The 57,444-nt window shown below is 71.0% G+C and carries 49 protein-coding genes and 2 tRNA genes (1 of these 51 only partly in view); 35 read left to right on the top strand and 16 right to left on the bottom strand.

The window, feature by feature from the left end:
• Positions 1-151: 151 nt before the first annotated feature.
• From dnaA to FRAEUI1C_RS00065, 12 genes are all read left to right on the top strand, one after another.
• Complete coding sequence (gene dnaA / locus FRAEUI1C_RS00010; protein ID WP_013421212.1) at positions 152-1,690, top strand: chromosomal replication initiator protein DnaA; 1,539 nt, start codon at positions 152-154, stop codon at positions 1,688-1,690.
• Between the two features lie 1,185 nt (positions 1,691-2,875).
• A complete protein-coding gene (dnaN, locus tag FRAEUI1C_RS00015) occupies positions 2,876-4,039 on the top strand; it encodes a DNA polymerase III subunit beta (protein WP_013421213.1) in 1,164 nt (387 codons plus the stop codon).
• Between the two features lie 9 nt (positions 4,040-4,048).
• The gene (gene recF / locus FRAEUI1C_RS00020; RefSeq protein ID WP_013421214.1) at positions 4,049-5,173 is read left to right on the top strand and encodes a DNA replication/repair protein RecF; all 1,125 of its coding nucleotides are present in this window, start codon (positions 4,049-4,051) and stop codon (positions 5,171-5,173) included.
• Positions 5,154-5,762 carry a DciA family protein gene (locus tag FRAEUI1C_RS00025; protein WP_013421215.1) on the top strand — a complete coding sequence of 203 codons (609 nt, stop codon included), beginning with the start codon at positions 5,154-5,156 and terminating at the stop codon, positions 5,760-5,762. Before recF ends, FRAEUI1C_RS00025 begins: the two co-directional genes overlap by 20 nt.
• Positions 5,763-6,076: 314 nt before the next feature.
• A complete protein-coding gene (gene gyrB / locus FRAEUI1C_RS00030; protein ID WP_013421216.1) occupies positions 6,077-8,017 on the top strand; it encodes a DNA topoisomerase (ATP-hydrolyzing) subunit B in 1,941 nt (646 codons plus the stop codon).
• 82 nt (positions 8,018-8,099) lie between these two features.
• The gene (gene gyrA / locus FRAEUI1C_RS00035) at positions 8,100-10,592 is read left to right on the top strand and encodes a DNA gyrase subunit A (RefSeq protein WP_013421217.1); all 2,493 of its coding nucleotides are present in this window, start codon (positions 8,100-8,102) and stop codon (positions 10,590-10,592) included.
• 52 nt (positions 10,593-10,644) lie between these two features.
• Positions 10,645-11,925 (top strand): DUF3566 domain-containing protein, encoded by a 1,281-nt coding sequence (locus FRAEUI1C_RS40630; protein ID WP_013421218.1) that lies wholly within the window; start codon positions 10,645-10,647, stop codon positions 11,923-11,925.
• A gap of 99 nt (positions 11,926-12,024) precedes the next feature.
• Positions 12,025-12,098, top strand: a tRNA-Ile gene (locus tag FRAEUI1C_RS00045).
• A gap of 514 nt (positions 12,099-12,612) precedes the next feature.
• Positions 12,613-13,872, top strand: a complete 1,260-nt coding sequence (locus FRAEUI1C_RS00050) for a glycosyltransferase family 4 protein (protein ID WP_013421219.1) — start codon at positions 12,613-12,615, stop codon at positions 13,870-13,872.
• Positions 13,873-13,875: 3 nt separating this feature from the next.
• Entirely contained in the window at positions 13,876-14,673 is a 798-nt protein-coding gene (locus FRAEUI1C_RS00055) for a class I SAM-dependent methyltransferase (protein ID WP_013421220.1), read from the top strand.
• Positions 14,660-15,937 (top strand): prenyltransferase/squalene oxidase repeat-containing protein, encoded by a 1,278-nt coding sequence (locus FRAEUI1C_RS00060; RefSeq protein WP_013421221.1) that lies wholly within the window; start codon positions 14,660-14,662, stop codon positions 15,935-15,937. Before FRAEUI1C_RS00055 ends, FRAEUI1C_RS00060 begins: the two co-directional genes overlap by 14 nt.
• A gap of 23 nt (positions 15,938-15,960) precedes the next feature.
• Positions 15,961-16,578, top strand: a complete 618-nt coding sequence (locus FRAEUI1C_RS00065) for a class I SAM-dependent methyltransferase (protein WP_013421222.1) — start codon at positions 15,961-15,963, stop codon at positions 16,576-16,578.
• 220 nt (positions 16,579-16,798) lie between these two features.
• Here FRAEUI1C_RS00065 and FRAEUI1C_RS00070 read toward each other — a convergent pair whose 3' ends face one another.
• Positions 16,799-18,169: an outer membrane protein assembly factor BamB family protein gene (locus FRAEUI1C_RS00070; RefSeq protein WP_041258605.1), complete on the bottom strand. Its 1,371-nt coding sequence runs from the start codon at positions 18,167-18,169 to the stop codon at positions 16,799-16,801.
• Positions 18,170-19,810: 1,641 nt separating this feature from the next.
• On the opposite strand from FRAEUI1C_RS00070, the gene FRAEUI1C_RS37310 reads away from it, so the two are divergent.
• Positions 19,811-20,680 (top strand): TIR domain-containing protein, encoded by an 870-nt coding sequence (locus FRAEUI1C_RS37310; RefSeq protein ID WP_013421225.1) that lies wholly within the window; start codon positions 19,811-19,813, stop codon positions 20,678-20,680.
• Between the two features lie 444 nt (positions 20,681-21,124).
• Here the strand turns inward: FRAEUI1C_RS37310 and FRAEUI1C_RS00080 are convergent, their stop codons facing one another.
• Both FRAEUI1C_RS00080 and FRAEUI1C_RS00085 read right to left on the bottom strand, forming a co-directional pair.
• The gene (locus tag FRAEUI1C_RS00080) at positions 21,125-21,799 is read right to left on the bottom strand and encodes a PhzF family phenazine biosynthesis protein (RefSeq protein WP_013421226.1); all 675 of its coding nucleotides are present in this window, start codon (positions 21,797-21,799) and stop codon (positions 21,125-21,127) included.
• Positions 21,800-21,934: 135 nt separating this feature from the next.
• On the bottom strand, positions 21,935-23,302 hold the full coding sequence (locus tag FRAEUI1C_RS00085) for a helix-turn-helix domain-containing protein (RefSeq protein ID WP_013421227.1): 1,368 nt from the start codon (positions 23,300-23,302) through the stop codon (positions 21,935-21,937).
• 53 nt (positions 23,303-23,355) lie between these two features.
• Here FRAEUI1C_RS00085 and FRAEUI1C_RS00090 point away from each other — a divergent pair, with 53 nt between their 5' ends.
• A complete protein-coding gene (locus tag FRAEUI1C_RS00090) occupies positions 23,356-24,006 on the top strand; it encodes a hypothetical protein (RefSeq protein WP_232425244.1) in 651 nt (216 codons plus the stop codon).
• 87 nt (positions 24,007-24,093) lie between these two features.
• On the opposite strand, the gene FRAEUI1C_RS00095 is transcribed toward FRAEUI1C_RS00090, so the two are convergent.
• Complete coding sequence (locus FRAEUI1C_RS00095) at positions 24,094-24,477, bottom strand: helix-turn-helix domain-containing protein (protein ID WP_232425245.1); 384 nt, start codon at positions 24,475-24,477, stop codon at positions 24,094-24,096.
• Between the two features lie 176 nt (positions 24,478-24,653).
• Between FRAEUI1C_RS00095 and FRAEUI1C_RS00100 the strand changes: the two genes are divergently transcribed.
• The 5 genes from FRAEUI1C_RS00100 to FRAEUI1C_RS00120 all read left to right on the top strand — a co-directional run bounded on the left by FRAEUI1C_RS00100 (position 24,654) and on the right by FRAEUI1C_RS00120 (position 29,184).
• Positions 24,654-25,067: a hypothetical protein gene (locus FRAEUI1C_RS00100; protein WP_013421230.1), complete on the top strand. Its 414-nt coding sequence runs from the start codon at positions 24,654-24,656 to the stop codon at positions 25,065-25,067.
• On the top strand, positions 25,064-25,411 hold the full coding sequence (locus FRAEUI1C_RS00105) for a hypothetical protein (protein WP_013421231.1): 348 nt from the start codon (positions 25,064-25,066) through the stop codon (positions 25,409-25,411). The genes FRAEUI1C_RS00100 and FRAEUI1C_RS00105 overlap by 4 nt, the downstream gene beginning before the upstream one ends.
• A 133-nt stretch (positions 25,412-25,544) precedes the next feature.
• Positions 25,545-27,242, top strand: coding sequence for an FtsK/SpoIIIE domain-containing protein (locus tag FRAEUI1C_RS00110; RefSeq protein WP_013421232.1), 1,698 nt, complete (start codon positions 25,545-25,547; stop codon positions 27,240-27,242).
• 86 nt (positions 27,243-27,328) lie between these two features.
• Entirely contained in the window at positions 27,329-28,996 is a 1,668-nt protein-coding gene (locus tag FRAEUI1C_RS00115) for a replication initiator (protein ID WP_013421233.1), read from the top strand.
• A complete protein-coding gene (locus FRAEUI1C_RS00120; protein WP_013421234.1) occupies positions 28,993-29,184 on the top strand; it encodes a helix-turn-helix domain-containing protein in 192 nt (63 codons plus the stop codon). The genes FRAEUI1C_RS00115 and FRAEUI1C_RS00120 overlap by 4 nt, the downstream gene beginning before the upstream one ends.
• 74 nt (positions 29,185-29,258) lie before the next feature.
• Here FRAEUI1C_RS00120 and FRAEUI1C_RS00125 read toward each other — a convergent pair whose 3' ends face one another.
• Positions 29,259-29,618 (bottom strand): helix-turn-helix transcriptional regulator, encoded by a 360-nt coding sequence (locus FRAEUI1C_RS00125; protein ID WP_013421235.1) that lies wholly within the window; start codon positions 29,616-29,618, stop codon positions 29,259-29,261.
• Positions 29,619-29,740: 122 nt separating this feature from the next.
• Between FRAEUI1C_RS00125 and FRAEUI1C_RS00130 the strand changes: the two genes are divergently transcribed.
• From FRAEUI1C_RS00130 to FRAEUI1C_RS00140, 3 genes are all read left to right on the top strand, one after another.
• Entirely contained in the window at positions 29,741-30,049 is a 309-nt protein-coding gene (locus FRAEUI1C_RS00130; RefSeq protein WP_013421236.1) for a hypothetical protein, read from the top strand.
• A gap of 254 nt (positions 30,050-30,303) precedes the next feature.
• The gene (locus FRAEUI1C_RS00135; protein ID WP_013421237.1) at positions 30,304-30,567 is read left to right on the top strand and encodes a hypothetical protein; all 264 of its coding nucleotides are present in this window, start codon (positions 30,304-30,306) and stop codon (positions 30,565-30,567) included.
• Entirely contained in the window at positions 30,567-31,760 is a 1,194-nt protein-coding gene (locus FRAEUI1C_RS00140) for a tyrosine-type recombinase/integrase (protein ID WP_013421238.1), read from the top strand. Before FRAEUI1C_RS00135 ends, FRAEUI1C_RS00140 begins: the two co-directional genes overlap by 1 nt.
• A 563-nt stretch (positions 31,761-32,323) precedes the next feature.
• Here FRAEUI1C_RS00140 and FRAEUI1C_RS00145 read toward each other — a convergent pair.
• The 5 genes from FRAEUI1C_RS00145 to FRAEUI1C_RS00165 form a co-directional block, all read right to left on the bottom strand.
• A tRNA-Ala gene (locus FRAEUI1C_RS00145) sits at positions 32,324-32,396 on the bottom strand.
• Between the two features lie 256 nt (positions 32,397-32,652).
• Complete coding sequence (locus FRAEUI1C_RS00150; protein WP_013421239.1) at positions 32,653-34,095, bottom strand: hypothetical protein; 1,443 nt, start codon at positions 34,093-34,095, stop codon at positions 32,653-32,655.
• Between the two features lie 170 nt (positions 34,096-34,265).
• A complete protein-coding gene (locus FRAEUI1C_RS00155; protein WP_157734756.1) occupies positions 34,266-34,802 on the bottom strand; it encodes a GtrA domain-containing protein in 537 nt (178 codons plus the stop codon).
• 37 nt (positions 34,803-34,839) lie between these two features.
• The gene (locus tag FRAEUI1C_RS00160; RefSeq protein WP_041258610.1) at positions 34,840-35,955 is read right to left on the bottom strand and encodes a ParA family protein; all 1,116 of its coding nucleotides are present in this window, start codon (positions 35,953-35,955) and stop codon (positions 34,840-34,842) included.
• Between the two features lie 487 nt (positions 35,956-36,442).
• Positions 36,443-37,285, bottom strand: coding sequence for a maleylpyruvate isomerase family mycothiol-dependent enzyme (locus FRAEUI1C_RS00165; protein WP_013421242.1), 843 nt, complete (start codon positions 37,283-37,285; stop codon positions 36,443-36,445).
• Between the two features lie 1,040 nt (positions 37,286-38,325).
• Here FRAEUI1C_RS00165 and FRAEUI1C_RS00170 point away from each other — a divergent pair.
• The 4 genes from FRAEUI1C_RS00170 to FRAEUI1C_RS00185 all read left to right on the top strand — a co-directional run bounded on the left by FRAEUI1C_RS00170 (position 38,326) and on the right by FRAEUI1C_RS00185 (position 42,733).
• A complete protein-coding gene (locus FRAEUI1C_RS00170) occupies positions 38,326-39,561 on the top strand; it encodes an ABC transporter ATP-binding protein (protein ID WP_013421243.1) in 1,236 nt (411 codons plus the stop codon).
• A 121-nt stretch (positions 39,562-39,682) separates the two neighbouring features.
• Entirely contained in the window at positions 39,683-40,927 is a 1,245-nt protein-coding gene (locus tag FRAEUI1C_RS00175) for a polyamine ABC transporter substrate-binding protein (protein WP_013421244.1), read from the top strand.
• Positions 40,928-40,937: 10 nt separating this feature from the next.
• Complete coding sequence (locus FRAEUI1C_RS00180; protein ID WP_013421245.1) at positions 40,938-41,861, top strand: ABC transporter permease; 924 nt, start codon at positions 40,938-40,940, stop codon at positions 41,859-41,861.
• A complete protein-coding gene (locus FRAEUI1C_RS00185) occupies positions 41,858-42,733 on the top strand; it encodes an ABC transporter permease (protein ID WP_013421246.1) in 876 nt (291 codons plus the stop codon). Before FRAEUI1C_RS00180 ends, FRAEUI1C_RS00185 begins: the two co-directional genes overlap by 4 nt.
• 68 nt (positions 42,734-42,801) lie before the next feature.
• On the opposite strand, the gene FRAEUI1C_RS40040 is transcribed toward FRAEUI1C_RS00185, so the two are convergent.
• Together FRAEUI1C_RS40040 and FRAEUI1C_RS00190 are read right to left on the bottom strand one after the other, a co-directional pair.
• Positions 42,802-42,933, bottom strand: a complete 132-nt coding sequence (locus tag FRAEUI1C_RS40040; protein WP_013421247.1) for a DLW-39 family protein — start codon at positions 42,931-42,933, stop codon at positions 42,802-42,804.
• 132 nt (positions 42,934-43,065) lie between these two features.
• A complete protein-coding gene (locus tag FRAEUI1C_RS00190; protein ID WP_013421248.1) occupies positions 43,066-43,608 on the bottom strand; it encodes a YbhB/YbcL family Raf kinase inhibitor-like protein in 543 nt (180 codons plus the stop codon).
• A 113-nt stretch (positions 43,609-43,721) separates the two neighbouring features.
• Between FRAEUI1C_RS00190 and FRAEUI1C_RS00195 the strand changes: the two genes are divergently transcribed.
• Together FRAEUI1C_RS00195 and FRAEUI1C_RS00200 are read left to right on the top strand one after the other, a co-directional pair.
• Positions 43,722-44,060: a P-II family nitrogen regulator gene (locus FRAEUI1C_RS00195; RefSeq protein WP_013421249.1), complete on the top strand. Its 339-nt coding sequence runs from the start codon at positions 43,722-43,724 to the stop codon at positions 44,058-44,060.
• Positions 44,061-44,582: 522 nt separating this feature from the next.
• Positions 44,583-45,620 carry a lipase family protein gene (locus FRAEUI1C_RS00200; protein ID WP_232425247.1) on the top strand — a complete coding sequence of 346 codons (1,038 nt, stop codon included), beginning with the start codon at positions 44,583-44,585 and terminating at the stop codon, positions 45,618-45,620.
• Between the two features lie 26 nt (positions 45,621-45,646).
• Here FRAEUI1C_RS00200 and FRAEUI1C_RS00205 read toward each other — a convergent pair whose 3' ends face one another.
• A complete protein-coding gene (locus FRAEUI1C_RS00205) occupies positions 45,647-46,213 on the bottom strand; it encodes an NADPH-dependent FMN reductase (protein ID WP_013421251.1) in 567 nt (188 codons plus the stop codon).
• A 240-nt stretch (positions 46,214-46,453) separates the two neighbouring features.
• Here FRAEUI1C_RS00205 and FRAEUI1C_RS00210 point away from each other — a divergent pair, with 240 nt between their 5' ends.
• The 3 genes from FRAEUI1C_RS00210 to FRAEUI1C_RS00220 all read left to right on the top strand — a co-directional run bounded on the left by FRAEUI1C_RS00210 (position 46,454) and on the right by FRAEUI1C_RS00220 (position 49,341).
• On the top strand, positions 46,454-47,548 hold the full coding sequence (locus FRAEUI1C_RS00210) for an ROK family protein (protein ID WP_013421252.1): 1,095 nt from the start codon (positions 46,454-46,456) through the stop codon (positions 47,546-47,548).
• A 254-nt stretch (positions 47,549-47,802) separates the two neighbouring features.
• Positions 47,803-48,576 (top strand): hypothetical protein, encoded by a 774-nt coding sequence (locus FRAEUI1C_RS00215; protein WP_157734758.1) that lies wholly within the window; start codon positions 47,803-47,805, stop codon positions 48,574-48,576.
• Between the two features lie 96 nt (positions 48,577-48,672).
• Positions 48,673-49,341, top strand: coding sequence for an alpha/beta fold hydrolase (locus FRAEUI1C_RS00220; protein WP_013421254.1), 669 nt, complete (start codon positions 48,673-48,675; stop codon positions 49,339-49,341).
• A 52-nt stretch (positions 49,342-49,393) separates the two neighbouring features.
• Here FRAEUI1C_RS00220 and FRAEUI1C_RS00225 read toward each other — a convergent pair whose 3' ends face one another.
• Together FRAEUI1C_RS00225 and FRAEUI1C_RS37075 are read right to left on the bottom strand one after the other, a co-directional pair.
• A complete protein-coding gene (locus tag FRAEUI1C_RS00225; RefSeq protein ID WP_013421255.1) occupies positions 49,394-50,275 on the bottom strand; it encodes a class I SAM-dependent methyltransferase in 882 nt (293 codons plus the stop codon).
• A 2-nt stretch (positions 50,276-50,277) separates the two neighbouring features.
• Complete coding sequence (locus FRAEUI1C_RS37075; protein ID WP_013421256.1) at positions 50,278-51,627, bottom strand: OsmC family protein; 1,350 nt, start codon at positions 51,625-51,627, stop codon at positions 50,278-50,280.
• 195 nt (positions 51,628-51,822) lie between these two features.
• Here FRAEUI1C_RS37075 and FRAEUI1C_RS00235 point away from each other — a divergent pair, with 195 nt between their 5' ends.
• Positions 51,823-52,440 carry an HdeD family acid-resistance protein gene (locus FRAEUI1C_RS00235; protein WP_013421257.1) on the top strand — a complete coding sequence of 206 codons (618 nt, stop codon included), beginning with the start codon at positions 51,823-51,825 and terminating at the stop codon, positions 52,438-52,440.
• On the opposite strand, the gene FRAEUI1C_RS00240 is transcribed toward FRAEUI1C_RS00235, so the two are convergent.
• Positions 52,431-53,669 (bottom strand): class I SAM-dependent methyltransferase, encoded by a 1,239-nt coding sequence (locus FRAEUI1C_RS00240; RefSeq protein WP_013421258.1) that lies wholly within the window; start codon positions 53,667-53,669, stop codon positions 52,431-52,433. The genes FRAEUI1C_RS00235 and FRAEUI1C_RS00240 overlap by 10 nt on opposite strands.
• Positions 53,670-53,975: 306 nt before the next feature.
• Between FRAEUI1C_RS00240 and FRAEUI1C_RS00245 the strand changes: the two genes are divergently transcribed.
• The 3 genes from FRAEUI1C_RS00245 to FRAEUI1C_RS00255 all read left to right on the top strand — a co-directional run.
• Complete coding sequence (locus FRAEUI1C_RS00245) at positions 53,976-55,667, top strand: polysaccharide biosynthesis tyrosine autokinase (RefSeq protein WP_013421259.1); 1,692 nt, start codon at positions 53,976-53,978, stop codon at positions 55,665-55,667.
• Between the two features lie 112 nt (positions 55,668-55,779).
• Positions 55,780-57,180 carry a glycosyltransferase family 4 protein gene (locus FRAEUI1C_RS00250; protein ID WP_013421260.1) on the top strand — a complete coding sequence of 467 codons (1,401 nt, stop codon included), beginning with the start codon at positions 55,780-55,782 and terminating at the stop codon, positions 57,178-57,180.
• Positions 57,180-57,444 carry the 5' end (the start) of an SDR family oxidoreductase gene (locus tag FRAEUI1C_RS00255; protein ID WP_013421261.1) on the top strand. 662 nt of this gene lie beyond the right edge of the window, so 265 of the gene's 927 nt are visible here — the first part of the coding sequence; the start codon lies at positions 57,180-57,182; the stop codon falls past the right edge of the window. Before FRAEUI1C_RS00250 ends, FRAEUI1C_RS00255 begins: the two co-directional genes overlap by 1 nt.

Here is a 57,444-nt window from a genome sequence, read left to right on the forward strand (position 1 = left end):
ATGTGGAAACCTTGGCGGCACGCCGGGCCCGATCCTCGTTCCACCACCGTGCCCCGGCCGAAGGAGTCCCGACCGTGACCGCGTCGCGGCTCCGCCGGCCACCAGCCGAACCGGCCGACATCTCACTGGCCGACGTATCGAGGAGCACCCCGTGACCGACCGCGACACCACCCCCGTCACGGGCTCCCAGCGCCAGCTCCCGCTCGGCGAGGGCGAGGACCCCGACCTGCACGAGGTCTGGCGCCAGGCCGTCGCCGGCGTCGCCGACGGCACGCTGTCCGCGCAGCAGCGCGCCTGGCTGCGGCTGACCCGGCCGCTCGGCCTGGTGCAGGACACCGCGCTGCTCGCCGCGCCGAACGAGTTCACCAAGGACCTGCTCGACTCCCGGCTGCGCCCGTTCCTGTCGACCGCGTTGACCGCCGCCTACGGCCGGGAGATCCGGGTCGCCGTCACCGTCGAGCACCTGCCGGACCCGGAGCCGATGACCGGCCCGATGGTGCTGCCGCAGGCCGCGCTGTCCGGGACGGGGTCGTCGGGTTCCGGGGACGCGGACGACGACGGGCGGGTCGACTCACCGCTGGACGCGCCGACCCCACCCATCCAGCGGGTGGCCACCGGCCTCGGCCGCGACCCGGAGCCGCGCCCGTCGGAGCCGGCCCGCCTCAACCCGCGGTACGTCTTCGAGACCTTCGTCATCGGCGACAGCAACCGGTTCCCGCACGCGGCGTCGGTCGCCGTCGCCGAGGCGCCGGCGAAGGCCTACAACCCGCTGTTCATCTACGGCGACTCCGGCCTCGGCAAGACCCACCTGCTGCACGCGATCGGGCACTACACGAAGAAGCTCTACCCCGACGCGCAGGTCAAGTACGTCAGCACCGAGGAGTTCACGAACGACTTCATCAACTCCATCCGCGACGACCGCCAGCAGGCGTTCCAGCGGCGCTACCGGGACATCGACGTGCTGCTCGTCGACGACATCCAGTTCCTGGAGAACAAGGAGCGCACGCAGGAGGAGTTCTTCCACACGTTCAACGTCCTGCATGACACCGAGAAGCAGCTGGTGATCTCGTCGGACCGCTCACCACGGCAGCTGTCGGCGCTGGAGGACCGGCTGCGCAGCCGGTTCGAGTGGGGACTGATCACCGACGTCACCCCGCCGGACCTGGAGACCAGGATCGCGATCCTGTCGAAGAAGGCGGCGATCGAGCGGCTGCCGGTGCCGCCGGACGTGCTCGAGTACATCGCGACGCATATCGAGCGCAACATCCGCGAGCTGGAGGGCGCGCTGATCCGGGTCGCCGCGTTCGCGAGCCTGAACAAGTCGCATGTCGACCGGACACTGGCCGAGATCGTGCTGCGCGATCTGATTCCGGACGCGACGAACACCGAGATCACGGCGACCTCGATCATGAACGCGACGGCGTCGTACTTCGGCGTCTCGATGGAGGACCTGTGCGGGACGTCGCGCAGCCGAGTGCTGGTGACGGCCCGGCAGATCGCGATGTACCTGTGCCGCGAGCTCACCGACCTGTCGCTGCCCAAGATCGGCCAGCACTTCGGCGGCCGGGACCACACCACCGTCATGCACGCCAACCGGAAGATCCGCGGACTGATGGCGGAGCGCCGGGCGATCTACAACCAGGTCACCGAGCTGACGAACCGCATCCGGGCCGAGACGCGCCACCTGTAGCCCTGGCCAACGCCGCCAGCCAGGGCTTGGCGCCGCTGGCCAGGGCCAGTGCCGCCAGCCGGCGCTTGGCCCCGGCTACCACCAACGTCCACCCGTGGCCTTGATCGCTGTTTTCGCCCTCTAGTGGCTACGATCCCGGCCCGGTAACGACCATCAGAGGGCCGAAACGGCGATCAAGGCGACGCCGGAACGGGCGAACCTCGCCGACGGCGGCAAAGTCCGGCGCGAACTGCCCGAATGCCGGCCGCGCAAGGCCGCAGCGGGCCGGACCAGCTGGGCAGCGTCGGGCCGGGGCGGGGCGGGCCACGCAGCGCCGGCCGGGCAGGGCCGGTTAGGCAGGGCCGGTTAGGCAGGGCCTGCTGGGACGGCGTCGATCTTCCGATCACAAGGTCTTGGGTCCCACAACCCCGGTAATACCCAGGGATTGTCCACAGCCTGTGGGTTCTAGTGGGGATGGGCGGCGCGACCGGTTCCATGCGGTACGTCGTCTGAGTCCTGGTCCACACGTCGGTCCCGGTCAGGGGCCGCAGATGCCCCCACATGCCTCGGACGAGCACGCGTAGGAGCCGAGCGTGCTCGATCGCAGCCGTGCACTCTTGCAGGCCGTGATGGGCTCGCGACGCAGGGCTCAGGCCCGACGAGACCACTTGGGTGGTATTCACCCACAGCTTGTGGACAAGGCTGTGGATTACCTGGGGGCAGCCTGGGGGCAACCGCCCGCGAAGGCCCCGAAGATCGCCTGGGAGCCCGCCCCGAGCCCCCAGATTCCTGTGGAGAACCGGGGGACAGCCTGGGGACGACCTGGGTGTAACCGGTGGATGAACGGTGGATGGCGACGGGGGACATCGAGCGCTGTGGACAACCACCGGGGTCACGCACAGGTCAGCCCACACGATCTCCACCGGCCGATCTGCGGCCTGACCTGGGAAAACGCGGGTTTTCCACAGTTTCCACAGCCCCTACTACTACCGCTACCAAGATTTATTTATGAGAGATCAAAAGCTCGAAGAACTAGGGCCTGGGGATGACGCTCGGGCCGTCGCGCTCGGCCTGCCCCGATCCGGCGCAGTTCACGCCTGGCGGACCCGACGTGACGCTCCGCATCCGGCGTACCACTGGACCGCTCGCGAACCTGTCGGACGGCTCTGAGATGCTGGACCGCGTTCGTCGCTGAGGGAGGCAGGCATGAAGTTCCGGGTTGAACGGGACGAGTTCACCGAAGCGGTCGCCTGGACCGCGCGCAGCCTGCCGAGCCGTTCGGCGACAGCGACCAACCAGCAGGTGCTGATGGGCCTGCTGCTGGACGCGACCGGGCCGGGCCTGGTGGTGGCCGCCTTCGACTACGAGGTCGCCGCGCAGGCCACGCTGGAGGCGACCGTCCACGAGGAGGGCCGCGCGCTGGCGCCGGGCCGGATGCTCGCGGACATCACCAAGCAGCTGCCGGCCGCGCCGGTCGAGGTCGAGACCGACGACAACAAGCTGGTCATCACCTGCGGCAACGCCCGCTTCACCCTGCAGACGCTGCCCGTCGACGAGTACCCGACGCTTCCCCCGCTGCCGCCGATCACCGGGCACATCGAGGGAGGCGCGTTCGGCGCCGCCGTCGCCCAGGTCGCGGTGGCCGCGGGCAAGGACGACACGCTGCCCGTGCTGACCGGTGTGCGGCTGGAGATCGAGGGCGACACCCTGACGCTCGCGGCCACCGACCGCTACCGGCTCGCGGTCCGCACGCTCAAGTGGAGCCCGTCGAGCCCCGACGCCGCCGGGGTCGCGCTCATCCCGGCGCGCACCCTGCTGGACACGGCACGCTCGCTCGGCGGCGGTACGGCCCAGGTCGCGATCGCGCTTGGTACGGGTCCGTCCGGGGAGGCGCTCGCCGGCTTCGCGGGCAACCACCGCCAGACCACGACCCGGCTCGTTGACGGCCAGTTCCCGCCGTACCGCAAGCTGCTGCCCGACTCGTGCCCGCTGACCGCCCAGGCCGAGAAGGGCCCGCTGCTGGAGGCCGTCAAGCGGGTCGCGCTGGTGGCGCCGAAGACGGCCCCGGTGCGGCTGGCGTTCAGCGCCGACCACCTGCGGCTCGAGGCCGGTAGCCACGGCGGCGAGGCGCAGGCCTCCGAGACGCTGCCCGCCACCTACGACGGCCCCGACCTGGAGGTCGCGTTCAACCCGGCCTACCTGCAGGACGCGTTGACGGCGGTCGAGTCCGACCAGGTCGAGTTCGGCTTCGCCAGCGCCGAGGACGCCGAGGTCGCGGCCAAGAAGCCGGCGATCCTGACGGGTAAGGGCGCCGGCGACGAGCTGCCGGACTACCGCTACCTGCTCATGCCGATCCAGCTGAACGGCTGACCGGGTGACGTGCACGTCACGCACCTGCAACTGGTCGATTTCCGGTCCTACCCGGCACTTGAACTGACCCTCCCGGCCGGGGTGGTCACCTTCGTGGGAGCCAACGGCCAAGGCAAGACGAACCTGCTCGAAGCCGTCGGCTACGTCGCCACTCTCGGCAGTCACCGGGTCTCCGGCGACGCGCCGCTGATCCGCGAGGGCGCCGAGCGCGCGGTGATCCGGTCCCGGATCGTGAACGGTGACCGGGCCGCGCTGGCCGAGATCGAGATCGTCACCGGCCGGGCCAACAAGGTCCGGCTGAACCGCCGCCCGCTCAGCCGCCCGCGCGAGCTGCTCGGCCTGCTGTCGGTCGTGCTGTTCGCGCCGGAGGACCTGGCGATGGTCAAGGGCGACCCGGGCGAGCGCCGGCGGTTCCTCGACGAGCTGCTGGTCGCCAGGACACCGCGGCTTGCCGCCGTGATCGCCGACTACGAACGGGTCCTGCGCCAGCGCACCACCCTGCTGCGCGCCCACGGTGACCTGCGGACCCTCGAATCCTGGGACGAGGCACTGGCCCGGCACGGTGCCGAGCTGCTCGCCGCCCGGCTGGCGCTGGTCGACGACCTGCGGCCCCGGGTCCAGGCCGCGTACGCAGCGGTGGCCGGCACCGCGGACGAGGACGCGACCGAGAAGGGCGTCGGCGTCGACTACCGGTGTGGCGTGGAGTTGCCGGAGGGCGCGGACCGGGACGCGATCGCGGCCGCGCTGATCGAGGAGCTCGCCCGCGTGCGGCCCCGCGAGATCGAGCGGGGGGTGACCCTCGTCGGCCCGCACCGCGATGAGCTGGCGCTGGCGGTCGGTGGCCGCCCGGCCCGCGGCTACGCCAGCCACGGCGAGTCGTGGTCGCTGGCGCTCGCGCTGCGGCTGGCGTCCTACGAGTTGCTGGAGGCAGACGACCGGGCGCCGGTGCTGCTGCTTGACGACGTGTTCGCGGAACTGGACGCGCATCGCCGGCGCCGGCTCGCCGAGCTCGTCGCGCCGGCCGAGCAGGTGCTGATCACGGCCGCGGTCGGCGCGGACGTGCCGGCCGAGCTCGGCGGCCCGCGGTTCACCGTCCAGCGGGGGGAGGTGCTCGATGTCGCCGGATCCGGCTGAGCCCGACCAGAACGGCGCGCCACGGGTCACGGGCGCGGACCTCGCCCGCCAGGTGCTCGCCGCCGCGAAGGCGGATGCGCGAGCCAGGGCCAGGGGTGGTCGTCCGGGCGGCGGGGGCAGCCCGGGCCGAGGGGCCGACGCCTCGGCGGCCGGCGCGACGCCGGGGGACGACGACCGGGAGCCGCCGCGCCGGCCCCGCCTGCCCGGGATCGCGGCGCCCGGCCGGGAGTGGCGCGAGCCGACCAGCTTCGCCGCCTCGATCAACCGGATGCTCGCCGCTAGGGGCTGGCAGACGAAGGCGAAGGACTCCGGCGTTCTGGCCAACTGGGACGTGATCGTCGGCCCCGAGATCGCCTCGCACGCGACCCCGGTCTCGCTGCGTGACGGCCTGTTGGAGCTGGAGGCGGAGTCCACGGCGTGGGCCACCCAGCTTCGGCTACTGGCCCCGCGGCTGCTCGGCGTGCTGCGTCGCGAGCTGGGCGAGGGCGTCGTCTCCCGGATCACCGTGCGCGGCCCGTCGGCACCGTCCTGGCGGCACGGGCCGGCGCAGATGCCGGGCGGCCGCGGGCCCCGGGACACCTACGGCTGACGGTTCCGGCGGCGTCCGTACGCGCCACCTGAGCCGGCGATCGGCGTGGATCGGCCTCACGGCCACCGAGGCCGCCCGCCTCGTAGGGGGGGTTCGCCCGGCCCTCGTTCGGGCCGCTACGCAGACGTCAGAGCCCACCCTGCGTCTGTTGTGGCGCGTTGCCAGGTAGACTCAAAGGGACTTCGGCTCACAACGAGGGCCTTGTGCGAGGCAGCCGGTACGAGAAGCCCCGTACGAGCGGGCCTCGGACGAAGCGGCCTGGCGAGAGGCCTGCCGAGGGACCTGGCGAGGATCTGAAGAGAGGGACGCTGCGCGTGGCGTACGACGCAAGTTCGATCAAGGTTCTCGAGGGTCTCGACGCGGTCCGCAAGCGGCCGGGTATGTACATCGGCTCCACCGGCGAGCGTGGTCTGCACCACCTCGTCTCCGAGGTGGTCGACAACTCGGTGGACGAGGCGCTCGCCGGGTTCTGCGACACCATCACGGTAACGCTGTTGGCCGACGGTGGCGTGCGGGTCGTCGACAACGGCCGCGGTATCCCGGTCGGGATGCACCCGACCGAGAAGCGGCCGACGGTCGAGGTCGTCCTCACGATCCTGCACGCGGGCGGCAAGTTCGACAGCGACTCCTACGCCGTCTCCGGCGGTCTGCACGGCGTCGGCATCAGCGTCGTGAACGCGCTGTCGACCAAGGTCGAGGTCGAGATCAAGGTCGATGGCTTCCACTGGTTCCAGCGATACACCGCGCAGCGGCCCGGGCCGCTGGAGAAGCGCGCGCCGCTGAAGCGCGGTGAGCGCACCGGCACCACGGTCACCTTCTGGGCCGACGCGGAGATCTTCGAGACCACCGAGTACAAGTACGAGACGCTCTACCGCCGGCTGCAGGAGATGGCGTTCCTGAACAAGGGCATCTCCATCTCGCTGCGCGACGAGCGGGCCGAGGAGCCCGTCGAGGTCACGTTCAAGTACGAGAACGGTCTCGCCGACTTCGTCGCGCACCTGAACGCGACGAAGGAGCCGATCCACAAGACGATCGTCGCGCTCGAGGCCAAGGGCAAGGGCATCGAGGCCGAGGTCGCGATGCAGTGGAACGCCGGCTACAACGAGTCGGTCTACACCTTCGCGAACACGATCAACACGCATGAGGGCGGCACGCACGAGGAGGGCTTCCGGGCGGCGCTCACCAGCGCGGTGAACGTCTACGCCAAGGAGCAGAACCTGCTCAAGCCGGTGAAGGCTGGCGCGAAGAGCCCCGACGAGCGGCTCTCCGGTGACGACATCCGCGAGGGCCTCACCGCGATCATCTCCGTCAAGCTGTCCGAGCCGCAGTTCGAGGGCCAGACGAAGACGAAGCTCGGCAACACCGAGGCCAAGAAGTTCGTCCAGGAGATGTGCTACTCCGCGCTGCGGGACTGGTTCGACGCGAACCGGGTCGAGGCGCGCAGCATCGTCGGCAAGGCGCTGGACGCGCAGCGGGCCCGGATCGCCGCCCGCGCCGCCCGCGACCTGACCCGGCGCAAGGGCCTGCTCGGCGGCACCGGCCTGCCCGGCAAGCTCTCCGACTGCCAGTACACCGACCCGGAGCGCTGCGAGCTCTACATCGTCGAGGGTGACTCGGCGGGCGGCTCGGCCAAGGGCGGTCGCGACTCGAAGTTCCAGGCGATCCTGCCGCTGCGGGGCAAGATCCTGAACGTCGAGAAGGCGCGGATCGACCGGGTCCTGAAGAACACCGAGGTCCAGGCCCTGATCCAGGCGCTCGGCACCGGCATTCACGACGAGTTCGACATCGCCAAGCTGCGGTATCACAAGATCGTGCTGATGGCGGACGCCGACGTCGACGGCCAGCACATCCGGACGCTGCTGCTCACGCTGCTGTTCCGCTTCATGCGCCCGCTGGTCGAGGCCGGGCACGTCTTCCTCGCGCAGCCCCCGCTGTACAAGATCAAATGGGGCCGTGAGGACTGGGAGTACGCCTACTCCGACCGGGAGCGGGACGGTCTGCTGGAGCGTGGTGTCGAGGCGGGCCGCAAGCTGCCCAAGGACGCGATCCAGCGGTTCAAGGGTCTCGGCGAGATGAACGCGACCGAGCTCTGGGACACCACCATGGACCCGGACCGCCGCATTCTGCTGCAGGTCACGCTCGACGACGCGGCCGTCGCCGACGAGCTCTTCAGCGTGCTGATGGGCGAGGACGTCGACGCCCGACGCAGCTTCATTCAGCGCAACGCCAAGGATGTCCGCTTCCTGGATATCTGATCGGGGTATGGGCTGGTCTGTGACAGATCCGCCCATACGGCCAGCTTGACCCCACTAGCTCCGAACTGCCTGGAAGGACATCGTGGTCGACGTACTACCGCCGCCTGGCGACCGGATTGAGCCGATCGGCATCGAAGTCGAGATGCAGCGGTCGTACCTCGACTACGCGATGTCGGTCATCGTGGGGCGGGCCCTGCCAGAGGTCCGGGACGGGCTCAAGCCCGTGCACCGCCGGGTTCTCTACGCCATGTACGACGGCGGATACCGGCCTGACCGCGGGTACTTCAAGTGCTCCCGCATCGTCGGTGACGTCATGGGTAACTACCACCCCCACGGCGACACCTCGATCTACGACACCGTGGTGCGGCTGGCGCAGCCCTGGTCGCTGCGCTACCCGCTGGTCGACGGGAACGGCAACTTCGGCTCGCCGGGTAACGACCCGCCCGCGGCCATGCGGTACACCGAGGCCCGGATGGCCGCGCTGGCGATGGAGATGCTGCGCGACATCGACTCGGACACCGTCGACTTCGCGCCCAACTACGACGGCCGCTCCCAGGAGCCGCTCGTCCTGCCGAGCCGGTTCCCGAACCTGCTCGTCAACGGCGCGGGCGGCATCGCGGTCGGCATGGCGACCAACATCCCGCCGCACAACCTGCGCGAGGTCGCCGCGGGCGTCCAGTGGGCCCTGAACAACCCGGACGCCACCGACGAGGAGCTGCTCGAGGCGCTGCTCGGCATCATCAAGGGCCCGGACTTCCCGACCCACGGCATGATCGTCGGCCGGCAGGGCATCGAGGACGCCTACCGGACCGGCCGCGGCAGCATCCGGATGCGCGCCGTCGTCAACGTCGAGGAGAACAAGGGCCGCACCCAGCTCGTCGTCACGGAGCTGCCCTACCAGGTCAACCCGGACAACCTCGCCGAGAAGATCGCCGAGCTGGTCCGGGACAACAGGATCTCCGGGATCTCGGACGTCCGGGACGAGACGTCGGCCCGGATCGGCCAGCGTCTGGTCATCGACCTCAAGCGCGACGCCGTCGCCAAGGTCGTGCTGAACAACCTGTACAAGCACACCCAGCTCCAGGACACGTTCGGCGCGAACATGCTGGCGATCGTCGACGGGGTGCCGCGCACGCTGCGCCTCGACCAGATGATCCGCTACTACGTCGAGCACCAGGTCGACGTGATCGTCCGGCGGACCCGCTACCAGCTGCGCAAGGCCCAGGAGCGCCTGCACGTCCTCGAGGGCCTGCTGATCGCGCTCGACCACCTGGACGACGTGATCGCGCTGATCCGCAACGCCGAGTCGGCGGACGCGGCCCGCGGCCAGCTGATGACGCGCTACTCGCTCTCCGAGATCCAGGCGACCGCGATCCTGGACATGCAGCTGCGCCGCCTCGCCGCCCTGGAGCGCCAGCGGATCATCGACGAGGCCGCCGAGCTGCGGGCCAAGGTCACCGAGCTGGAGGCGATCCTCGCCTCGCCGCAGCGCCAGCGCGAGATCATCGGCGAGGAGCTCAAGGAGGTCGTCGACAAGTTCGGCGACGAGCGCCGGACCAGGATCGTCCCGTTCGAGGGCGAGATGTCCATCGAGGACCTCATCGCCCAGGAAGACGTCGTCGTCACCGTCACTCGCGGCGGCTACGCCAAGCGCACCAAGACCGACCTGTACCGCTCGCAGAAGCGCGGCGGCAAGGGCGTGCAGGGCGCGGCCCTGCGCGAGGACGACATCGTCGAGCACTTCTTCGTCACGACGACCCACCACTACCTGCTGTTCTTCACGAACAAGGGCCGGGTCTACCGGGCGAAGGCGCATGAGCTGCCCGAGCAGGCCCGCAGCGCCAAGGGTCAGCATGTGGCGAACATCCTGGCGTTCGGCCAGGACGAGCGGATCGCCGAGGTGATGGCGATCCGCGACTACGCGGCCGCGCCCTACCTGGTGCTCGCGACCAAGCGCGGACTGTGCAAGAAGTCGGCTCTGACGGACTTCGACTCGAACCGCGCCGGCGGGCTCGTCGCGATCAACCTGCGGGAGGACGACGAGGTCATCGGCGCGCGGCTCGTCGGCGCCGACGACGACCTGCTGCTCGTCAGCCGCAACGCCCAGTCGATCCGGTTCCACGCCGACGACGAGCAGCTGCGGCCGATGGGCCGGGCCACCGCAGGTGTGATCGGCATGCGGTTCGACGCCGACGACGAGCTGCTCTCGATCGAGGTCATCAAGCCGGACTCGACGGCCTCCCTGCTGGTCGCCACCAGTGGCGGCTTCGCCAAGCGGACACACCTGAACGAGTACCCGCTGCAGGGCCGGGGCGGCAAGGGCGTGCTGACCGCGAGGATCGTGCCCAGCCGGGGCAACCTCGTCGGCGCGCTCGTCGTCGAGCCTGACGACCAGCTGTACGCCATCGCGTCCAACGGCGGCGTCTTGCGTACCGTAGCCAGGGACGTCCGGCAGGCCCAGCGCCAGACGATGGGCGTCAAGCTGATCGACCTGGAGACCGGTGTGCAGGTCGTGGGCGTCGCGCGTAATGCTGATGCCGACGACGGCGATGGCGACGAGCCGACGGCCGGCTGACGCCTGACCGCGAGGACGGGCCCATGGCTGGCGGGAAGCTAAGGGGAGACGCGTGAGCGAGAAGGACGAGCGGCCGGGTCGGTCCGGCGGCCTCCCGACGGCCGCGGCCGACAGCGAGTCGGCGGCCGGGAACCCCTTCTTCGAGAAGGTCGGCGGGGCCAAGAAGGACGCCCCGGCCGCGGGCGCGTCCGCCGACGCCGCGGGGGCGCGGACGGCGACCAAGGAGCCGGTCGAGGACGACGACGACAAGACGGCGGCTGTCCGGCCGCTGTCGTCGCCGGCTCCAGCCCCAGCCCCAGCCCCGGCCGCGCCCGCGCCGAAGGCCTCGGCCGGGTCCAAGGGGGCCGGCTCGAACCGGGCCGGGGCCGCGACCACCAAGGTCGCCACGCCCGCCGTGAGTTCGCCGCCCGCGTCCGTTTCTGACCGGTATGCCGCGGCTGGCCGCGGCGCGCCGGCCAAAACGGCCGCGGCGGACCAGCTGGCGCAAGCGCCGCGCGACCCAGACACCATGGCCATCGTGCGTACCCCAGCCCGGCCCTCCGGGTCGGACAACGGCCGGGACAGCGGCGCCCGGGACAATGGCGCCCGGGACAGTGGCGCCCGAGACGACCGCGGTCGTCCCGGGGCCGCCGACCGTGGCGCCGAGGCGCGGACGGTCGCGGCCGTCGGCGCGGCGTCCGTGGCGGCCGACCCGGACCGGACCGTCGTCGACCCGGCCGTGAAGCCGAACCTGGCCAAGTCCGGCCGTGGTCCCGCGGTCCCGGCGGAGCGGATGCCGACCCCGGCGCCTGGCGCCCGGACGGCCGCCCCCGCGCCGGGTGACCGCGGTCGTGAGCAGCGGGAGTGGGCCCGGCCGGGCCGTGGCGCGTCGGAGCCGGCCGCCGGCTACTCCGGCCGGCATGACGCCGACCGGCCCGAGTCGGCCCGGGCGGGTGACTACCCGGCCGACTACGGCGACTCGGACGGTTCGCGCACCGGTCGGCGGGCCCGGCTGCGGCTCACCAGGGTCAGCCCGTTGACCGTGACCCGCCTCGCGTTCGCGTTCTCGCTGTGCCTGTTCCTTGTGATCATGGTCGCGGTCGCGGTGCTCTGGTTCGTGCTGAACTCGGTCGGTGTGTTCAACAGCATCACGGACGCCGCCGGCACCCTGACCTCGGGCGAGAGCCACAGCGTCAGTTCCTGGCTGTCGTTCGGCCGCGCCATGCAGATCAGCCTGCTCGTCGGCGCGATCAACGTGGTCCTGCTGACGCTGCTGGCCACCCTCGGGGCGATGCTCTACAACCTCTGTGCCGACATGATCGGTGGGATTGAGGTCACACTCAGCGATCGGTAGCGAGGAGCCGGGCGGTGGCCTCCCACCCGGTCGCCGCCGTCCTGTAGTCTTGCTCTCGCGCCCCACAGGGGCCCCAGCACCATCCGGATCAGTAGCCCGGGACCTATAGCTCAGCCGGTTAGAGCGCTTCCCTGATAAGGAAGAGGCCGGTGGTTCAAGTCCACCTAGGTCCACGAGCTGGCTCATCGTGTTCGCCGCTTTGTGCGGCTTCCCGGGGGCCGCGATGTCTGCCCGGGGGGCGACCCCCGGACCCCCGGGGTCGGACTTCGTCCGACCGGGTCGGTTCTCCGTTTGCGCCGTGAATTCTTCACCAAGATCCCTTAGGTGTGCTTTCGCCTAAGGGATCTTTTTTCGTGTCTGCCGGGGGCTTCGCGAGGGGTTTCTTGGTGAGTAGTGGGGTGGGTGGCTTGTGGTGAGGATTGGTTGCCTAGGGTGACGATCTGATTTCACACTCAGTGTGATGGGTAGCTACTTGGCGGATGCGGGCGTTGACGCTTCCGCATGGGGACGGCGAGCTGCCGTCGAGGCGATCGTCTGCGCTGTACCGAATCGTTACGCGCGGACCTCTGGCGTCGAGAGTGCGGCCGATTTGCAGGAAGATCGGCCAAATTTGTCCTAATGTGCCATCAACGGCGCTGCTCTCGACCGATCGGCGAGAGGGAGCCTCAACCGTGGGAGGGCGCACCGTTGCGGATCGCGTTGCTGTCGTACCGCAGTCTCCCGACTTGTGGGGGCCAGGGCGTGTACGTCCGCCAGCTGTCCAAGGAGCTCATCGGCCTCGGCCACGAGGTCACGGTGGTCAGCGGACCCCCCTACCCCGTCCTGGACGACGGGGTCGAGCTGCGGGAGCTGCCCAGCCTCGACCTCTGGAGCGAGCCGAACCCCTTCCGTTGGCCGGCGCCGCGTGAGCTGACGAACGTCGCCTCGATGGCGGAGTTCGTGATGATGCGGTCGGGCCAGTTCTCCGAGCCGCTGGCGTTCAGCCTGCGGGCGCACAAGGCCCTGCGGCCACGCAAGGGGACTCCGCCACCGTTCGACATCGTGCACGACAACCAGACCCTCGGATACGGGATGCTCTCGCTCCGGCGGGCGCTGGCACCTCACAAGATCCCGCTGGTCGCCACGCTCCATCACCCGATCACCGTCGACCGCCGGCTGCACCTGGAGGCCACGACGGGCCGCCGGGCCCGGTTCGGCGTCCGACGCTGGTATTCGTTCCTGCCGATGCAGGCTCGGGTGGCGCGCGGGCTGGACGGGATCGTGATCCCGTCCGAGAGCTCGCGGACGGACATCATCTCCGACATGGGCCTGGCGGACGGGCAGATGCACACGGTGCCGCTCGGCACCGACCACGAGGTCTTCTCGCCGGACCCGTCGATCGCCAAGGTGCCGGGCCGGATCGTCGTCGTCACCAGCGCGGACGTCCCGCTCAAGGGGCTGATGGTGCTGCTGGAGGCGCTCGCGAAGCTGCGGGTCGAGCGGGAGAACGCCCACGTCGTCTGCGTCGGCAAGGCGCGGCCCGGTGGCGCCGCCGCCCGTCAGGTCATCGAGCTGGGGCTTACCGACGCGGTGACCTTCCGGTCGAACCTGGAGCAGTCCGACCTGGTCGACCTGCTGCGCTCCGCCGAGGTCGCCGTCGTGCCGTCGCTGTACGAGGGCTTCAGCCTGCCGGCGGTCGAGGAGATGTCCGTCGGGCTGCCGCTGGTCGCGACCACCGCGGGCGCGCTGCCCGAGGTGACCGGGCCGGACGGCGAGGCCGCGTTGACGGTGCCGCCGGGTGACTCGGGCGCGATGGCGGTGGCCATCAACCGGCTGCTCGGCGACCCGGAGCTGCGGGCACGGCTCGGTGCCGGTGGACGGTCCCGCGTCGAGGCGAAGTTCTCCTGGCGAGCCGCGACGGCGGCCACCGCGCGGTGGTACGCCGAGCGGATCGACGCCGTCAGGTAGCCGATGCTGACCGTTGACTTCGACCGTTTCCCGGTCGGACCTGGCGATCGCGTGCTCGACCTCGGCTGCGGGGGCGGTAGGCACGCCTTCGAGGCCTACCGTCGCGGCGCCGACGTCGTGGGCCTCGACTATTCCTTCGACGATGTGGCCGGTGTCGCCCGGATGTTCGGCGCGATGGCGCTGGAGGGCCAGGTCCCGGCCTCCGGGCGGGCCGGCGGGGTGCGCGGCGACGCCTTCGGGCTGCCGTTCGCGGACGGCACGTTCGACCGGGTCATCGCGTCCGAGATCCTCGAGCACCTGCCGGCGGACGAGAAGGCGATGGCCGAGCTGGTCCGGGTGCTGCGCCCGGGCGGGCTGGCCGCCGTCACGGTGCCGGCCTGGCTGCCGGAACGGCTGTGCTGGGCGCTCTCCTCCGGCTATCACACGGTCGAGGGCGGGCACGTGCGCATCTACCGGCGCGACGAGCTGCTGGGCCGGCTCACCGCCGCCGGGCTGGAGTACCTCGGCGGTCACAGCGCGCACGCCCTGCACGCGCCCTACTGGTGGCTGCGGTGCCTGGTCGGCGTGCACGACGACAACCATCCGGCTACGAAGCTGTACCACCGGATGCTGGTCTGGGACATGATGAAGCGCCCCCGGACGACCCGGTGGACCGAGCAGCTCCTCAACCCGGTCCTGGGCAAGAGCGTTGTGTTCTACCTGCGCAAGCCCCTGGACGTGCGCCAGCCGACGGTGGCGGTGCCCGGGCCGGCCACCGCCCAGCGTGAGGCCTTCGCGGAGACTGGCCATGGCGTCGACTGACGCGTTCGCGGCTCAGCCGTCCGCGGCGCCCCACGAGGCGACCGTGCGACCGACGGTGCCCACCAGGCGCGGCGTGCTCGCTCCCGACCGGCTGGCCGATCTGCACCCGCTGGCCCGTCCGCCCGAGACCAGCCCGTTGCTGACGGCGGCCGAGGTCCGGGCGACGGCCGACTCGATCGCCGCGATGCAGGACCCGGACGGCGCGATCCCGTGGTTCCCGGGCGGTCACACCGACGCCTGGGACCATCTCGAGTGCGCGATGGCGCTGGAGCTCGGCGGGCGCGACGACGCCGCCCAGCGGGCCTGGGACTGGCTGCTGCGCAACCAGCGCGACGACGGGTCCTGGGCGACCAGCTACATCGGCGGCGGCGTCCGGGAGAACTTCGCCGACAGCAACCAGTGCGCCTACGTCGCCACGGCCGTCTGGCACCACTGGCGACGCACCGGCGACGCTGCCTTCGTGGCCGGGATGTGGCCGGTGGTGCGCGCGGCGCTGGACTTCGTCATCGACATGCAGGCGCCCAGCGGGGTGATCTGGTGGGCCCGCGACGCCGAGGGCAAGGACTACCCGCTCGCGATGCTGACGGGCTGCTCCAGCACGCTGCACAGCCTGCGCTGCGGGCTGGGCCTTGCCGCGCTCGTCGGCGACGCGCGGCCGGACTGGGAACTGGCCGCCGGCCGGCTCGCGCACGCGTTGCGGGCCCATCCGGAGTACTTCGCGCCGACGTCGCGCTGGTCGATGGACTGGTACTACCCGGTGATCGGCGGAGCGCTGCGCGGAGCGGAAGGTCTGGAGCGCCTGCGCGGCCGCTGGGCCGAATTCGTCATCGAAGGCCTGGGAATCCGCTGCGTCTCCGACGAACCGTGGGTCACCGGCGCGGAGACCTGTGAGTTGGCGATCGCCCTGCACCTCGTCGGCGAGACCGCGGCGGCGCGCACCCTGGTCCGGGACATGCAGCACCTGCGTCACCACGACGGTGCCTACTGGACCGGCTGGCAGTTCGTGGGCGGCGCCCACTGGCCGGACGAGCGCAGCACCTGGACCGCCGCGGCCGTCATCCTGGCCGTCGACACCCTCTCCGGCGGCGTCACCGAGGCCGTCTTCCGCGGCGACGGCCTGCCCGAGCCGCTGCCCACGCTGGCGCCGGACGGCGAGGAGCTCGACGATGTCGAGGCCCTCGACCGGCTCGGCTGCGACTGCGACCCCGCACCGGTCATCGGCGCGTGGTCGAACGATGAGCTGGCCGGCCGGCTGGCCAGCTAGCGGACTCTGGGAGTACCTGGCTCGTGGATGAGACGTTGCGCCGTGCTGCGCTGGCCGCCAAGGGCTTCATGCCCGACGACGAGGGTGACGCGCTCTACGCCGCCGCGGCTGAGGTGCCGGCCGGCGGCCTGATCCTCGAGGTCGGCACCTACTGCGGCAAGTCGACGCTGTACCTGGCCGCGGCCGCGCGGGCGGCGGGCGCGCGGGTCGTGACCGTCGATCACCACCGTGGCTCCGAGGAGAACCAGGCCGGCTGGGAGCACCACGACCCGACCGTCGTCGACCCGCACACCGGCCGGATGGACACGCTGCCCTTCCTGCGCCGCAACCTCTGGGACGCCGGTGTCGAGGACGTCGTCACCGTGGTCGTCGGGCGCACCGAGGAGGTCGGCGGCTGGTGGACGACCCCGGTCGCGCTGCTGTTCATCGACGGTGGCCATGCCGAGGAGCAGGCCCAGGCCGACTACGCGGCATGGGCCCGGCACGTCGCCCCCGGCGGTGCGCTGCTCATCCACGACGTCTTCCCCGACCCCGCCGACGGTGGCCAGGCGCCGTACCACCTCTACCTGCGCGCCCTGGCCGAGGGCTTCAAGGAGCGGTCCCGCACGGGTTCGCTGCGGGTTCTCGAACGCGTCGAGTAGGCCCCGCTCCGGGCCCGCTGGTGGCTCGGGGCTGACCGGTGGCTCGGCCCGAGGGGTGGCTCGGGCCGTGTGGGTACGCTGCCGGCCGTGGGTGCGCTGGTCGAGCAGCGGGGCCCGGCACTGCCCGACCCGCGACATGTCCTGGACCACCTGAGGCAGCCCGCCAGCCGCGCGTCCCGTTCCGCGGAACGCGGAGATCGTTTGGCTGCGCGCGTGGTGGTCAGCTGGTGATCGGACCGCCGCGCGGTCGGCCATCCCGGTCCAGCCACACGTAGTTGTCGCCCACCCGGACGCCGCCGAACTCGACCGGAGCGGACGGCAGCGCGTCGCGGCCGGCGGTGTCGCAGGCGTACGGCCACTCGACGCCGGACCAGCGCGAGCTCCAGGTCGTGCACCAGCCCGTCGCGGGCGTCTCGGCGGAGACCGGCCCGCGCCCCAGGTCGAGCACGGTCGTCTCACCCCGGACCCGCAGGACGTAGCGGGTGGCGCCGGCCCGCAGGACGAAGTCGCCGCTCTGTCCTCGGGCCGCCAGACCCGCCCCGAACGCGTCCGTGAAGACCCAGGCATCCCTGGCGTCCCAGGACCAGGTGGTCTCGCCGGTCTCGAGATCGAAGCCCTCCAGCGTGACGCCGAAGTTCTCGTAGTCCGCGTTCAGCCCGGAGGTCACGGTGCCGCGGAACACACAGCGCACCGGGTGAGCCGGGTCGAACGCGATCCGGGGACAGCCGAGCGTCGCGCCGGGCCGCGTCCAGACCCGCTCACCTGTCGTCGCGCGGATTCCCACAAGAGCGTTCAGGTCCGTCTGGGCGACCGGCGCCAAACTGTCGGCGAGCAGCCCGTTGACGGGGCTGCCCACGTACACGTCACCGCGGCGCACGGAGTCCATGCCGATGAACACCACGCCGTCGGCCGTCGCGCCGAAGACCTTGGTGGCCGGCTCCTGCCAGATCATCGTCCCGTCGTCGGCGACGGCAGCCAGCGTCTCGTCGTTGCCCGACAAGACCAGATCATCGCCGACCTCGCGGGTATCGCTCCCGATCCTGAGCGGCGCCTCGAGGCGAACCCGACCGCTCCGCGCGTCAAGGACGACCTTGGACAGCGGGCCGGCGTCATCATCAGCCGCGGCGACCAGGCAGATCGCGGACCCGTTCTCGCAGACTCGCGGGGACGATGCCACCGAGAGATCTTCCCCGTAGCTCCACCGCCGCTCCCCGGTGGCCGCGTCCGCGGCTACGACCGAGACCGTGTCGTCGGCACCCGCGGGCGTCAGCCACACCACAGTCGCGCCGTTGTCGACCACCAGCGGAGTGAACTGCCCGAGGTCCCCCTCAATCCGCGAGATGCTCGCCGGGGCCGTCCAACGCGCCCGCCCGGTCGCCGGGTCCAGGGCCGCGATCCTGTCCACGAGATTCTCGTCCGTAGACGAAAAGACGAGGACCGACCCACGGGCCGCCACCGGCTTCCCGAGTGCGACCAGGTCGCTCGACCAGGCCTGCCCGACCGTCTCCGGCCCCCGGTCGCGGGTGGCAACGACGGCGACGCCGATGCCGGTGCCGATCAGGGCCAGCTGGACCACCAGCCCCGCGGTCACGGTCAGGGCCAGCCACGGCCGACGTCCCGACCGGCCTGCCGAGTTCGGGAGGTTCGGCGGGTTCGCTCCCCGCGTGGTCCGGGTAGCAGGCGTCGGGTGCGCGGCCTCCGCGGTGGGCGTGGCCTGCGCGGGTGGCGAAGCCAGGATGGCCTGCGTGGCTGGCGTCGTTGGCGGGGCCTCCGTGGTTGGCGAACCCTGGGCCGCCTGCGTGGTCGGCGAGCCCAGAGCGGCCTGGACGCGCTGCGCGGCCTCGGCCTGGCCTAACCCCGCGGGTAAGTCAGCCGTGGGCGCGGCCCACGGCTGATCGGCGCCAGGCGCGGCGGCGGTCGCCGAGAACTCCGCATCCATGCTTCCCCCGTGATCTTGTGGCTGTCGGGACGGATCGCCATCATCCAGACAATCCCCCGCAGACGCCAGCCAGTACGACAAGCGGTTGGCCCGTACCGGAAACGCCCCGCGGTCCTCTGACCAGCGCGGCGACCCGCGATCCCGGGCATCGACCAACCCAAGGTCGTCGGTGCTGACGGGTACCTGGTGCCTGACCGCTCGGTGCCCGGACGGGGTGACAGGGCCTCATGGCGCGAGATCTGGCGAAGCGATCAAAGTGACCGTGATGGTCAGTAATACCGGCAGATCAGAAGGGTGGAGACGGGGAGACTCGAACTCCCAACCCCTGCCTTGCAAAGTCGGTCCGGGGTGTCCACAGACGTCCGTGGACGTCCGGAGACCTCGGTGGACGATGTACGTGGTTCTGTCGTCGTCCACCGAGGTCCGTGCTCGTCTGCTGGCTCGGCTACACGCTTGGCTACACGCACCGGCATCGACGGAGGGGTCTCCGATCAACGAACACTGTGGGTGACGTCCGCAATCTTGACCTTGCAGTCTTGACGTAGTGTGACCATTCAGAGGCCAGCAAGATCGATTTGTGGAAGCTCTGTGGATAACCAGCCACAACTTGTTGGTGCCCTGTGGACAGATGACCACAACCTGTGGGCGAACTACACGAGTGCAACTTCCGCGAAACCGAGTGCTAGGATTACGCCAGAGCGTGACGAAACCCCGGCGCGGTGCCGGGGTTGGCACTGAACCGGGGTCCCGTCTGCATTTGGCGATGCCAGCGAGACGTTACAGGAAGAGGTCTGCCCGACGTGGCTGATCCCCTCCTTTGGTTCTGTGCCCAGGGCTCGGAACGGAGGTGATCATGTTGGCGAAGCCTGTTAAGCCGGGTACCCCGGCGCCGGCGTCCGGCCAGTACCGTCCGAAGGGCGGCGGCGCGGAGGTGACCGTCCCCAAGGGGCACCGTCTGCCTCCCACCCCCCGTCCTGGTCAGGTGTGGAAGATCGTCGACCGGACGAAGAACGCGAGCGGACGGGGCTAAAGCACGTCAACTCTGCTAGGAGCCGGAGCCTCATTCGTGAGGCTCCGGTCTCCATATCGTGCGAGGTAGGGGCTGTTGCTAGCCTTGCAAGGAGTCTTCGCCGACTCCTGTCTGTGCTCTCGTTTGGCCGCTGGTCGAGATCGCTCAACTGGCACTGCGGCTGCCCCTACCGCAATTGGTGATTTTGTGGAGGCGCGCGCTCCTTTCTCTGCGCCGTTCAGCCTCCCCACTCTCTTACTGACCTCGACTATATGAGAGCGTCAATGGCCATCGAACTCAAGATCTCGCGGGATCGACTCGACGAGCAGCTACAGATTTCGATAGCGAAGGGCTACGATATCGGCAAGTTGCCGCAAGGCTCGGCCGCCGAACGTCAGTTGCTTCTGCAGTCTTTCCGTAGCTGGGATGAATTCAACGGTAGGCTTCTAGAGCAGGCTTTTGTGCCCGTGTCCTGGCGCGAGCGGAGCCCGAGAAGCCAATATGCGGATCTTGGTGATATTACCTTCTTGTCGGTCAATGTTCTTGGCCCCGACCAGGCGCCGACATTGATTGATCTGATCAGTGAGAAGGTCCGCAAGCTGGAGTCACTAAGAGCTTCTCTCGATCTTTTCGATGAAGGAGTAGGTGTTGTGGCTGCTAGTGCCGTCGGTGGGCCGAGCGTATCGGCGCCCGCGGCCGTCGTACCTCGGGCAATATTTCTGGTGCATGGCCGGGACAACGCCGCACGTCTGCAGGTACAACGCGTTTTGGAGAAAGCCACACCGCTGGAGGTGATCGTCCTCGCCGACCAACCGAATAGTGGGCAGACGATCATAGAAAAGCTTGAGGGGCACTTCGAAAATAGTGCGTTCGCTGTGATTCTGATGACGGCCGACGACGAGGGACGCCTGAAGGGTTCCGCCGACCTGCAGTCGAGGGCTCGCCAGAATGTAATTCTGGAACTCGGTTATGCGGCGGCCAAGCTGGGGCGTCGAAACGTTGCAATTCTTTTTGAAGATGGCGTCGAGATGCCAAGTGACTTTCACGGAGTTGGCCGCACCCTGTTTGACTCGGGTAACGGGTGGATCTTGGAGATCCTTGCGGAAATGAAGGTTGCGGGTATCGAGGCCGACCTTAACAAGCTCATGCCGTAATTGTGTTCTTGGCCCATTGACGGCGACGCGCCGGGGAGCACGGCGCTCCAGCGCCGCGCGCACCCGTCGCGCGGCGCTGGCAACGTCCCTTGATCTCAAAACGAGCAATTCGGCAGCGCATCATGGTTGCGCGGCACGCATGCCGATCATCTTGGACCCTGCCGACGAGGGCTTGCCCTCCATTGGCTGTGGCGAGCGTGATCCCTTCGGTGTGCCGGCGGGCTTGTCCCTACCTCCGGGTTCTCGGCCGTGCAAGATCCGCCGTCGAGCCTTGATCCACGAACAGCCGTGCGGATCTTGCACGGTCGGGGTTCCGGTGGTAGCCCTCGGGCGTCGGCATACCGAAGTGATCACGCGGACCTGTTCTGTTCCTCCCACCCCTTTGGGAGCCGGCGGGGGGTTCGGGGGGCGAAGCCCCCTGAGGTCTTCCCGACGGAGCGCCTCTCAGAGCTGGCGGGGTGGGTCTTCGGTGACGTGGCCGCCGATGTCGGCGTAGCCGGCTGGGCCTGGGGCGGCGTAGATGACAGAGCCTTCGCCATGGTGGATGGTCATGCGGCGGCCGAGTGCGGCGGCGAGGCGCATGGCTCCGGTGCCGCAGGCTTCGTCTTCGGGGATCCCGACGCGGGCGGCGTAGGTGCGCATGCGGGCGATGCCGGCGGGTTCGTCGATCCAGGCCCACAGTTGGGTGAAGTCCTGGGTGGGGCTGAGCGGGCCGTCGAGGTCGTCGACCTCGCGCGGGTCGTCGAGGCGTTCGGCCCACCACGGCGGGGTCATCGACAAGGGTGCGCGGACCCAGACTCCGGCGGAATCGGCCCAGCTTTCGGCCTCGCGGCCGGTCGTGCGCAGGACGGACGGGTGGTGTCCGGTGAGGCGGGCGATGGTCCAGGCGGCGCCGACCGCGGCGTGTCCGGCGAACGGGATCTGGCGCGAGAGGTTGTGGATCGAGATCTCGGCCTTCTCGACGTCGTCGAGGAAGATGGTCTCGCTGTAGCCAAGGGTCTTGGCGATGGCCTGGCGCTCGTCGGGGCCGAGGTTGCCGGGGTCCTCGATGACGCCGAGCGGGTTGCCGCCGTGGCCGTGCTCGTCGCTGAACACGCGGACGACGTGTGCTGTGACCACTCGGCGTGCCTCCCCGGGTGTGGCGTTCCGGGGTCCACGATGCCCGCCGCGACGGGCGTTGTCCTGGGACTTGGCGGGTTCGCGGAAGGTTGACGAGCGGTCATGATCCGCTTGGCCGGCGCGGGCCGGCGCCAGTTAGAAGGCGGTGATCTCCTCGCGCAGGTCGGCGGCGAGCGAGATCCCGCGGTAGGGGCCGGTGGCGAGCAGGGTGGACATGCGGCCGAGGCTGCGGCGGTGCCATTCGACCCGCTGGGGTTCCGGGATCGTCAGGACGGGGCGCAGGGATTCGCGGGCGGCCTCGACGTCGCCGAGGTGTAGGCGTGACGTGGCCTGGTAGATGTGGCCGAGCAGCTCGTCGCCGACGTAGCGCTCTTCGGCTGGTCCGGTCTCGAACATCTCGATTGCGGTGGTTGCTTCCCGGTCGGAGATGCGGGCGCTGTCGCGGTCGGGGAACCAGATCAGAGCGCTCGTGCCGTAGAAGTGGACCTTCGTTCGGGGGAAGCCGAACAGGCCGACGGCGAATTCGTCGGGCTGGGCCTGGTCGGTGGCGTGCTTCGCCGCGTCGAGCGCCTTGTGGGTTCCGGCAAGGTTCCCCAGGTTCGCGTGGCACTGGGCCTGGCCGCAGACGAGACGGGCGAAAGCGGTCCCGGTCGGGCGTAGTTCCATGCCGGCGCTGATGTAGCGGGCGGCCTCGGTGTACCGGCCGTCCAGGCGGGCGATCAGGCTTTGCGTGCCGCGTGCCCAGACGGCGAGGTCGCGGTGTCCGGCGAGGTCGGCGCACAGCAGGGCCGCGCGGGCGTTCGTCATCGCGACGTTCGTCCGGCCGACGTCCATGGTGGCGTAGGCGAGGATGCCGGAGAGCTGGCCGGCGATCAGGTGCAGGTCGCGGAGCTGGTCGGGACGGTTCGGCCGGTCGATCGCGGCGAACACCCGGGCGCGGAGTGGGACGGCCTGCGACAGGATTGCCTCGGGCGCGGCCGACATGTAGTCGATAGCAAGTCGGCGGGTGTCGTCGGCGAACTGCTCGACGGTGAGCGGGTCCAGCCTGGCCATGCCGTACCGGTCCAGGAAGGCAAGCGCGTGCGAGGCGGCCGCGGTCCCCAGATCGACGTCAGCGCTCGCGACGGCCATCGCTCCGGCGGCACCGGCAAGGACGATCCGCCGGTCGGGCTTCGCGGGCTCGTCGAGCACCACGGGCGGGGCCTGCGCGGCGATGGGGCTTGCTGGCTCGGCGAGTCCGAGCAGGGCGCGCGGGATGTCTAGACCGTTCGCGAACCGCTCGTACATATCCAGGCTGGTGACCTGGCGCTTTCCCCGAAGAATGTGCGAGATGTGCGACTGCGGGACCTCGCACAGGGTGGCGATCTGGGTTTGGGTCGCGCCGGTCCACCGCTGGTAGATCTTCAGCAGAGCGCCGATATCGCGTCTGGCCAGGGCTTCTGTGACCTCGGGCCGTTGCCAGAAGTCGGGCGGGGTGACGGGGCGCGGGCTGCGTGGGGTCATGTGCGCGGCCTTCCGTGGGAGCGCTTTATCCCTGACATGCCGGTCGTGGCGCTATGCGGGAGTGTAGCCACCCTTCGTATACGCCCATAGCCCTTCCAACACGATCTGGTCGCGGAAAGGCTTCGGCCAACCCCGCCGCGGCGGCGCTCGTCGCGGCGGGGCCGGAAATGGCCTGTGAGCAGAACGGAGAGTGTCAGATGACGCGGGACCTCGTGAAAGGCCTGGCAGAAGTCGCTGAGAACGGCGAACACGGGACCGCGGCCGGCGGTGCGGTGCCCGAACGGCGGGACTCGTCGCCCGGGGTCGTCGCTACGCCGTGGGACGGCGATGATTGGGCACTCGTCGTCGGATCGGGCTCGGACCTCGCGGAGCTGTACGACGGAATCGCGGGGCTCCCGACGGGCCTGGCGTTCGTCGAAGCATTCGGCGATGTCGATCTCGTCCTGGTCTACCGGCCCGCGGGCACGGCGTCGACGTCGGCCGGCCCGCTCGACGCGCTCGTGGACCAGGCGGTGCGGCACGGCGGCACGCTCGTCGGCTCCGGCGGTCCGAACGGTCTGTCGACCGGCGAGCAGTACCGAACCTCTGCGGAACGGGCCGCGTTCGCCGCTGGGCAGGCCGACGCGCTCGGCAGGATGCGACGCGCGCTGACGGGAGAGGCCGACGCACGGCCCAACGGCCACGGTGTGCCGATCGCGTCGTAGTAACCACATCGGACAGCAGACGGGCCGGACTTCGCGGGCGACTAACCCGCGGGTCCGGCCCTCCGTCGTTCCCGGACCCGGGCCGGGTCAGGGCTCGGTGAAGTGCTTCGAGATCTCCCTGAGGTGCCGCTCGATACGCAGCGTTGAGTCAAAGATCATCTTCACGTAGTCGGACGTCTTGGGATCGGCTTCGGGCGGCTCGGCGAGCAGGACACGCAGGAGATGGTCATCGCGCCATCCGAGCGCGCGGGAGATCGCGGTCAGCGTCGAGTTCTGGACCCGGCGATCGGTCGACCCGCGCTGGAGCGCGCGAACGGTCGAAGCGGAGACCCGGGCGGCGTCCGCCAGCGCCTGCTGACCGATGCGACACGTGGCCATCCGTCGGTTGAGCGTGCGCGCGACCGCTTCCCAGTCCTCCCCCTCGACCGGCCCGCGGGCGGTGTGTGGACTGATCGGTACGTCGTTTGTCATCCCCATAGACCAAAGTGAACCCGCCTTTTAGCGTGCAAGCAAACAACATCGCTATTTATACGGTCACGTCATACACAGGCGCATAGTAGGTTGGCGAGAGGTTCATGGAGGGCGCATCGTTAGCACACACCCCAAACGCCCGGATGGTCCGGGTACGGGTACAGGAGGTGTGCACGGTGGCGATTCCTCGTCGTATTCCTATCGCGTTCGCGGATGCGTTCCCGAACGGTGCCTACGTGCTCGGTGTTGAGCAGTCCAACGACTTCGAGAAGTCCCGGCCCGGGTCGCCCCCGGTCCAGGAGCGCGACCGTGACTCGAACCTCCCCATGTGGGTCGTGCGGATCATGGACGCGGACCCGACAGCGCGGACCGCGGAACTGAAGGTGAAGATCGCGGCCGAGACAGCGCCGGTCATGCCGGACCCGATCCCGGGCACGCCGTTCCGGCCGGTCGAGCTGGTGGACGTGCTGGTGATTCCGTGGGTGGACTCGAACGGGTCGCGGCCGAAGCAGATGTTCGCGCTGCGGGCCTCGGGCCTGCGTCCGGCGCCGCCTGCTGCGGGTCGGCGGAATTCGGGGGCCGCGGCGTGAGCGGCCGTGCGGTCAAGTCGCGTACCCGGCTGTCGTCGCACCTGTCGGTGTGTGGCGGGGCGTCGGTTCACCTCAACGTCTACCCGGAGCGGTCCCCGATCCTGACCCTGACCACGGGGGATGTGTCGGTGACGATCGCGATGTCGACCACTGACCTGGACGGGACGGCGATGCAGTTCGTCCGTGAGCTCGCGGACGCGGCGGCCCGGTTCGCCGAGGACTGCGCCCGATTCGCCCTCAACGCCGACCCTGACGCCGGCCCGGCGGCGGGACCGGTCAATCCGCCGACCGGACTGGCCTCGCCCCCGTCGGTGGGTCGTTCTCGGGGTTCACGCGCCGCTTAGGCACGTTTCTTATGGGCGTCCCGGGGCCGCCGGCCTGACATAGGCGTTGGCCGTCCCGGGACCTGCCCCGGCTTTTCTTCTCTTCATTTCTTGGCCCTGGCTTTGCCCTGCCGTGAAACGGGTGGTATTTGTCATGCGCAGAATCAACGGGGATCGTCGTTTCCCGTCGCTGCCCGCACGTCACGACAAGATCCGCATTCCCCTGTGGTGGGTCGTCGTCGGCATGCTCGGCCGCCTCGCCGGCCGCTGCCTCCTTGTCGTGCTGCGGCATCCGGTCGCGGTCGGCGCGCTCGTCATCCTGACGGCGTTCTACCGCCAGACCGGCCTGCTCGGACTGGGCGCGCTCGCCGCCTTCGTCGTGCTCGTCTCGGGAGCCTGGCGGTTGGCGCATCGGGCGTCGTTTGACCGGGCGGCCTGGTGGACCTGGGGCCGGCTGCGGCTCGTGGCTGTGTATCGGCGGAAGTGGCGGCCGGCGACGTTACATTGCGGCCTGGCGATCCAGATCCCCGCGTCCAACGCCGAGACCGTGTCCTTCGACGAGTATTTCCCCCGTATCCGCGGCTTCCGTGCCTCGGTCGCGGTCGAATCGCTGCGCGTCGAGCTGCTGCCTGGCCAGACCCCGGAGCAGTGGGCGGAGCAGGCCGAGGCGCTGCGGCATGTCTACCGGGCGCGGGCGTGCCGGGTCCGCTGCGACCAGGTGGGGTTCATCTGGCTGGACTTTTACCGCCGTGACCCGCTCGACCGGCCCGTTCCCCCGGCCGATGTCGACGGACCCGATGGACCTGACGGTCTCGACCATCTTCCGATCGGCCGGCGTGAAGACGGCGGCCCTTGGCTGCTACCGCTGCGTGGATCTCACGTCCTGGTGGCCGGCGCGACGGGGTCGGGCAAGGGGTCGGTGCTGTGGTCGCTGATCCGCGCACTCGGCCCCGCCGTCGCCGCCGGGCTCGTCGAGCTGTGGGTGTGCGATCCCAAGGGCGGCATGGAGATGGCCGCGGGCGCACGGTTGTTTGCTCGGTTCGCCTACGACCTGCCCTCCATCGCCGACCTCCTCGACGACGCGGTAGCCCGGATGCAGTCCCGCGCGGACGGACTACGCGGCGTCGCCCGGCTGCACACACCGACGGTCGGTGACCCGCTGATCGTGGTCCTGGTCGACGAGATCGCCGCCCTGACGGCCTATGTGACGGACCGCGATCTCAAGCGACGACTCTCCGCGTCCCTCGGGCTGCTCCTGTCCCAAGGACGGGCGCCGGGTGTCGTCGTCGTGGCCGCGGTCCAGGACCCGCGCAAGGAGACGTTGCCGTTCCGCGACCTGTTCCCGGTCCGGGTCGCGCTGCGCCTGGTGGAAGCCGAGCAGGTCGACCTCGTCCTCGGGGCCGGTGCGCACGACAAGGGTGCCCGCTGCCAGGACATCCCGCCGAACCTGCAAGGGACCGGCTACGTCGCCGAAGACGGCGGCGGCGACCCCGTCCGCGTCCGCGCGTCCTGGCCGGACGATGCGGAGATTCGCCGGACCATCGACCGGTACAGCGCTCCGGCGGCCGGCGCGCTGGCGGTGCTGCGGCCGGTCCCACCACGCCTGGAACTGCCCGGACCCACGATCGCACCGGAGATCGCTGACATCCTGCGCGCCCGTGGGATGGGGCATCTCCTGGGCCTCGACGGACCGGCCCGGCGTCGGCGGGTGGCCTGGCCCTGGCGCAAGGCAGAAGTGCCGCGATCCCGTCCGGGCTGGCCGGCGGCGGGCTGGGTACCCGACACCGATCGACCGGTCGACGGCTGGGTGCCGGATCTCGCCGAGTACGGCGATCCCTGGGCCGAGAAGTGACCGGCGGGGGCCAGTGCGACGCCGACCGCGGATCCGCCGGCACGGGAGGTCTCAGGGAACCGCGGCCTGGGTCGCGGGCGGCTCGGATGCGGATGCCGCTGGCGCGTCAGGTGGTGGAGGCGGTCGCGGTCGAGGAGGGCGTGTGCGTGCGGCCGGTCGCGTTGCGCCGCGTCGACCTCGACACCGGGGAAACCACCATCATCCCGGCCCCCTGTGGCGCGACGTTGGCCTCGAAGTGCCCGCCGTGCGCGGAGCGGGCGCGTCGGCTGCGGATGGCGCAATGTAAATCCGGCTGGCACCTCGACGACGAACCCCTGCCCCCGCCGGACCCGCCCGACGACGAAGCCAAGCAACTCGGCCGACTCCGCGCCGACCTCGAAGCGATCCGCACCGAAGCCGAAAAGACCGGCGACACGGCCGGCGTCGCTGATGCCGACGAGATGATCGGCCAAGTCGACGAACACCTCGCCGACCTCGGCGTCCGCGGCAAGGCAGCGCCGGACGATCGGGAGCGACCCCGGCGAACGCGGTCGACTCGGCGGCGGCAGGACGCTCCGGATCTGCCCCGGCTGCCCGTCGTGAAGCGCACCATCGGCCGGACCTACAACGCACCGGACGGCACCACCTGGCGGCCGTCGATGTTCCTCACGCTGACCTGTGACACCTACGGCCGCGTGTTCCCGGATGGCACGCCCGTGGACCCGGACACCTACGACTACCGGCGGGCCGCGCGGGACGCGATCCACTTCCCGAAGCTGGTCGACCGGTTCTGGCAGAACCTGCGCCGCGCGGTCGGCTGGGAGGTGCAGTACTTCGCGGCACTCGAACCACAGCGACGCCTCGCCCCGCATCTGCATGCGGCGTTCCGCGGAACGGTCCCGCGCGTCGTCCTGCGCCAGGTCGCGGCCGCGACCTACCACCAAGTCTGGTGGCCACCCACCGACCGACCCATCTACCCGGCCGCCGGACCGGACCTGCCCGTCTGGGACGAGCAGACCGGCGGCTACCTCGACCCGGCGACCGGCGCGGAGTTGGTCTCCTGGGACCAGGCGCTCGACGCGATCGGACCCGATGACGAACCGGCACACGTCGTGCGGTTTGGGCCGCAGATCCGCGCGGACGGTGTCACCTCGAACAGCGACACCGCCGGGAAGCTCATCGGCTACCTGACCAAGTACCTCACGAAGTCACTCGATGGCTGTCACGCCATCGCGACCGACCGGCAACGTGCCCACGTCGACCGGCTGGCCGCGACGCTGCGGCACGAACCGTGCTCGCCGAGCTGCGCGAACTGGCTTCTACACGGCATCGCCCCGAAGAACGCCCGGCCCGGCCTCGTACCCGGCCGGTGCAAGGGGAAAGCCCATCGACGCGAAACGCTCGGGTTCGGCGGCCGGCGCGTCCTTGTCTCCCGGAAGTGGTCCGGCAAGACCCTCGGCGACCACAAAGCCGACCGCGTCGACTTCGTCCGCGAACAGTTGCAAGCGCTCGGCAAGCACGCCGACCCGAACAGCCCAGCAGCGCGAGCGACCGACGAGACCCGGGCTGCGCCGCGCGTCGCCTGGGAACTGGTCCGCCCCGGCGACCCGGACGCCCCACGGCGCGAGCACCTGATCCTGCACGCCGTCGCCGAACGGCAACGCTGGCGCACCCAACTCGCCGACCCCACGGCCACCGGACCGCCACTCGACAGCCCGGCCGACCGCGACAAATCCTCCGATCCGCTGCCCGCTCCTACCGAGGAGGGACCGTGACCAAGCTCCTTCTGACCCCGGCAGAAGCAGCCGACCAACTCGGCATCGGCCGATCCACCGTCTACGAACTCATGGCCGCCGGCGAGCTGGAATCGCTCTGCATCGGACGGGCGCGACGCATCCCCTACGACGCACTGGCCGCCTACATCGACCGGCTACGCGGCCAGCAGAACGGAACGGCCGCATGAAACCCACAGCGCTACAGCAGACGCGCGGGCCTCCTACCCCGGGATAGGGGCGGCGCCGGTCCATCGAACGCTGCCTAGGCCAGCGGGTCGTAGTCGCCGGCAAGCCACCGCAGGAACCGGCGCGGACGGTCGACAGAGGTCTGAACCGTCGTCGACGACTTCCCACCGGACACCAGAAGCTGCTCGTACCGCTCCAGCGCCTGCTGGAGATCGTCAAGGGTCCATCGCTCGGCCTGATCCCTGGCTGGCCTGGGCGCCTTGCGGGCGGCGTTCCATCGCTCGACGTCCTCGGCGCTCCACACCTTCCCCATGCTCAGCACGGCCACGGGCTCGGGAAACGCGGAGTCGTCGCGAAGGATCTGATGGACCCGCGACGGGCTCACGTCCAGGAGCTGCGCGATCTCCGCGGCACCCATGAGTTTGATCGTCGGCATGGTCGGATCATAGCTTGACGAGCCAGTAGCTACTGGCTACTGTAGCCGTTAGCGGCCCCGACGGGTGATGGCACACCCGCCGAGACCTAGGCCCAACCCTGATGGCACAGGAGCTGAGACCCATGCATATCTTCTCGTCCGGCGACCCCGAACTCTGGCGGACCCCCGAAACCGGCCCAGCGCTCGTCCTGGTCACCCTCCTGCCTACGGGCGAGTGCGAGGTGACGATCCACCCCGGCGCCGACGTCGAAGACGTGACCGCGGCGCTCGCGGTCGTCCCGGCCGGTGCGGTGTTCGTCGAGCACTTCAACGACGTCGAAGCGGTCCTCCTCTTCCGGCGCAACCCCGCCGGACCGCCGGCTCCCGAGATCGTTCCGTGGGTACCGGTGTCCCCGCTGGTCCCGACGGCGGCAGGCGTCTCCCGCCCGTAGCGGCATCCCTGCCTGCACCACCCCCATTTTTCTTCCGTTCCTCTGGTGGCGTTCCAAGCCGTCGGGGAGTCGGACGTGTCCAGGGTCGACCGAAGGTCGATCGCGCAAGCGACGCGATAGCGCCCTGGACGCGGCCGGCTCCCCGACGGACCCTCACACGCCAGAGAAACGGAACCCCGAACCTGCGCCCGGCAGCGATAACCGCGCTCGGCGCTTCCCTCCCGTTCTCTTCCGGCAAGGAGCTTGGACCCGCCATGCCCGAAAACACTCCGGACCCGTCCGCCAGCGACTCGGCGGACTACCACCCGACGCCGGTCGAGTTGGACAGGGCGCTCGCCGAGATGGCCCGCGTTTCGCTCCAAGGCCATTACGCATACGCCTGCGGCGCTCTGAGGTTCGTCGCGGAGGAACTCGTCACCGGCCGCGCAGACGAACACACCATTGCGGCGGCCCGTTACGCCCTCGCCCTGGCAGAGGTTGCACGCGGGGCCTCCGACCACCTGCCCGAGGTGGCCTGATGGCCGAGCAGAAGAACGAACCGGACGGCGCGGCGTCGGCGGAAGAGAAGAAGTCTCGACGCGCGCACGGCGAGGGCGGCCTGTACCAGCGGGCGAGTGACAACCGCTGGGTCGGGGTCGTCGACCTCGGCTGGATCGACGGCAAACGACGCCGTCGGACTGTGTACGGCCGGACGCAGAAGGAAGCGCGCGGCAAGATGAACGCGCTGCGCGAGGCGGCCGGCAAGGGTCAAGATCTCGCCGCGAAGCCCCAGACGGTCGCGGAGTGGCTGTCGTACTGGCTCGACGAGATCAAAGGGCATGACGGAACGCGGCCGTCGACGCTGAGCCGCTACCGATACGCGATCGACGGACACATCGTGCCTGTTCTCGGCAAGATCCGGCTGGACAAGCTGAGCCCGGCCGACGTCCGTAGGCTGCATGCGGCGCGCCGCGACTCGATGAAGCCAGCGAGCTTGGCCAAGATTCACGCCGTCCTGCGCGTAGCCCTCGCAGATGCGGAGCGCATGGACCTGGTGTCCCGCAACGTCGCGAAGTCGGTTCAACCGCCCAAGCTCGGCGACTCGGACCCGCGGGACCTGGCGGTCGAAGACGCGCGCCGATTCCTCGAAGTCGCGGCAGGCGATCGCCTCGAAGCGCTCTTCGTGGTCGCACTCACGATGGGCCTACGCCGCGGCGAGCTGCTCGGCCTGCGCTGGGATGACGTCGACCTCGACGCGGCAACCCTCCGCGTCGTCCGCTCGGCCCAGCGCGTGTCCGGCACGCTTCGGCTGGTCGACACGAAGACGAGAGGCTCACGGCGCCCGGTGCCGATCCCGGCAATGACGTTGGAAGCGCTCAAGCGGCACAGGAAGCGGCAGGACCAGGAGCGCGCCGACGCGGGCAAAGCCTGGAAAGAGAACGGCCTCGTCTTCGCGTCCACGGTCGGCACGCTGATAGAGCCGCGCAACGTCACGCGCCGAGTTCAGCAGCTCCGCGGACGGGTGAACCTGCCGACGCTCCGGCTCCACGACTTCCGCCACGCCTGCGCGAGCTTCCTCCTGGCGGCCGGCATCGAACCTCGGACCGTAATGGAGATCCTCGGTCACGCCACGATGCGCATGACCATGGAGCGCTACGGCCACGCCCTCCCCGAACGCCTGCGCGCCGCGTCCGACGCCATGGACAAGCTGATGGGCCAGCGTCTGCCGTGATTACGGATCAACTTCGGGTGTATTTTAGTACCGTCCGCTGATGCTGCGCCTTCCCCGGAGGCAGGGCTAGGTATGGGGTGTGAACCCTCGGGACCTGGGACTTAGGGAACCCCCAGCGGACGGATTTGGCGCCGGTCTGGTTCCGCATGCGCCGGGGAGTGCGGGATCGGAGAACCGTGCCCAGGCACGCCTCGCGGAGTCACACGCTGTCCCTCGTTTTGGTACTCGCGGGACAAGTGACCTGCCTCTTGGCGATCATCGTCGTCACCCTGATCGGAAGTTCGACGGCAGCCGCGACAATCGGCGGGACTTGGGCGACGACGTGCGGTGTCCTCACGATCTTCTTTCGTACCCATGCGCCCAAGGGCGGAGACTCACGCCCCAGGGATCGGGAGCCGACCAGACGGGGTGGCTCGCGCCCGCGGGATGGGGCTGCGTCCCAGCAGCCTCGGCGTACCAGCCGGGGCAGCGACGGCGGGAGATGACGGTGCTGGGCTACACGGTTGGCTACATAACGATCAAAGCGGGCATCACAGAAAGTGATACCCGCAGATCAGATGGGGTGGAGACGGGGAGACTCGAACTCCCAACCCCTGCCTTGCAAAGGCAGTGCTCTGCCAGTTGAGCTACGCCCCCGTGGGTCGCGCCCGGCGTGACCGCTGGACGGGCGCTGCCGGGTGGGCGGCGCGCCTTCCAACTGTACGGCATCGTGGCGGCTGCGGCGGTGGCGTCTGGCTGGCGATCCTGCTGTCCAGGAGCCGGTCTGGGTCGCCGTCCCGGCGAGCTGATCTCCGCGGCGCGGGCGCGGGCGGCCCCACCATGATTGCCAGTTCGGCCCTCTACCGGTTGCGGCGGGACTCCTATTGCAACCAGTCGAGGGCCGAAACGGCGATCACGTTTGACCGGGGCGGCTGCGGTCGGCCCAGGTCGGGTGTCGTTTCGCGGTCGGTCCGGCCAGCAGGGGGGAGCTGGGGGCTAGCAGCCGCCCATGCGCTTGAGCAGCGTCGCGATGGCGGGGAAGTTCGTCCAGCAGTCGGACTTGGAGCTGCTGGAGGCGGGCGCCGGGGGAGTTGGGGGCGGCCTGGCTGGTCGGGGCGGTCGGTGCCGCCGCCGCTGGCGGGGTCGGCTGCGGCTGGTGGCTGGCCGGTGCGTTGGCGCTGGAGCCGCGCGGGCGCGCGTCGGCGCGGCCGACCGACTGTGCCTGTACGGCGTTCAGGCCGGCCTGGGTAGGCGGCGGGGCGGTCGTCGGCGGCTCGATCACGGCGGGAAAGCTCCCGAAGTCGATCGTCGGAGCCTCGGTGTCGACGAACACGATCGCTTTGCCGGAGCCCGCGGGGGAGTTGCTGTTGGACAGCAGCAGTCCGGTCAGGCCGAAGAGCGTCAGCACGATGAGCACGATGGCCGCGGCGATCGTCATGCCGGACCGGGAGCGCAGGACGTACCCGTGCCGGACGACGTGGATCCACTTCCGCGCGTCTCGCTGCGGGCGCGGCCCGGGGCGGCGGGACGCGGACCCTCCGTCAGCCGCGCCGATGGCGGCCGCCCGGTCGATCTCGTTGATCTCCGCGGAGTCGTCGATCGGGAGCCGGGGGCTCGGGTCCGGCAAGGCGCCGGGCGCCAGGCCGACCACCGTGGCTTCGGGGTCGTCCTCGCCTGCGGCTTCGGGATCGCCGCCGCTGTCGAGGTCGTTGGCGTCGAGGCCCGGCTGAGCAGAATCTGACGCGGCCACGGGCGCCTCGGGGGTCCCGACGGGCGTGTCCGCGGACCGGATCGTCTCGTCGCCGGACGCCGGCGCTTCGAGGTCGCCCGCCGCCAGGGTCTGCTCGCCGTCGCCGTCGCCGTCGCCGCCGGTGGCCGCGGGCACAGGCGGCTCGGCCACCGCCACGTCGGCGGGGCCGGACCCGGCTGGCCCCGGATCGGCGACCGCAGCGCCTGAGACCACCCCTGGCGATGCCTCGGGCTCGGCCACCGCCGGCTTGCCTGCCTTCGTGAGCGAGAGGGCGGCGGGCGCAGGCTTGGTCACGTCAACCGAGGGCGCCTGGGGTGGCGCGGCAGGCTCGGACGCCGAGGCCGGGCCAACGGTCGGTGTGACCGTATTGTCCGGAATTGGCGAGTCGGTCGGCGTCGTGGTGGCGATGTGGTGAGTTCCCCGGTGGCTGTTGTCGAGGGTGCCGTCGGGTGCGGCCGGCGGGACCGCCGGCTGGCTGACCTCTTCCGCGCCCTCTGCCGGACCGGGCCGAAGTGTCTCGTCGGGGTCGACGGCGACGTAGGGGCGTGCCAGCCCGGACGCCGCGTCGGGGGTGTCTTCCCAGTCCCCGGCAGCGATTTCGCTCATCGTGACCTGCCCCTGTCGCCTACTTCTCGCACCGGTCCGCGGGGACCACCGCGCCGCGGCGGGGCTGCGAACCACTGGCTTCCGAGGTCCCACGCTTCCACATAGCGGTAGAGGTCGCCTTGCGGGCGGGTCGACCGGGTGAAGGCCGACAACAGATCACCAATCCACCATCAGCAGGGTAGCGGCAATCCGTGGCGCAGCAGGTACTGGGCGATGGGCGAATTCCGGCAGGTGGTCGCCGCGGCAACCGCGTCGTCACGCCCGGCGCCGGTCGTGGCGGTCGGCTTCGGGCCGCCGAACAGTCTCCGAGTGGTTGGAGCCGCGCTCTGGCGGGTGGCCAGGGCCGCCGACGTGGTGGCCAGCGACGCCGACGCCGCGGCGGGCGTCGGGGCGGGGGTGGCCTCCTGGGCCGCGACTATCGACGCGGGCGTGGCCAGGCTGGTCTGCGGCTTCCCGGAGGCGACCGTCTGGGTCGTGTCCAGGGCCGGGTTGCGGGCGAACAGGATGACCGCCACGACGATGATGACGCCGGTCAACGCGAAGCCGGCCAGTGCGGCCAGCGGGAACCGGCCGGCGGGCCTGGAGGCTGGCGCGTCCACGCGGTGGCGCCACGTGAACCGGTCCGTGACGTCCTCGGGTAAGCGATCGTGGCTGAGCGGCATCCTGATGGGCATCGCTGTGGCGTCCGCCTTTGCTGTCTCGGTCACCTGGGCGTCTGGAGGATCTGTCGGGGCTTGGGCCGCCTTACTGTCTCGTTCCGGCGGCGGAGACAGGCAGCCTGGGCAGGGTCGGGTCCAGGTAGCGCAGCCGCTCGCGGACGTTCACCGCCAGGTCGCGGAACTCCTGATAGCACTTGCGCACGTAGGTCTGCGCACTGCCCAGGGCGCCGTCGCCGGAGCGCAGCTCGAACATCGGCTTGCGGGCGTCCTGGGCGAGTGGCATGAGGGTCTGGTAGAAGGGCAGGCTCGCGATCTCGAACGACTTGTCGTACGGGTCGGCGCGCTGCGTGCCGAGCACCGACGTCGCGTAGACCTCGGGAATCCGGTCGAGCCAACGGTCGAAGGCCCGCGCGGGGCGGTCCCGGCCGGAAGCCGGCTGCATGATGACGTAGCCGATCGGCATCATCAACGCGCGCGGCGCGGCGATCCGGTCGGGCACCTTCGGCAGCACCATGCCCTGCCAGGTGGACCGCCAGTCCCGCAACGTTGGACCGAGGTTGCGCAGGCCGCGCAGCGAGAACAGGTCGGCGCCCAGCGGCATGAGCACCGTGTCCGCGGACAGCAGGGCCGCGCGGTTGATCGCGCCAAGGTTCGGGCCGACGTCGATGAGCACGATCTCAGCCCGTACCGCCTTGCCGCTGTGGTCGACGACGCGGTGCAGCGCGGTCGTGGTCCGCAGCGCGGCGACGTCCTTGCCCAGGAAGCTGTTCGGCCAGGCGGCCGACAGCTTGTCCTCGAAGACGCTCAGGTCGACGTCCCCGGGCAGCAGCCACAGGTTGTCGTCGACCGAGACAGGCTCGAACAGCGAGACGTCCCCGACGCCTTCCATGATCGGAGCAATGGCGGTGGCGATCGTGCCGGTGCCCTCGACGATCCGGGACCGCCGGCCGCCGAGGATGTCGTGGCGCGGTGCCGAGGACGCGGTCGAGCCGCGGCCGCTGGTCGAGGCGCCGACGATCTGCTCCCGCCAGAGGGTCGCCAGGTCGTCCTCGTCGAGGAACTGGGCGGTGAGGTTCGCCTGCGGGTCGAGGTCGACGGCGAGGACCCGATGCCCCTGCCGGGCCAGCATGTGGGCGAGGTGGAAGGTGAGCGTGGTCTTGCCGACGCCGCCCTTGTTGTTGAACAGTGCCATCGTGATCAACAGTGGCCCCCCCGCGCCGCGCGGCAGGCTGGGGTCACGTCGGGGAGGTCGACAACGCGCGACCCGACGTCGCCCCGTCGCCCCTGGTCCCGAGGGCCAGGCAAACCGGTCATACCGGCATGGTGCGCACCCACCGGACCATTGTCTCCCTATGGCCGGCGACGAGCGCACCGCCACGGCACCAACGTCGTAACCGGGCCGGTGCCGGGCGTTCAGACGCTGCCCAACTAGTGGGCAGTGAGGCCGGACGGATCCCATCAAGGCGCAGCGTGCGCGGCCGGGCTACCGCTTCGGCCCAGGTCTGACGATCACCAGGACCGCTGGTGGGCAGCGTTCCCTACCTACGCTCGCCAGGCCGAGAGCGCGGCCGGCGCCGAGCCGTGACGCTGCCCATCAGGTGAGGCGCTGCCCATCACGCGACGTTGCCCATCAGGTGACGCTGCCCATCGGCGGACAGCGTGGGAGCCCGTCCCTGGTGGGGGCACCGTCATTCCCAGGAGCACAGGTCCGGCCAGCCGCTGGGGGCCGCCGGGCGGGGAAGGCGTCCGAGCAGCCAACGCAGCGTCTCGGCGGTGGAGGTCCGCACGACGGCCGGCCGCGGGCCGGCGCCGAACGCGCGCGACGACCGATCGCCCGGAGCGAGCACGACGCTGACCCCGGGTGGCAACCGTTCCGGCAGCCGGGCGGTCGTCCAGTCCCATTCGGCGTCCACGTAGGGAGCGGGCAGGTCGGCCCAGCCGGGGCCGCCGCGGTCGGCGAGCCCGAGGTCCACACCGTGGATCTCGACCTCGCGCCAGCGCAGGAACACCAGGTCCGCCAGGGTCACCGGGCCGTCGAGGCGCGAGCCGGCCGCCGGCTCCAGCCGGCACATCCCAAGACCGGTGCGCCAGACCTCGACATGGGTCGCGTCCCAGGCGCGTTCCAGCCCGGCGATGGCGGCGGCCAGGTCGTCGCGGAGGCGCTCGGCGGAATCGGTGCCCGGGTGGGCGGTCGGGTCGTCCGCCGCCGGGTCGCTGCTGTTCAGCGCTATCGGGGCGGCACCGGCACAGGCCGCCTGGACGAGGCTCGTGTGGCCGCGGGCACCGACGGTGAGATGGCGCAGGAGGTGCCCCACGGTCCAGCCCGGCAGCAGGGAGGGTCGGGCGACGGTCGCGTCGTCCAGCGCCGCGGCGAGGGCGAGCAGTCGCCGATGCGATGCCGACACCCCGGCCAGCAGGTCGTGCGGAACCGGGGAGGGAAGGTAGCCGGCGCCGGCGGGCGTGGTGTGCGTCGCCCGTGCGGACGGAGGCAGGCCTGACTCCCGGACCCCGGCGCGCGTCTCGGTCGCCATCCGTCCACGATGCGCCACCGCGTGCCCGCCCGCCAGCCGACCACGCCGTGGGCACGCTGCCCATGGATGGTCTGGCCGGTGACCGGCCGCGAGAGACGGTGCCCACCCGTGGGTAGCGCAGTGACGATCGCAGCCAGTTAGAAGGGGCAGCGTCTCCGGAGCCCCGGGCCTGGAGTTCCCGGGGCCTGGAATGGAGGCCTGGGGCCGGACCTGGGCTGGAACCGGATTCGGGTCGGGCGCGGAGCTGGGCCGAGCCAGCATCGCCTGTCGCCTGTCGCCTGTCGCCTGTCGCCTGTCGCCTGTCGGGAAGCGGAAGCGAGAAAGCGGTAGGCAGGAAGCGGGCCGAGCGTCGTGCACGGATGACACGGGTCCCACCCGTGGGACCCGTCACTCGAAGGCGGCCGGCTCTTCGATGGAACCCGTGCCCTCGATGGAACCCGTGCCCTCAGTGGGACCCGTCGCCTTGAGGGGCAGCCGGCGTGTCGGTGGGACCCAGCCCACCGGTGGAAAGCGGTGAACGATCTAACGATGACCTTGTGGGGGTCAGCGGCTTCGGCGGCTCGGGGCCGTCCACGAGGGGTGGCGGCCCCCGTCGCGACGGGGACCACCGGGGGCACGCGGCTGGGAGGTGCGAGTCGTCCGTATGCAGACGGTGACCATTCAGGGGCGGTGCTGCCCCCGGATGGTCCTGACCTCACCGCTCTGTCCGGCGGGCCGAGTGACCGAGCATCGACCGTAGGCTGACCACCATTGGGTCAGCGTTGCGCGGCTGACCCGCGTGGAGGGTCTCCGTCCGTGCACGGACGCTTCCCATCCGCGGGCGGCGGTTCGGTGGCCTACGCCATCGCATCAGTGTCGATGACCCCGCCTCGTGAGTGGATTCCCTAGCGGGCAGGCCGTCCTGGCTCTGATTCGGCTGGGAAATCGAACCTTTACGTCGGATCCCTTGTCCAGGGCACATGCCGCTGGCAGTCTGACTCGGCATCGGGGCATGACTTCTACGGATTGCCCTGGATCTGTCACGAAACATGGGAAGGCAGGTGCGGGTCTTGGCGGTGACCGCGGACGGGGTGTCGACGTCGGTGCCGGCGGTCAGTACGCCGACGGTGCCCACCGGTGGAACGGGTGCGGCGGCGCCAGCCATCGAGCTGATCGGCGTCGCGAAGGACTACGCCTCGCGGCGCGGCGCCGTGACGGCCGTGGAGACCGTCGACCTCCAGATCGCCGAGGGCGAGTTCTTCTCGTTGCTGGGCCCGTCGGGCTGCGGCAAGACGACGACGCTGCGCATGATCGGTGGCTTCGAGGAGCCGAGCCGCGGCCAGATCCTGCTGCACGGCAGCGACGTGACCGCGACCCCGCCGAACCGGCGGGACGTCAACCTGGTCTTCCAGAGCTACGCGCTCTTCCCACACCTCGACGTCGCGGGCAACGTCGCCTTCGGCCTGAAGCGCAAGGGCATCCGCGGCCAGGCGATGCGCGACCGGGTGACCAACATGCTCGAGCTGGTCGAGCTCGGCGCGCTGGCCGACCGCAAGCCCAAGGAGCTCTCCGGCGGCCAGCAGCAGCGGGTCGCGCTGGCCCGGGCACTGGTGAACGAGCCGAGGGCACTGCTGCTCGACGAGCCGCTCGGCGCGCTCGACCTGAAGCTGCGCGAGACCATGCAGATCGAGCTCAAGCGCATCCAGCGCGAGGTCGGGATCACGTTCGTCTACGTGACGCACGACCAGAGCGAGGCGCTCACCATGTCGGACCGCATCGCGGTCATGAACAAGGGCCGCATCGAGCAGCTGGCCGCCCCGCGCGACCTCTACGAGCGACCGCGTACGCGGTTCGTCGCGGGCTTCATCGGCACGTCCAACGTGCTGCGCCGGACGGTCAAGACGGTGACCACCGACGGGACCGGTCCGGTCGCGATCCTGGACGCGGGGATCGACGAGCAGTTGATGGTGCCCCTGCATGACGACCTGGGGTCGGTGACGACGGGCTCCGTGGTCGAGCTGACCGTGCGTCCGGAGAAGATCGGCATGACGGTCGAGCGGCCGGACGGCGACGTGTGCCTGCTGCGCGGGCGGGTCACCGAGGTCGTCTACCTGGGGACCAACACCACCTACACGGTGTTCACCCCGGGCGGCGACGAGATCACGGTCTTCTGGCAGAACAGCTCTGACTCCGCCGACATCGCGCGCCGTGGGGACGAGGTCTGGCTCTCCTGGCGGGAGGACCACTCGTTCGCCCTCGCGCCTGGCGCGGGCAGCTCCACCCCCGCCGCCGCCTGACGGTGGCCGCGGGCCCGAAGAACATCCTGGCCGGCCCTGGGCCGACCCGGCCGGCACCGACCCAACAGATCCCTGACAAGAAGCGCGTTCAGCTGACAGCACCTCGCGGAGGACCTCCCACGTGACGACGCACGACAGCACGGACCGTCCCGGCGCCCAGTCGCCGCCTCCCGCCGTCGACCCGGCGCTCCTGCGCGGCCTCACCCAGCCCCGCCTCGGCCGCCGGCAGTTCCTGCAGGCAGGCGGCGCCGCCGGCCTCGCGGCGTTCCTCGCCGCCTGCGGCGTCAAGGGGGAGAAGAAGGCGCCGGCGACCGCCGACGACGTCGCCACGTTCTGGAGCGACAAGAAGAAGGCTGGCACGCTCGACTTCGCCAACTGGCCGCTCTACATGGACACGGACGACGCCGGAAAGCACCCGTCGCTGGTCCAGTTCGAAAAGGACACCGGTATCCACGTCAACTACCGGGAGTCGATCCAGGACAACGGCGAGTACTTCGCGAAGGTGCAGCCGCAGCTCGCGGCGCACCAGTCGATCAGCGCTGACCTGATCGTCATCACCAACGGCGTCTACCTGGACAAGTTCATCGAGCTGGGCTTCCTCGCCCCGCTGGACCAGACGAAGCTGCCTACCTTCGCCAAGAACGCCGACCCGTCGGTGAAGAACCCTTCCTACGACAAGGGAAACAAGTACACCGTCGCGTGGCAGTCCGGCCTGGTGGGGATCGGGTACGACCCCGAGAAGACCGGGCGCGAGATCACGAGCTACGAGGACCTGTTCGACCCCGCCTTCAAGGGCCACGTCGGCATGTTCGGCGACAACGAGGACCTGCCGAACTTCTGCATGGTCGGCATGGGCATCAAGCCGGAGACATCGACCGAGGCTGACTGGAAGAACGCCGCCGCGAAGCTGACGAAGCAGCGCGACGACGGCATCGTCCGCAAGTACTACGACCAGGGCTACATCGACGCGCTCGCCTCCGGCGACCTGTGGCTGTCGATGGCCTGGTCCGGCGACGTCTACCAGCAGCAGGCCGGCGGCAAGAACCTCAAGTTCGTCGTCCCGAAGGAGGGTGGCCTCTTCTGGACCGACAACATGTGCATCCCGATCACCGCCGCCCACCCGGTCGACGCGATCACCTACATGGACTACGTGTACAAGCCGGACGTCGCGGCGATGCTGACCGACTACATCAACTACATCACCCCGGTTCCGGGCGCGAAGTCGCTGGTCGACCCGGCGCTTTCCGGATCGCCGCTGATCTTCCCGACCGCGGACGACCTGAAGAAGACCTACCGGTACCGGGACCTCACCGCGGCCGAGGAGAAGACCTGGAACAGCATCTTCCAGCCCATCGTCCAGTCGTGATCGCCGAATCATGACCGAGACTGTGGCCGCCGCCCCGGAGACCGGGGCGGCGGGCGGCCACGGGAAGAAGCCGAAGCACTGGCGCTCGCCGTGGACCCCCTACCTGCTGTCCACCCCGGGCGGGCTCTACCTCGCGATCTTCTTCGTCGTCCCGATGCTGGTCATGCTGTCGGTCTCGCTGCAGACCGGGAACGTGACCGACGGCTTCGCCCAGACCTTCAATTTCGGGATCTACCCGCACGCGATCAGCGAGTACTCGACGCAGCTGATCCGGTCGTTCATCTACGGCGGCGCCTGCACGCTGCTGTCGATCGTGCTGGCGTACCCGATGGCGTACTGGATCGCCTTCCACGGCGGGAAGCGCCGCGCGACCTACCTTTTCCTGGTCCTGCTGCCGTTCCTCGTGTCGTTCATCATCCGGACTGTCTCGTGGGAGTTCCTGCTCGCCGACGACGGCGTCATCCTGGGGAACCTCAAGCACATCGGGCTCCTGCCGGACGGCTTCCGGGTCATGGCGACCTCGGCGGCGGTGATCGGCGGCCTGACGTACAACTCGTTCCCGTTCATGCTGCTGCCGATCTACGTGGCCCTGGAGCGGATGGACCCGCGGCTGCTCGAGGCGGCGGGTGACCTGTACGCCAACAAGGCCGGCGTGTTCGGCCGGGTGGTGCTGCCGCTGTCCATGCCGGGCGTGTTCGCCGGCGTGCTGCTCACGTTCGTCCCGGCGACCTCGGACTACGTCAACGCGTCGATTCTCGGGGGCACGCACAACACCATGATCGGGAACATCATCCAGACGGCGTTCCTGACGAACGCGGACTATCCGCTCGCGTCGGCGCTGTCGTTCATCCTGATGGTGATCCTGCTGGTCGGCATCCTCATCTACGCCCGGGTTCTCGGCACCCGGGACGTCTTCGAGATGGCGACCCGATGAGCGCCCCCACCGTGGCGACGACCGCACCGGCACCGGCAGCGCGACGGCGTCCGCGCGTCCGCTGGGGCGCGCACCTGATGCACGCCTACACCTGGCTGATCCTGCTGTGGCTGGTCGCACCGATCATCTTCATGATCGTCTTCAGCTTCAACGACACGCACAGCCGGCAGAACACCCACTGGCAGGGCTTCACCTTCAAGTGGTGGGGGCGGCTCGGGGCCTACCCCGACCTCACCAGCTCCCTGGTGAACTCGTTGACGATCGGCGTGCTGTCGACTTTGATCGCGACGGCTTTCGGCACGATGATCGGCATGGCGATCGGGAAACACTCGTTCCGCGGCCAGGGCGGCGTCAACCTGCTGCTTTTCGCGAACATCGCCGCGCCCGAGGTGGTGCTGGGCTCGTCGCTGCTCTCGCTGTTCATCACGATGAACATCCCGCGCGGGTACCTGACAATCCTGATCGCGCACGTCATGTTCAACCTGGCTTATGTCGCGGTGGTCGTCAGCACCCGGCTGGCCAGTTTCGACATGAGCCTCGAAGAGGCGGCCCGCGACCTGGGCGCCGGCCCCTGGGCGACGTTCCGGCTGGTGACGCTACCGATCATCCTGCCGGGCATCCTGTCCGGCGCGATGCTGGCGTTCTCGCTGTCGATCGACGAGTACATCATCACGGCGTTCAACGCGGGCGGCACGCTCACGTTCCCGCTGTGGGTCATGGGCGCGACGAAGAACGGTGTCCCGCCGCAGGTCAACGTGATGGCGACGATCATCTTCGTCGGCGGCATCGTGCTGGCCGTCGGGGGTTTCGTCGTCGGCCGCGGCGCGAAGGCCCGCGCGCCCGAGGAGGACCTGGGCGTCGTCTCCGCCTGAGCCGCGCCCTCCGGCGGACCTGGGCCGGGATGGCTCCCCTGACGGGGACTCATCCCGGCCCGGCGTGCCTAGTTGCCGCCCTGGTCGGCGGAGGTCGCCTCGTGCCACAGGTCGACCTGCCCGCTTTTATCCTTGCGCCAGCGGGCGGCCAATGCGGCGGCGCTGGCGACCGCGGCGATCAACGCAAGCCTGCGCATCATCGGACGCCCTCCTTTGCCTGGGTTCCGGTGCCGGGGTGTTCGGCGTCGGGATTCCGGGAAGCCAGCCTGCGGCCTGCCGGCCGTCGACTCATCCCGTCAACGTATCCCGGTTGGCCTATCGTGGCACGAGCCTCAGCGCTGGTAGGTGCCTCGGATGACGGCCCTGGCCAGCGTGTGGAACGCCAGATTGAAGCCGACGACCGCGGGAGCGACGGCATCGTTGATCTCCAGCTTCGGCACGTCGACGGCGTGCACGACGAAGACGTACCGGTGCGGGCGGTCGCCGGCCGGCGGCGCGGCGCCGCCGTAGCTCTTGGCTCCCCAGTCGCAGGCGACGTGGTACGCGCCGGCCGGGAGGCCGGACAGGTCGCCGGAGGCGGCACCGGTCGCGAGTTCGGTCACGGACGCCGGGATGTCGACGAGCACCCAGTGCCAGAACCCGGAGCCGGTGGGTGCGTCCGGGTCGAAGCAGGTGACCACGAACGACTGTGTCTCACTGGGGAAGCCCGACCAGGACAGCTGCGGCGACAGGTCGCCGCCGCCGGCGCTGCCGTGCGCGTGCGCCAGGGGCAGCGGCGCGCCGTCGGCGAAGTCCGTGCTGGTCACGGCGAAGGTCGGCGCGGGCGGGAGCAGGTCGATCGGGTCCGGTGCCGGAGCGCGGTCAGCCAGCGACATTTTCGTCGGTCCTCCAGAAGAGCCGGTGTGGGGCGCAGGACCCAGCCATCCGTCGGCTCTACGCTTTGGCGGGACGAAATACCGCAGTCCGAGCGCATGAGTGGGGCCTGGTCGTGAAGCTTGTCACCGCAATTCTCCGCCCGCACCGGGTGGCCGACGTGCGCGCCGCGCTGACCACGTTCGGTATCCATGGGATGACAATTAGCCAGGCGTCTGGTTACGGAATGGAAGTGTGGCGCACCAGTTCGTACCGGGGGCGGCGCTTCCACGACGAGTCCGTCAGTAATGTCCGGATGGAGGTCGTCGTCGACGACGCGGACGCCGAGGACATCGTGAACGTGATCCTCAGCTCGGCCGCAAGCACGGCCAGTGGGGCCGGGAAGATCTGGATCACCCCGGTCGTCTCGCTGACCAGGGTTAGGACCGGTGAACGAGGCATGGACGCCATCTAAAGTTCCAGCAGCTGAGCGTCCCGATGTTGTCCGTTGTTCTTCGGAGTGGCGACAAGACCACGCCGAACCTGTAACGTATGGCTTGTCCCGGTCGACGTACCCCTCGAATCCCCCCGTATCGATGGGTACGTCACCGGGACTCCTTATTGCCCCGCTTCGTCGCCGACTGGCACGTCGATCGGGGCCTTTTTGTTGCCCGGGGACTGTGGCTCGGGACGGTCCGCACACCGGGCCACCGCTGGCGCGCCGGGGAGACGGTGGTCGGGCGCGGGCCTGCGGCGTGACCCACGTGAAACATCGAGGCGCCAGCCGGGTGAATACGCTCGGAGCGTGGTGAGGCGGGCGAACCTGGGCGCATCGGGCCGAGGTCGGACGTGCCGCCTCCTTGCCTGCCTTGTGGCGGCCCTGGCCCTGGCGGCGCCGTTGGCCGGCTGCTCGGCCGGCTCGTCCGCGGCGCCGGGCGGGCAGATGGCCCAATCGCTACCTCCGGGCGCTCCCGGCAGTCTGATCACGGCGACGCCGGTGGCCGGCGCACCGGCCGGCATCGCGGCCTGGCGGGTGATCTACCACACCCGGGACCAGAATGGCGCCGACGTGGCGGCCTCCGGGCTGGTGCTCAGCCCGGCACCGGGGCACGGCGGCGCGGTGCCGTCCGGTGGCCGGCGGGTGGTCGCCTTCGGCCATGGCACCACGGGCGTCGCGGACGCCTGCGCGCCATCGCTGGCCCAGCCCCCGCTGACCGCCGTCGGCAATACGTTCTCGCTGGTGCAGCAGGGTTACGTCGTCGCCGCCGCCGACTACATCGGCCTTGGCACCCCTGGCGACCACGCGATCTACGTGGCCACGCCAGCGGCCCAGGCCCTGCTCGACGTGGTGCGGGCCGCGCGGGCGCTGCCGGCGGCGCACGCGGGCAGCGAGGTGATCATCTGGGGCTACTCGCAGGGCGGGCAGGCCGCGCTCGCCGCAGGCGTGATGACCGACGGCTACGCGCCGGAGCTCAAGGTGCGCGGTGTGGTCGCCATGGCGCCACTCGCGGACCTGCCACGCTCGCTGGCGAGCCTGCGCGACGAGAACGACACGGGGGTCGCCTACATCCTGATGGCGGCCTATGGCGTCTCGGTGGCCTATCCCGGGGTGAACCTGGCGGCTGACCTGACCACGCAGGGAAAGCGACTTCTGTCGATCTTGCAGCACAAGTGCGCGGTCGACCTGGTGACGGCCAGTACCGGGCTCACCGACGCCCAGGTGTTTCTGCGCGACCCGCTGACCATCGAGCCGTTCGTCTCCAGGTTCGCCGCGCAGCGGAAGGCGGTGATCGGCGCCATGCCACCGCTGTTGCTGCTGCAGGGCGATGCCGACAACGTCATCCGCCAGCCGATCACCGACGGGGTCGTGCGGGACCTGTGTGCCGCCGGGACCGCCGTCGACTACCACCGCTACCCGGTCGCCGGCCACAGCACCGTCTTCAGCACGTCGTCCCGTGACATGTACACGTGGATCGCGAACCGGTTCCGCGCCGATCCGGCCCCGATGCACAGCATCTGCGGCCCGGCGCTCTGAGGGCGCCGTCGTCGGGCCGAATCGGCTCAGCCGGTACGCAGCCCGGCGAGCGCGGCGGTCCAGCGGGCGATCTCGTCGAGCATCACCTTGGCGGCCGCGTTCATCGCCGCGTCGGCGACGAGCTGTCCGTCCGAGCCGATCTTCTGACCTACCATGGCGAGGGCGATCGCCGGGGTCACCGGGACCAGGTCGAGCGCCGTGAGCACCGGCTTGATCGCCTGCACCGCGCGGGTACCGGCGGCAATACCGCCATAGCTGGCGAAACCGACCGGCTTGTATCGCCACTCCGCGGCCAGGAAGTCGATCGCGTTCTTCAACGGCGCGGTGAACGAATGGTTGTACTCAGGCATCACGAAGACGAACGCGTCCGCCGCGGCCACGGTCGCGGCCCACTCTTTGGTGTGGTCATGGGCGTAGTCGCCCAACCGAGGGTGCCTCGGCTCGTTGAACATCGGAAGGTCGACCTCGGCGAGGTCGACGAGCTCCACGTCAAAGGCACCGTGCGCCGTCGCCTGCTCGGCGACCCACGTCCCGATCGAGGGCCCGATCCGGCCGGGACGGGTACTCGCAATGATGATCACAAGTTTCGGCATGACGAGGGCCTCCGCCTTCTGACGCGCAAAAAGGATTGCGCACGCAACGAAATTCAGGCTAGCGACCGGGTCGCCGGGGAACGGCCGGCACGGTCATGGGGTTGACCACAGTCCTGCCGTCTGGACCTACTCTTCGGCGGGGCGGTGCTGCCCGGCACCTGTGGGCCCGCGTGGTGGCGGCCGGCAGGACAACCAGGCCGAACGCTGTTCGGCCCGAGAGCGGAAACGGAGAATGGCGCGGTGACTCAGGGCGGCCCTCAGGCCCGCACTCGGCCCCAGCAGGCGCAGGCCCGCACCCGGCCCCAGGAAGCGCAGGCCCGCATGTGGCCCCAGGAACCGCACGCCCGCACCGGGCCTCAGGAGGTGGAGCCCAGGTCCGGCACGGTCCTCGGGCTCGACCTCGGCGGCACCTCGATCAAGTGGGTGACGCTGACCGACGGCCAGGTGACCCGCAAGGGCCGGGTCCCGACCCCGCACAGCGGCGTGGACGACGTGCTGCGTGCCCTGGCGGACGTCGCCGCTCAGGTGCCAGAGGCGCGCGCGATCGGGGTGGCCGCCGCCGGCGCGCTCGACCCGGTCGCCGGCCGGCTGCTCGTCGTCCCGAACATCGCGGGCGAGTGGTCGACGCGCGCGGTCGGCCCGGAGCTCGCCGACGCCACGGGCCGGCCGGTGAACCTCGCGAACGACGCGCGCGCGTTCGCCTACGGCCAGTTGCGGCACGGTGCCGCGGCTGGGGCCCTTGACGCGATCTTCGTGACCCTGGGGACCGGCATCGGCGGCGCCATCGCCTCCGACGGGCAGCTTCGGATGGGCCTGGCCCGCCGGGGCGGCGAGATCGGGCACATGCCCATCGAGCCGGTGGACGGCCGCAAGTGCGGCTGTGGCTCGGTCGGCTGCCTGGAGACGATCGCCGGCGGCCGCGCACTGGCCGAGATGGGCGCGGACCTGGTGCGTACCGGGGCCGCGCCGGCGCTCGCCGCAGCCGTCGGCGGGCAGCCGGAGGCGGTCGAGCCCGCCGACGTGGTGCGGCTCGCGGCCGTCGATCCCGCGTGCGCCCGGCTGGTCGCGCGCGCCGGGCACGCCCTGGGCATCGCGCTGGCCGGTCTCACGAACGCGCTCGCACCGGAGGTCATCGTCGTCGGCGGCGGTGTCGCGGCCGGGCTGCCGGCGTTCCGCCCGCACCTCGACGAGGTCATGTCGCGGTACACGGTGCTGGTGGAGACGCCGCGCATCGTCACGGCGGTGGACGGGTTCGCCGGCGCCGTCGGCGCCGCCGCCTGGGCGGCTGAGCCGCCCTCCGGCTACCCGGCGCCGATCCAGCCCAGCGGCCACTGACGGTCACCGGCGCCGCCGGTCGCGTTCGGGCGGTCGACCTTCCGTCGGTCGCGCTGGGTGCGCGGCCCGGCGCACGGGTGGTCGGCTCGGGACCCGGTGTGGGGCGCGTCTTCTTGGTGGGTGACGATCTATCGCGAAGACCGTTGGACCGGGCGTACGTCCGAAAGGTAACGGTTCAGTCGCCGTGCGCTGTTGTTTACCGTGACTTGACGGATGTTCACCGGTAATAAGCGAGGTGAAGGGCGGTTTGCCCGGTGAGTCGGCGCGATGACCAGGTCGACCGACAGGTTGACGAGCTTCTGACGGCGATGGTCCACGTCTGGGCCGAGGCGCCGCCGACCGTGCGCTGGCGGGCGCTGCGCGAGCTGTCCGAGAGCCGAGCCAGCCTGCAGGCGATGACCGTTCACCAGCTGCTGCCCGAGACGACCGAGGAGGGCACCCGCCGCGGGGTCGGCGCGGTAGCCCGCGCACTCGGCGTCACCACCAGCTGGATCAGCCAGCTCGCCGCGATGCCCAGCAAGCACAGCGGCCTGTTCTCCTGGGGGCGGGCGCTGGCTCTCGCCACCGAGCTCGTCGCCCTGGCGGAGCGGGCGCCCTCGACCCGGCTGTCCGACGAGCTGGCCGGGATCGTCCGGCGCGGCCTGCACGACACCAGCCCGCGTCACGACCTGGAGAGCGCCACCAGCCGCTGGGCGATGGCCGCGCGCCGGCAGCGCCGCGGCCCGGAAGCCGACGTCCTGGTCGACCGGATCGACGCGTTGCTGGTCGACGTCACCCCCAGCCTGGACCTCGACTGGCTCGCCCGTGCCGAGATCGCCATCGGCTACCAGACGGCGCGCGGACCCGTCCCGCGCGGCGAGGACGTCCCCCGGCCGGCGCTCGCCCCGGCCGGGCCGCCCCGGCCGAGCGCGACGGTCCCGACCGCCCGCCAGGCGGAGCCGGAGGAACCACCGGCCAGTCAGCCGCGCTCCCGTCGGGGCACGAATGACCCGCTGCCCTGGTCGCGCTACCGCCTCCGCGACCGCTGACCTGACCGACGCGGGCAGGTGGCTGCGTGTGGGCGGAGACCCACGACCACCGGCTGTCACTCGACGGGCCGAAACACCGGCGGTTAGTGTGCGCGGGTGGCTGATTCGGCGCCTGTCGTCCTGGTTCATGGGTTTGCGTCCTCCAGCGAGCACGGCTGGGGGCCGGCCGGCTGGATCGAGATGCTGCGGGAGGCCGGCCGCGAGGTGATCGCCGTCGACCTGCCCGGGCACGGCACGGCGGCACGCTCGACCGACCCGGCGGACTACGCCGATGTCGCGGCGACCGTCGCCGCCGCGTTCGCCGACCGGGGCCCCGTCGACGCGGTGGGCTTCTCCGCCGGCGCCAGGACCCTGCTGGAGATCGCGGCCCGCGGGATCGCGTCGTTCGACCGGCTCGCCCTGATGGGGATCGGCCCGGCCGTGCTGGAGATCCGCGAGGCGGCGCCGTTCGCGATCGACAACGACGACCCGACGGATGTCCGGGCCCGCCTGTTCCGGGGTCTGGCCAAGAGCGCCGGCAACGACCTCGGCCCGCTGGCCGCGTTCGCCCGCCGCCCGGTCGAGTCGCTGACCGCCGTCGAGCTGGCCGCGATCACCTGCGAGGTGCTCGTCGTCACCGGCGAGCGGGATCAGGCCGGCGACCCGGAGGCGCTCGCGGCCATGCTCCCGAACGCCACCGGTGTCCTCGTCGAGCGGGCGGACCACTTCTCGCTGCAGTCGAACATGCGCGCCATGGCGGCCGTCCTCGACTTCCTCGGCGCGTAGCCAGCCAGCCATCGGCCACCCGCCCGGATCAGGGCGAGCCGGCGGCCGCCGGTCAGCGGTCGGCGACGGCCAGGTGGGCGTGCGCGATGGAGGCGCCGCGTGTGCCCGGCAGGCCGAGGCGCTCGGAGATCGCGAGCAGGGACTCGTCGCGTGTCACGGCGAAGCCATGCGTGGCGAGCAGGGCCGCGAGCTTCGGCGGAGTCCAGGCGGACCGGCGGGGCTCGTCGGCCCAGACGCTGCGCTGGCGGGCGAGCGCGCTCATCGTGCGGGCGACCAGCACGCCGACGGATGCCCTGGCATTCGGGGTCAGGTAGAGCACGACCAGTCGGCTGCCCGGGGCGGAGAGCTCGCCGGCGGCGGCCGTCGTCGCGCTGACCTCGGCCGGGGTCAGGTAGGGGACGACGCCCTCCCAGACCCAGGTCGTCGGCTCCGAGGTCTGGAAACCGGCGGCCGCGAGCGCCTCGGCGAGCTTGTCCCTGGAGAAGTCCACCGGGACGAACGTCAGCGAGCGGGCGAGGGATGGCCGGCCGGCGAGCCGGTCGCGCTTGTCCCGCTGGGACGCCGGATGGTCGACCTCGAAGACGTCTGTGCCGGCGAGCTCGGGCATCCGCCAGGCTCTGGCGTCCAGCCCGGCGCCCAGCAGGACCAGCTGCGACGCCACGCCACCGGGCCGGTCCCTGATGGCGTCGTCGGCCGCGATCGTGCGCGGCACCATCACCGAGGCGCAGGCCTTCGCCGACTCGTAGGCCATCCGCGCCGCCACGCCCTTGGGTGGTGTCCCGGCCCGCACCTGCTCGACGACGAGCCGCTCGTCGGGGCGCAGCAGGTCGGCCGCGACGGCGTCGGCGAACCGCCCGGCGGCGCTGCTCCCGTCGGCGACGGCCCGTCCCTGACAGGTCAGTACCGCCGTCCGGCTTCCGCCCTCGGCCCGCATCTCTAGCCGGCCAGGCGGCGGACGGCCACGCGGCGCATCGTCCAGGTGATGTGACCGTCGTGCTCCGGGCCGGCGGCGAGGGCCGCGAGGTCGGCGGCCAGCCGGTCGAGCTCGGGCTGGCGGTCGCGGTAGAGGGGGTCGTCGCGCCAGACGGCCAGGTTGAGGCCGAACATCTCCGCCGCGGCCGGGACCGGCGGGCGGACCGGCTCGGTGGCGTTGTACTCGACCTCGAAGGACGTCCCCGGGCTGTGCGCGGCGAGGTCGTGCAGGGCGGTGTTCACCAGCCGCCCGGCGTGCAGGGTCGTGCCGCGGGCGGCCAGCAGGTGGCGGGCGTGGTCGAGGTAGGCCGCGAGTGCCGGCTGGTCGGTGTCGATCGACTCGACCTCGTCGAGCAGGAGCAGGCCGTGCGGGGCGACCTGGGTGATCCACCCGCCGATCGCGTCCGTGACGTCGACGAGGTGGGGCAGCAGCAGCCGGGCGTAGACGACGTCGGCCTTGCGTGCCTGGGCCGGGAACGGGAGCCGGCTGACGTCGTGACGCAGGAAGGCCAGCTCGGTGGCGCCGTCGGCGCTCAGGCCACCGCCTTGTGCGGACACCGGCTCGGTGCCGACGGCGGTGGCGACGAACGCCGTGGACGCGTCCAGCCCGACGGTGCGGGCCGCGCCGGTCGCGGCGGCCAGCAGCCGGGTGGTGTGGCCCGGCCCGCAGCCGAGATCGACCGCGAGCCGGACGTCGGACAGGCCGGCGGCACGGACCCGGTCGTGGATGAAGGCACGGGAGCCGGGATCGAAGACGTCGGAGACCAGCGCGAGCCGGCGGGCCGCCGTGTCGGTGTCCCGGAACGCGTACGGGGTGAGGATCTCGAACGTCGGGGAGACGTTGACCGGGCAGTTCAGCGACGCGGCGATGAAGCACTGCTCGTGGGCCAGCTGGGCGAGCCTGCGCAGCCTCTCCTCGGTGGCGTCGGTGACGACGGTGATCCGGGGCCGCAGGGTGATCTCGGTGATCGCGCCGCCGCCCCGGCCGTCCTCGGTCATCACCGCGGAGCCGGTGTCCTGGTAGTCCCGGACGTCGACCCGGGCCCGCGCGGCAATCGCCAGGAAGGCCAGCAGCTGGCAGGACGCCGCCGCGAGCACGACCAGCTGCTCGGGGTTGAGCAGCGACGGGTCGCCCCGGAAGGCGGGGTCGGAGGACAGCCGGACCGCCGTGGCCGCAGGGGGTGCGTGCCCGACGTGCGCCCGGGAGTACCGGTCGTACCCGACCCCGGTCGAGCCCGACCACTCGCAGGTGACGGAGTAGCTGTGCGTCGGCGGCGTGGGACGGACGGCTGCGGTCTCGGCTGGAGCGACCATGCCCGCCATCCTGTCCCAACGCTCGCGCGTTATTCAGCCGATTTTTTCCTGGTCGGGGCACGACCTGGCGCTTCGCCCCGGTCCGGATGGCTCCGGACCGGGCCAACCGTCCTGACCCGGAGGTGCCAGGCGTCCGGTCCAGGCTAAGTGGGCACGCTTAGTAGCGACCGAGCAACAACCTGGAGGTGATGGGACATGCTCAGGTCGGAATCCACTTCCTTCCTGCTTCGCGGCGCTGTTGCCGTGGCGCTGGGAATTGTCGCCATCGCCTGGCCTGGGGTCACCGTGAGCGCGCTGATCGTGCTGTTTGCGATCTACGTGTTCTGCGACGCGATCGGCCATTTCCACCGTGCGACCGCAAGTGACCGGTCCGGCTCGGCCGCGGGCAGCATCGCCCTCGGGGTGCTGGACATCGCGGCCGGTGTGGTGGCGCTCGTCTGGCCCGCGATGACCGTGTTCGTGCTGACCATCTGGCTGGGGGTCTGGGCGGTGGTCACCGGCGTGGTCGAGGTCGGTGCCGCGTTCACGATGCCCGCCCGGCGCGGCGTGCGCACCGGCATGGTGCTGGTCGGCCTGGCCAGCATCGTGTTCGGGATCGTCGTCTTCACCCACCCGAGCATCGGCGTGCTCAGCGTGACCCTGCTGTTCGGCCTGTTCCTGCTGGTCTACGGCGTCGACCTCGTGACGACGGGCGTGCGGATGCGCCGCCGCGGTGCCACGGGCGGGGATGCCCTCGGCGGCGGCTGGACGGACAGCACTCCGTATCCCGGATCCGCTCGGCGAGCCGACCAGGCAGCCCCGCGCTACCGCTGACCACGTTCGCCCGAGACTGAGACCGCCGGCAGGTCGCCGGCGGTCTCAGTGCTGTCCGCGGCCCGTGTGGCGGTGGCCCGCGCGTGAGGCAGGCCGGCCGCGGCGGTCAGCGGGCTGGGCGCCTGGCAGCCGGTCAGGGAAATGCTGCTGCCCAGGGCCGCGCCCGGCAGGTCGAGCTCGTCCTCCCGCAGCATGACCCGCAGCAGCGTCCGCGCGGGCAGCCGGAGTCCGGCCTTTCCCAACGCGAGCGCGGGATAGCGCGTGAACGCGCCGTGCCTGCGGTCGTCGACCCAGCCGGCGAAACCGCCGCGCAGCGCGCCGAGCCGGGCGGCGTCGATCGGCTGGCAGTCCACGGGCCCACGCTTTCCCAGCAACCTGGTGCCGGCGGTGTGCAGGAGTGGCACCTTCCACGGCTCGGCCGCGGCGAAGCGGCCCGCGGCGGTCAGCACCCGGGCGAACTGCCGCCCCGCGCGCGCGGTGTCCAGGTGGTGCAGCGTCCCGCCGCAGTAAAGGACGTCCACGCTGCCGGCGGCCAACGGGAGGCCCTCGCCGGTTCCGGCGACGGGGAGCAGCCGGTCGGCCAGGCCCAGCGCTCGCGCGAAGGCGTCGGCGAGCAGCAGTTCGCCGACGACGGGCGACACGATGACCGCGCGCGCGGCCCCGGCGAGCAGGAACTTCAGCGCGTGGGTGCCGCTGCCACCGATCTGGACCGCGGTCCCGCCGCGCACCAGCGGCCGGAGGAACTCGTAGCAGCGCAGCTGGGCTGGCCCGTCGTAGGGCGCGTCCACCCAGGTCTCGTCCAGAACGGTGCCGGACCGTTCGGCCACGGTGGCCAGCGCGCGCAGCTCGGCCAGGGTCGGGTCGTCCGCGACATCGGCGGCGAGCCGCAGGCTCACCGCCGAGTAGTGGTCGAGCTCGCGGCGCGGAATGCCGGCCGTCGCGCCGAGCGGGCCGGCAGCGTCGTGCGCGTAATCGGAGAGCAGCAGCGGGATTCCGGCGAGGACCGGGTAGCGGATGCCGGTCGCCGTGCCGAGCCAGTGCTGGGCCGGGTCAGGACGCGCTGCTCGCGCCGGGCCCGCACCGACGGATTCCGGGGCTCGCCGTGGGGCCGGCGCGAGGCGCGTGGCGAGCGTCCACAGTTCCGGGCTGGGCGCCATCGGTGCCGGTACCACCGTCAGGGCGCTGGCGGTGTCGGGAGCGCAGAGCAGGTCGAGATCTGGCGTGAGCAAAAGGTGATCGCTTCCTGTCCCAAGCCGGCTTCGATTACAGGCCGTGAGCATAGGTTGTGGCGGGAGCCACTCAAAGCATCGGCGTGACTACCTTCAGTTGCCAGGCGGTGGTGGCGTCGTCGGTTGCCCGGCATCTCGTGCCGGCGGCCACCTCGGTGGCTGGCCGGCGTCGGCGCGCCTCCACCGTGCGGCGCATCCCGGCCCTACTGTCACTCAACATAGTTGTCCAGACACTCTAAGTGATCGACGTTGGTGGTTCGCCTGGCGCTGCCCGGCGGCCACCACAGCGGGGAAGGAAGCGAGCCTGTGGAGACGGACAGCGCTGTCGGCGGTGGCCGGAACCTTGCCGGAGTCCTCGCGCGCCGATGGCACCTGCTGCTTGCCGTGACTGTCGCCTTCGGCGCGGCCGGTGTGCTGCTCTCGTCGCTCCAGTCGACGCTCTACTCGAGCACGGCCACGATGCTGCTCAACGACCCGGGAAGCACGAGCGTCTTCAGCCAGAACAACCGGGTGATCGTCGACCCGTCGCGGTACGTGCGCGGCCAGGCGAGTTACCTCACGTCCACCGAGGTGCTGACCGCGGCCACCAAGATCCTGCACAACCGGCTCAGCCTCGACGAGCTGCGTAGCCGGGTCACCGCGACCTCCTCGGACCAGCTTGAGCAGGTCACGGTGACCGCGACCGAGCCGACGGCCGCCGGCGCGGCCGAAGTGGCGAACGCCGTCTGCCAGGCCTACCGCGAGACCGTGCGCTCGTCGGCGGCCCAGAACGCCAAGTCGACGACCGACGAGCTGGACCAGACCATCTCGCGGCTGCGCGACAGCATCAGCGAGCTCGACGGCCAACTGGCGTCGACCAAGGACGGCAGCGCCGACCCGGCGCTGTCCGCCGCGCGCCAGGCCGCGGCCACCCAGCTGCTGACCGTGCAGAGCCGGGCCGACGAGATCGCCGTCGACACCGCCACGTACGGCGACGGTGTCCAGATGTTCGAGGAGGCCAAGCAGCCGTCCTCGCCGACGCAGCCGAAGCCGATGGTGGGGGGCGTCGTCGGCGCGTTCGTCGGGCTGCTGCTCGCGGCCACCGTCGTCTGGTGGCGCGCCGAGTACCGCCGCAGGGCCGACGAGAAGCAGGAACCCGCCACCGTGCTGGGCGTCCCGCTCCTCGGCGAAGTCCCCGAGTTCGTCGCCTCGGCCGGCGGCCGAGCGCTGCCGGCGGCGTACGAGCCGTCGTCACCGGCCGGGGAGGCCTACAACTTCCTGGTCGAGTCGATCGACTTCGCGGTGGCGGCCACGGCCCGCGCCTGGCCCGAGGGTGGTGCCGGTGGACGGGTCATCGCCGTCACCAGCCCCCGTCAGGGCGACGGCAAGACGGTCACCACGCTGAACCTGGCGATCGCGATGGCCCGAGACGACCGGCGGGTCGCCGTCGTCGACGGCGACGAGCGGATGCGCGGACTGACCCGGCTGGCCGAGGTGCCCGACGAGCCCGGCCTGTCCGACCTGGGCGCCGACGTGCCGGTCGACCAGGTGCTGCGTTCCCTCGACCTGGACAGCACGGAGGGGCTGGACGTGATCGCCGCCGGCGCCCGCCTGGAGGACCCGGCCAGCTTCTTCAGGACCGGCCGGTTCCGCGGCGCCGTCGGCCGGCTGCGCGGCCACGCCGACATCATCATCGTCGACTCGCCGCCGCTGCTCGCCGTCAGCGACGCCGCCGCGATCGCGGCGCAGGCCGACGCGGTGGTGCTGATCGTCGGGCGCGGCACGCCGCTGCGGGTGCTGGCCGAGGTCCGCCACCGGCTCGAGTTCGTCGGGACGCCGCTGCTCGGCTACGTCTTCAACAAGTCCACCGGCTCCAGGCGCAGGTACGGGCACTACGGCTACGGCTACGGCTACGGCCAGCAGCCGGCCCGGACGGCCGCGCTGCCGGCCGGAACCGCCGGCCGGGTGCCGGACCAGCGGCTCGGCAGCGGTGGCCGCCACGCCGAGGCCAAGCGTTGACGGCCGTCCCGGCGGCGTCGACGGCCGGTCCGGGGCGGACCTTCGCCGCCGACCGGGCCGGCCGACGCCAGGCCGAGGCCTCCCGCGCCCTGGCCCGGAAGAGAGCGAGCTGATGCGCGTCACGATCGTCAGCCAGTACTTCTGGCCGGAGCAGTTCCGCGTCAACGACCTGGCCGTGGGCCTGCGCGAGCGTGGCCATCACGTCACGGTGCTGACCGGCCAGCCGAGCTACCCGCGCCGGGACTCCTTCCCGCGGCGACGACGACCAAGCCGGGAATGGTACGAGGGCGTCGAGGTCGTGCGGGTGCGCCTCGCCTCCCGCGGCAACGGCGAGCCCTGGCGGCTGGCCCTGAACTACCTGAGCTTCGCGGCCAGCGCCAGCGTCCTGGGGGTGCCGCGGCTGCCACCGTCGGACGTGGTGCTCGTCTACCAGATGTCACCGGTGACGACGGCGCTGCCCGCCTTCCTGCTGCGGCGGATCCGCGGTGCCCCGGTGGTGGTGTGGGTCCAGGACCTGTGGCCGCGGACCTTGCGGGCGACCGGCACGATCCGCTCCGAACGGGTGCTGGGCGTCATCGACCGGGTGGTGCGCGCCGGCTATCGGCGGTGCGCCCGGGTGCTCGGGCAGTCGGAGGACTTCCTGCCGCTGCTGCGGGCGGCCGGCGTGCCCGCGGAACGGCTGGACTACCTGCCGAACTGGGCCGAGGGCCAGTACCGCCCCGAGCCGCCGGACGAGGAGGTCCGCCGCGCCGCCGGTATCCCGGACGGCTTCGTCGCGATGTTCGCCGGCAACCTCGGGGTCGCGCAGGCGCTGGAGACGCTGGTCGGCGCGGCCGAGCTCACCCGGGACCGGCCGGAGCTGGCCGACATGCACTGGGTTGTCCTGGGCGACGGCCAGCGCGGCGCGTGGCTGGCGGACGAGGTCCGCCGCCGCGGCCTCACCGGCCGGGTCCACCTGCTCGGCCAGGCCCCGCCGCAGCAGCTGCCGGCGCTGTTCGCGCACGCGGACGTGCTGGTCACGGCCCTGCGCAGGGACTCGGTGTGGGCGCTCACCGTGCCGAGCCGGGTGCAGTCGTTCCTTGCCTGCGGCCGGCCGGTCGTCTCGTCGGCCGACGGCACCACCGGCCGGGTCGTGGCCGCGGCCGGCGGGATCGCGGTGCCGGCCGAGGACCCGGCGGCGCTCGCCGACGCGGTCGCCCAGGTCCACGCGCTCGGGCCGACCGAACGCGCCGCCATGGGCGTCGCGGCGAGGGAGTACTACGTGACGCACTACGAGCGGGCCGCGCTGCTCGACCGGGTCGAGCGGCATCTGCGCGACGCGGCCGGGCTGTCGGCGGCACCCGTCCGGGTGCCGACGCCCGCGCCGGCTCCTACGCGGCCGACCGCCCATGGCGGCCCGGCGGTTCCCGCGCAGCCCTCGGTGGCGGCCGGCGCGGCGGGCTCGGGTGGCCCGGCCAAGGCCAAGCCGGCTGGGCCTGAGGTGCCCGCCGCCGACGTGACGGAGACGGCCTGATGAGAGTGCTCGTGCTCGGTGGTGCGGGGATGCTCGGACATGAGCTGGCCAGCGCGCTCGCCGGTCGCCACGACGTCGGCGTGACCGTCCACGGGCCCAGGCCACCGCGCCGAAGGGACCGGTCTGACCCCTGGGCCGGCGCGCTGCCCGCCAACCGGATCTTCGCCGGCCTGGACGTCCGCTGCCAGGACGACCTCGCCGGGCTGCTCGCCGACTTCCGCCCTGAGGCGGTGGTCAACGCGGTCGGCCTGGTCAAGCAGCGCC

It is taken from the genome of Pseudofrankia inefficax (assembly GCF_000166135.1).
GTDB lineage: Bacteria > Actinomycetota > Actinomycetes > Frankiales > Frankiaceae > Pseudofrankia > Pseudofrankia inefficax.

What these genes read in the sequence shown, in the direction of transcription:
- FRAEUI1C_RS40040 (WP_013421247.1), bottom strand. Translation starts at nt 42,933, where the DNA reads ATGATGCGCAGGCTTGCGTTGATCGCCGCGGTCGCCAGCGCCGCCGCA.
- FRAEUI1C_RS00250 (WP_013421260.1), top strand. Translation starts at nt 55,780, where the DNA reads ATGCGCGTCACGATCGTCAGCCAGTACTTCTGGCCGGAGCAGTTCCGC.
- FRAEUI1C_RS00125 (WP_013421235.1), bottom strand. Translation starts at nt 29,618, where the DNA reads ATGCCGACGATCAAACTCATGGGTGCCGCGGAGATCGCGCAGCTCCTG.
- FRAEUI1C_RS00085 (WP_013421227.1), bottom strand. Translation starts at nt 23,302, where the DNA reads ATGACCCCACGCAGCCCGCGCCCCGTCACCCCGCCCGACTTCTGGCAA.
- FRAEUI1C_RS00190 (WP_013421248.1), bottom strand. Translation starts at nt 43,608, where the DNA reads ATGTCGCTGGCTGACCGCGCTCCGGCACCGGACCCGATCGACCTGCTC.
- FRAEUI1C_RS00025 (WP_013421215.1), top strand. Translation starts at nt 5,154, where the DNA reads ATGTCGCCGGATCCGGCTGAGCCCGACCAGAACGGCGCGCCACGGGTC.
- FRAEUI1C_RS00205 (WP_013421251.1), bottom strand. Translation starts at nt 46,213, where the DNA reads ATGCCGAAACTTGTGATCATCATTGCGAGTACCCGTCCCGGCCGGATC.
- FRAEUI1C_RS00115 (WP_013421233.1), top strand. Translation starts at nt 27,329, where the DNA reads ATGCGGATGCCGCTGGCGCGTCAGGTGGTGGAGGCGGTCGCGGTCGAG.
- FRAEUI1C_RS00130 (WP_013421236.1), top strand. Translation starts at nt 29,741, where the DNA reads ATGCATATCTTCTCGTCCGGCGACCCCGAACTCTGGCGGACCCCCGAA.
- FRAEUI1C_RS00090 (WP_232425244.1), top strand. Translation starts at nt 23,356, where the DNA reads ATGCGGGAGTGTAGCCACCCTTCGTATACGCCCATAGCCCTTCCAACA.
- FRAEUI1C_RS00150 (WP_013421239.1), bottom strand. Translation starts at nt 34,095, where the DNA reads ATGAGCGAAATCGCTGCCGGGGACTGGGAAGACACCCCCGACGCGGCG.
- FRAEUI1C_RS00180 (WP_013421245.1), top strand. Translation starts at nt 40,938, where the DNA reads ATGACCGAGACTGTGGCCGCCGCCCCGGAGACCGGGGCGGCGGGCGGC.
- FRAEUI1C_RS00135 (WP_013421237.1), top strand. Translation starts at nt 30,304, where the DNA reads ATGCCCGAAAACACTCCGGACCCGTCCGCCAGCGACTCGGCGGACTAC.
- FRAEUI1C_RS00110 (WP_013421232.1), top strand. Translation starts at nt 25,545, where the DNA reads ATGCGCAGAATCAACGGGGATCGTCGTTTCCCGTCGCTGCCCGCACGT.
- FRAEUI1C_RS00055 (WP_013421220.1), top strand. Translation starts at nt 13,876, where the DNA reads ATGCTGACCGTTGACTTCGACCGTTTCCCGGTCGGACCTGGCGATCGC.
- FRAEUI1C_RS00165 (WP_013421242.1), bottom strand. Translation starts at nt 37,285, where the DNA reads ATGGCGACCGAGACGCGCGCCGGGGTCCGGGAGTCAGGCCTGCCTCCG.
- dnaN (WP_013421213.1), top strand. Translation starts at nt 2,876, where the DNA reads ATGAAGTTCCGGGTTGAACGGGACGAGTTCACCGAAGCGGTCGCCTGG.
- FRAEUI1C_RS00185 (WP_013421246.1), top strand. Translation starts at nt 41,858, where the DNA reads ATGAGCGCCCCCACCGTGGCGACGACCGCACCGGCACCGGCAGCGCGA.
- FRAEUI1C_RS37310 (WP_013421225.1), top strand. Translation starts at nt 19,811, where the DNA reads ATGGCCATCGAACTCAAGATCTCGCGGGATCGACTCGACGAGCAGCTA.
- FRAEUI1C_RS00095 (WP_232425245.1), bottom strand. Translation starts at nt 24,477, where the DNA reads ATGACAAACGACGTACCGATCAGTCCACACACCGCCCGCGGGCCGGTC.
- FRAEUI1C_RS00235 (WP_013421257.1), top strand. Translation starts at nt 51,823, where the DNA reads ATGCTCAGGTCGGAATCCACTTCCTTCCTGCTTCGCGGCGCTGTTGCC.
- FRAEUI1C_RS00140 (WP_013421238.1), top strand. Translation starts at nt 30,567, where the DNA reads ATGGCCGAGCAGAAGAACGAACCGGACGGCGCGGCGTCGGCGGAAGAG.
- FRAEUI1C_RS00225 (WP_013421255.1), bottom strand. Translation starts at nt 50,275, where the DNA reads ATGCGGGCCGAGGGCGGAAGCCGGACGGCGGTACTGACCTGTCAGGGA.
- FRAEUI1C_RS00060 (WP_013421221.1), top strand. Translation starts at nt 14,660, where the DNA reads ATGGCGTCGACTGACGCGTTCGCGGCTCAGCCGTCCGCGGCGCCCCAC.
- FRAEUI1C_RS37075 (WP_013421256.1), bottom strand. Translation starts at nt 51,627, where the DNA reads ATGGTCGCTCCAGCCGAGACCGCAGCCGTCCGTCCCACGCCGCCGACG.